The organism is Xanthomonas arboricola pv. populi, assembly GCF_002939945.1.
Lineage (GTDB): Bacteria > Pseudomonadota > Gammaproteobacteria > Xanthomonadales > Xanthomonadaceae > Xanthomonas > Xanthomonas arboricola_A.
Genome location: NZ_MDEB01000007.1, coordinates 223,439 through 279,480, shown reverse-complemented (window position 1 = coordinate 279,480; position 56,042 = coordinate 223,439). Strand labels below are relative to the sequence as shown.

Below are 56,042 nucleotides of genomic sequence, written 5' to 3'. Positions count from 1 at the left end.
GATGGACTTGGCCCTCGGTGATCGTGGTCCGCGTGTGGCGCAGTCCGCTGAGCGTGGCGATGGAGTCCTCCACCTTGCGCGCAACTTCCGTTTCAAGCTGGGCGGGTGCCGCACCGGGCTGGGAGAGCGTCACATTGATCGAGGGCAGGTCCATGTCGGGTAGCGCCTGGATCGGCAACTGGTGGAAGCCGTACAGGCCCGCCAGCGTCAGCAGCATGAACAACAGGACGGCCGGGATGGGGTTGCGCAGGGACCATGTCGCGAAGTTCATCGCTGAGCTCCCGATGCGGCCGAGCCCGCGGTGTTGGCCGCGTCGGATTCGACCCGCACGGTGTCACCGTCGGCCAGCAGCCCGGCGCCCTGGGCAACGATGCGTTCGTCAGCCGCGAGCGGATCCAGGATCTCGACCTCGGCCCCCTGGCGGCGGCCGATGGTGACCGGCCGCGCCTCGACCTTGGATTCGTCGCCCGTTCCGGCCAGGCGGAAGACGATGCTGCGGCCGTCACGCACCACCACGCTCGTTGCCGGCAGCACCTGCGCCGCGCTGGGCGCGAGCGCGATACGACCGTCCACGTACATACCGCCGCGCGCCAGGCTGCCCGGCTCGATGTCCGCATAGACCAGGCCCAGCCGCGAGCGCGTGTCCAGCAGCGGCGCGATCTGACGTACGCGCGCCTTGGCGGACCGGCTCTGTGGCAGTTGCAGCGTGACGTCCTGGCCGAGGGCGATGCTGGCGATCTGCGTGGGGGTGAACTCGCCCCGCCATTCGAGCCTTCTCTGGCGCACCAAGCGGAACAGCTCCTGGCCGTTGTTGGCGACCGCACCCAGCGTGGCGATACGGTCGCTGATCACGCCATCGTCCGGCGCAACCACGTCTGCTTGGCGCAACTGCACGCGCTTGCCCTCCAGCTGGGCCCGCGCGGTGACGACCTGGGCCATGGCAGTATTGGCCTCGGTGACGTAGCGCTGCACCTCCTGATCGCTGATGCCACCGCTGCCTTTGAGTTGCAGCGCACGGGTGCGGTTGGCATCGGCCTGCGTCGCCACTCCTTGTGCCTGGGCCAACGCGGCCTGCAGTTGCGCCTCCTCGGCGCGGAGCGTGGCCGTATCGAATCGTGCCAGGAGTTGGCCGCGACGCACCACGTCACCGACCGCGACCTCAAGCCGGTCAATCCTCAGGCCCGACGTCTGCGCGCCGATGATGGCTTCCTGCCAGGGGGCGATCACGCCGCTGGCCTCGATTGCGCTGGCCCACTGCACCCTGCGAGGGAGTGTGGCCGTCACCGACAGCGAAGCCTGGCTGTGCGCCGGGGCCAGCGGGGCGGCGCGCGACATGACACCCCAGGCGGTGGCACCGAGCAGCAACAGGGCGGCACCGGCAACGGCGGCCCATATGAGCCGGCGGCGGCGCAATGCCGCCGCGGCTATGGTGGGCTTAGGAGATGGCATGGACGCCGTCATGACAGCGCGCCGCTCGGCGTGGCCGCCGTGGCGTGGCCCGAGGCGCGGACCAGCGCGATCCAGGCGCGGTTGCTGTCGTATGCAGCAGCGATGGCGCTGTCCTGGGCGTCGGCGAGCTGGCGGCGCGCATCTTCAACCTCGAACAGGCTCACGGCACCGGCGTTCCAGCGCGCCTGCGTCGCGTCAAGCACGCGCTGTGCGGCGGTGACGGCATCCAGCGTGCTGCGTCGGCGCGCGGCGGCTGATTCGATCGCGGCCATGGCGTTCTCGACGTCCTGTGCGGCGGCGCGCACCACCAGACGCAGATTGGCCTCGGCCGCACGATGGCGGGCTTGGGCAGCAGAGACATTGGCCGCGCCGCGGCCTCCATCGAAGACTGGTGCGGCAAGCGTCGGGCCGAGCGACCAGACAGTCTCGCTCACGGACTGCCCGGCGGCCCGCAACCACTGCCCACTGAGCGCAGCCGCCAGATCGAGCCGGGGAAGGCGCTCGGCACGCGCGACCGCGATCTCCGACCATGCCGCCGCCGCTTCGCGTTCGGCAGCGACAACGGCCGGGTGGGCCGCGAGTATGGTGGCCGGCATGGCCAGTTGGACGACAGGAGACGGCGGGATGGCCGTCACCAGTTGTGCCACGCCGGCCGCCTGAGTGTCCACGGTGACCACCCCTTGCACAGTGGCGCGTGGCTGACCGGTGATGGCGACCAGTGCATTGACGTGACGTGCGCAGGTTTCCTGGCGCGTGGCCACCGTCGTGCGCGCGCTGGCCAGACCGCTTTGCGCCCGAGCCTCTTCAATGGGCGCGACGAAGCCGGTATCCAGCCGCTGGCGGGTCAGTGCCAGGGTCTTTTCGCGCGAGTCGATTTCCTCGTGCAGCACGGCAATGGACAACTCGCAGGCGCGCAAGTCCAGCACCAGGTCGCCGATCTGTGAGGTCAGGGCCAGCCGGGCCGCTTTAGCATCGGCATCGCGTGCCTGGATCCTCAGTCTGCCGGCCTCCACTGAGTTGCGCACCCGGCCGAAAAGGTCGATTTCCCAGGACAGCCCGAGTCCGACCCCGCTCTGCGTGCTGAGGATTGTGCCGCCTGATGCACTGTTGATGTTTAGGCTGCGGCCCCGGGTGGTGTTGCCGTTGACATCCGCCGACGGTATCTGTTGCGCCGAGGTTGTCCCGAGCAGGGCACGGGCCTCGTCGACCCTGGCAATGGCTTGCGCAACGCTAGGACTGTCGTTGAGAGCAGCTTCTGCTAAGAAATCGACCGCCGGATCCTTAAGTTGGCGCCACCATGCTTCATCGCTGGGCGTGGCTATTGCCGCCTCCGGGGCGGGCATTGTCCAAGCCTCGGGCGCCTCCAGACGCGTCGACTGATAGGATCCCTGGGTCGTACACCCCGTCAGCAGAGCCAGCAGCATCACCGTGCCGCGTGACCAGCCGCGGAGCAGAGCGTGGCTGTCGGAGAGCCCCGTCCGGCAACGCAGGTCCTGCGACGCGGTGAGACTTGGTTTCTGGAGATGCGAACGGGGCGAGAAGACAAACCCCCGTCGCGGGAGGCGCGTGGGGCAACTCAGGTGCCTCCGCCTGCCTGGGCTTAGTCTGCAATCCAGCATGAACCTTCCGATTTCTTGGCATGTCAAGGCGATGAGCCGTGACGGCGAATGGTGCCCAAGCGGAGTTAGGGGGTTTTTAGAATTATTAAGAAGTTTTTAAAAACCAGGTCATTTAACGCAGGGCGTGCAAGCTAAAGTCGCATCCCTAAGTTCAGTCAGGGTTTCCAGTGCGTCATGGCGGAACAACGTTCCACCAATCGCGGCCGGGGCTGCTGGATCAGTTCAGGCCGGGAAGCCAGACGCTGCTCGGGAAAACGACACGCACCATGAGCCCCCGGTCTTCCAGGCCGGTGCCGGTGCGGATTGCGGCAGCGTGAGATTCTGCAATACCCGCCACGAGCGATAGGCCGATACCGCTCCCCCGCACAGGCGTGCCGGCGACGCGGTAGAAGCGTTCGAAGATGGCCTCGTGTTGCTCGGGCGGAACGCCCGGGCCGTCATCTGCAACTTCCAGATAGACCATCGAGTGCTCCGGGTCGCGATCATCCGCAGCTTGGTTGCCGCAGCGCACGAGCACGTTGCCGCCTTCGCTGGTGTAGCGCATGGCGTTGTGCATCAGATTACGCAGCAAGATGCCGATTTCATTGATGTCGCAGGAAATTCTGCAGGGTTCAACGGCAAGGAACAGCGAGCGCCGATTCAGGCTCGCATAGATCTCGAACTCTCGAGCGACGTGGTGCACTAACTTGTCCAGATCCGCCGGAAGGTGTTTGGGAGCTTTGGCACCCGCGTTTATGCTTGCAAGATCGAGCAGCTGCTCGCTCAGCCGAGTGCTGCGACTGGCGACTACCAGCAGTTTTCTGAGTGCTGCATCCTTGTGTTGAGGGTCGGTGGCTCGCAGCGCGATCTCGGCCTGGGCCTGCAAGGCTGACAACGGCGTGCGAAGCTCATGCGCCGCATCCCCAATGAAGCGCCGTTCCCCTTCGATAGCCTCGTCGAGTTGCTCGAGTACATGGTTAAAGGAGTCGACCAATGGATGCAGTTCCCGTGGCAGGCCATCTAGCGGCAATGCGGTAAAATCGAAGCGACGGCGGTGACGCATCGCAGCGCCTAGCGCTCGTACTGGTCTCAGTGCGGCCTGGCTCACGAACCACATGACAAGACCCGCTATGACGAGCAGGACCGTTGCGAGGGCTAACGCATGGGCTGCTTCATGACGCATGTCCGCGTCTACGATGCTCTGCAGATTTCCCACTTGTACAGTCACCCGCCCTGTGCGGTCGGATGCGGAATAGACCCGCCATTGTTGACCCTCGACCCGGGTGGAGGCCGCACCATCGGAGAAGTCGGGCTGCAGTGGCAACCTGGGGGAGCCGGGCGTGCCGGCGACCATTCGATTGCGATCGATCCATATCTGGAACACCAACTGCTCGTGTCCGGTGCCGGCGATTTCTTTCAGCTTGAGGCCCGGCCTGCCTCCACCGTTGAAATCGCTGTCGGCTGGAATCGTCACCAGAAGTTGGGTGGCAATCGCGCCGAGCTTTTCATCCCACGTACTGGTGCGGTTGAGTGAGAGCTGCGTGAGCACGACCCCGAGCACTACCGTCCAGCACAAAGCGATAACCGCGACAATCACGAGAATGAGTTGTGCGTTGAAGGACCGCGACTTCAAGTGGCCGTCTGCCCGACAACGTAGCCCAGCCCGTGGACGGTGCGGATCAGATTGTCTCCAAGCTTACGGCGTAGCTGGTGGATGAACACTGCGATGGTGTTGCTTTCGACAGTGCTCGATGTGCCATAGACGACATCGTGAAGATGGTCGCGTGTGACGACATGTCCGGGCCGCTCGACCAAGGCAAGCAGGGTGCGGTACTCATGGGCGCTAAGGACAACCTCGGCGTTGGCCTTGGTGACGACGCGCTTGCTGCGATCAATGCGGATGTCCCCGTAGGTGAACACCGCAACCACACGCCCCTGGCTGCGACGAATGACCGAGCGTACGCGCGCCCAGAGTTCATCAAACTGGAACGGTTTGACCAGATAGTCGTCGGCGCCGGCATCTAGACCGATGATGCGCTCGCTGAGCTGGCCGCGTGCGGTAAGGATCAGCACCGGCGTGGCGTCATAACGCCCGCGCATAGCGCGCAGTACCGATAGACCTGAATCGCCCGGCAGACCGATGTCTAGCAGGACAGCTGCATAGGCGTGATCCACCAACGCACTGCGTGCTGCATGTGCATTGACGACATGATCGATGTTCCATCCACTCTGGCGCGCAGCATCGCAAATAGACTCGCCCAGCATTTCGTCATCTTCAACCAGGAGGAGGTTCATGCAATACAAATCCATTCGTGTGGCGGCCTTCTGTGTAAGCCTGCAGTAGACTGGTTAATAAGTTTTTAAGGTCTTTCTGAATTTCACGCTTGCACCTGTCGACGTATTAACGAACGCATGTAAAACCTGGGTCATTTCTTGGTTCCGGAGCCAGGTCAGGTTCGCTTGCTGCAACTCGATGAGCCGAACGCTTACCGCATAGCCGAGAGGACGTTAGCGTTACCCAAGGATGCGGTCCACCCAGTTAAGGAAATCGCGCTGCATAGGAGCCGGGATGCCATGGTCGCCTGCATATAGGCCGATCTCGTGTCTCACTCCGACCTCGTTGAGCAGCACGTCGGCCTTGTAAGCCCAGTCCACGCTCAGTTTGGTGTCGTCGCGGCCATGCCCGATGAATGCCTGGACGGCCGACAGCGCGCCGCGATCAGCGATTCGGGGCCTGATTTCGGGGAGAATGCGGCCAGACAGGATGCCGAAGCCGCCAAGCAACCTGGGCTCGGTCAGGCCGACGCTGGCACTCATGATACCGCCTTGGCTGAAGCCGGCCACCACGGTCTGCGCCGGTGCCATTGCATATACCGCCTGCACCTGCGCAATAAAGGTCGCCAGCAGTTGGCGGCTCGCTTCGGCTGCCTCCAGATCCGGGCGCGGTCCCTGCGGCCCGAACGACACTTGGAACCAGCCGTGTTGGTTCGTACCCAAGGTCAGGGGGCCACGGACCAGGATGACGAGCGTCTCAGTGGCCAGCTCCGCGCCAAGCGGCGCCAGGTTGGTTTCGTTGCCGCCCACGCCATGGGCCAGGATCAGCAGGCGCTTGGCAGGCGCGTTTTTTACGACGCTGGCTCGGAACGGCAGCGCCAAATCGGTACGCAGATCGGACCAGGTGATGTTGCTCATGCGGCATCCTCCATTGCGTCGGTGTGAAGCCCGAATCCGAAGGAATCCATCGACAGGACGCCGTAGGTCATTCCGCCCCGGATCAGGCTGCGGGATTCATTGGGGACGCTTGCACCCACTGCCACCAGCAGCGGCAGGTAATGCTCCTGGGTGGGATGCGCACGTCCTGCGTGTGGTGCCTGTGTGCGGTAATGCAACAGTGCCGCGTCATCGCCTCGCGCGATGGCCGCCGCGATCCAGTCCGCAAATTCCTGGGCGTATTCCGGATCCCGCACATCGCTGCGGAACTCGTACAGGTTGTGGGTGAGGCTGCCGGAGCCAACGATCAGGACACCCCTGTCCCGTAAAGGTGCCAGGGTCCGGCCCAATCGTAATGCGCCTTCGGCGTCCATAGTGCGGGGCAGCGAGACCTGCAGGACTGGCACGTCTGCATCAGGCTTCAAGTAGCGCAGCGGTACCCAGGCGCCGTGGTCCAGGCCGCGCTGCGAGTCGATCGTTGCCGGCAGGCCTGCCTGGATGAGTAGGTCGACAATGTCGGCGGCAAGATCCGGCGCGCCGGGCGGCTCGTACTTGAGCGCATAGAGGGGCGCCGGGAATCCGCCGAAGTCGTGGATGGTCGCCGGCCTGGCACCTCCTGCGACACGGATGCCGGTGGTCTGCCAATGGGGGGAGACCACCACGATCGCGGACAGATCGCGCAGCGATGTGCCGAGCTGCTGGAGATTGGGGCCGAGCACGCCCGGTTCGATGGCGAACATCGGTGAGCCGTGGGAGATGAAGAGCGAGGGAGCTCGTGTCATGGGGATGCTCCAAGATTGGCGGGCGCCTGGGGCGCCCGCACATTGCATAAGGGTGTGTTCCGGATCGAGCGTCTTACGACGCCTGACCGTTGCGGCGGCTTCTCATGCCGTCGATGCTGAACTCGCCTGCGCCATTGGCGGCCAGCAGCAGGAAGCCGCCGGCCATCGCGATGTTCTTCCAGAAGCTGATGGCCTGCATCGCATCGCCGAAGTCGGCATGGAAGACCGCTGCGGTGGCCACCGAGAAGACCGCCAGGGCGATGGCGATCCAGCGCGTGAATAGGCCTGCGGCGATGGCGAGGCCGCCACCAAGCTCCAGCAGGATGACCAGCGGCAGCAGCGCGCCCGGCACGCCCATTGTTTCCATGTACTGCTGGGTACCGGCGTAGCCGGTGATCTTTCCCCAGCCGGAGATGACGAAGAGCAGCGAGAGGCCAATGCGGCCCAGCAGCGAAAGGGGGGCGTTCATTTCAGTGTCCTTGAGATGTGGCGTGCTGGCGAAGGTCAGAGCAGTTCATGCCTTCGCCAAAACGCGGTGGTGAAGGTCCGCGCCGACCGACGCGGACGCATTGCCTTACTTGATCATGCCGAACGGATCGGGCACCGGACGCTTCGCCGGATCGGCGTTGTTCCAGAACTGCTGGACGATCCAGCCGTACTCGGGCAATCCGTCGATGAACGGCGGCAGCATGTCGTTGCCCGAGGGCAGCTTCCAGTCGGCTTGCAGTTCGGCGCCCAGGGCGTAGACGGTATTGAGCTGCGCGCCGGCAGCCGTCATCCGCTGCATCGCGGCCTCGGCCTCATACTTGCTCCAGGCCCCGGAGGCATCGACCACCGGATGCACCAGGTAGCCGTCGTGGACCATCGACAGGGTCGGCAAAGTCACGCAGGTTCCGAGCGTCACTCCCGAGATGATGATGTGGCGGCGCCCGGTCCGAGCAACCAGGTCCTCCAGCGCAGCACGGAAGGTCGGGTCCTCGTAGGCGTTGATGATCCCTGTGCGGCGGTAGATCGGCTGGTCGTGGAAGAGCTCCTTCAGCTCCGGCAGCAGATCGCCGTTCTGCCACTGGGCATTGGACGAAGACAGCAGCGTTGGGATCTTCAATGCCCTGGCCATCTGCGCCAGCGCCAGCACATTGGCCTTGTAGCCGGACGCTTGCGCAAAGTCGCGGACGCTGGCCATAAGGCCGATCTGGTGATCGATGAACAGCATGATGCTGTTGTCTGGCGCGGGCTTTTCGTAGACGGCGCGTCCGGCCTTGAGGGCATCGGCCGCACTTGTCCTGAGCGGCAGCACCTGGTCGCTGATGGGGCTCACGATGTCGGCGGGACGCTGCTGAACGGTGGTCTGTGTCGGTTCGTTCATGGTCTTCTCCAGAGTGAAGGTCGTTCCGAATCAGTTGCGATGGATCCAGGTGGGCGCGATCTGCGTGCCCTGACCAGCGCCATAGGCGAAGTAGATATTCAGCCCGGCCAGCGGTTCCAGGTACCGCGCGTTCTTCAGTCCGCCAGCGTCGACCGGCTGGAAGCCGATGCTTTCGGCAAGTGCCCGCACGGTCTGCTTTGCGCGCTCATCGTCACCAGCGTAGAAGACCGGCACGGTCTGCCCCGCTGCGAAGACCGGGCCTTCGGCCAGTACCTGGGCAAGAACGGTATTGAACGCCTTGACCACGTGGGCATCCGGCAGCGCCTTGGCAATTTCTTCGGCAGCCGAGCTGTCGTAGCCCAGGGTCAGGCCCATGTAGTCGGCCGTCAACGGGTTGGTAATGTCGATCACGACGCGGCCTTCCAGCGATCCGAGCGCTTGCAGCGCCGGGACGGCATCGGCGTAGCCGGTGGCGACGATGACGACCTGGGAGTCGCCCAGTGCGTCGGCGGGTGCCAACGCGGTTGCGCCGGGATGCGCGGCGGCCACTGCCTGAGCCTTGCTCAGGTCGCGTGCGGCGATACGGACCTGATGGCCTGCGGCGGTGAGCTGCTTGACGAAGCCTGCGCCCATATTGCCGGCACCGATGAGAGTGATGTTCATAGTGATCGTCCTGTCGAGAGAGAAACAGAGTGCTCGGGATTGCTTGGTCCCAAGCAGCCGACAGCGGTATCGGCTTGAGACGAACTATATTGGCGGCATCGAATGAGATAAATTACTATTCGATAGATAAATTGTTCCGAATAAAGAGACTATGGATCTGCTTCAAGCCATGAAGACCTTCACCGCGGTGGTAGAGGCCGGTAGCTTCGTGCGGGCTATGGAGGTGGTAGGGCTGTCCAAGCCGGCGGTGTCCCGTCACGTCAATGAATTGGAAGGGCATCTAGGCACGCGCCTGCTGCAGCGGACGACGCGCCGCCTGTCGCTGACGGGGGAAGGCCAGGCCTACTACCAACGCTGCAAGGACATCCTGCTTGCTGTCCAGGAAGCCGAGGCCGAGGTGGGGGCCAGTGCGCTGCAGGCGCAGGGTCGGTTGCGGATTGGCGCGCCGCAGACCTTCGGGGCGCTACATCTGGCCGCGCTATGGGGCCGATTCGCCGCACGCAATCCGCAGGTCACGCTGGATATCGTGTTGTCCGACCGCGTGATAGATCTTGTCGAGGAAGGCTATGACCTTGCGGTGCGCATTGCGCGATTGTCCGACTCAAGCCTAGTCAGCAGGCGCCTTGCTCGAACGCGTATGGTGCTGTGTGCTTCGCCGGATTATCTCGCCGAGCGAGGCACGCCGCAGCATCCGCACGAGCTCACCCGGCACGATGTGATCTCCTATACGTACTGGTCGTCCGGCGACATCTGGAGCTTTCAGGGGCCCCAGGGCGAGGAGACAGTGCGCACGCATTCGCGTATCCACGCCAACAACGGCGATACCTGCCGGGCGGCGGCCTTGGCGCATCAGGGGATCATCCTGCAGCCGGACTTCCTGGTCTATGCAGACCTAGACAGTGGTGCGTTGGTCGAGTTGATGCCCGAGTTCCGCGCGGCGGAACTGGGCATTTTTGCCGTCTACCCCACGCGCAAGCAATTGCCGTTGAAGGTGCGACGGCTGGTAGATTTTCTGGTCGACGCATTACGCGCGCCGCCTTGGACGCATTGATCATGCAGGACCCATGCGCCTCCATAGCGTATGCAGTGTTGGCGAGATGGAACCGGGGCGGACTGAGGCAGCGTCTTCGGCGCGGGCTGACCGCGGCTGGTCCACTGCCGCGATTGCTTGCGGAAGGTGCATGAGAATTCCTCGATGTCCGCAGGTGCATCGGCCATTTTCGAGCAACGCCGGCACGCCGATACGGTGGTGATCCGGCTGGTCATGAGCCTGTCCGATCTCCAGGACACCGGCGCGTCGTTGACCCGGTCGCACATCGAGCGTCCACTGTCTCAACTTTGAATGAGATTTTAGATCTTGTGCGAAATATCTCGTACTCGATTGTCAATACGCAGCCGTTCAAGCATTACGGTTAGGAACAGGTCGCATGACGCAGCCGGCGGCGAGCGAGCACCGGCGCGGCTTGCGGGGCGCGTGCAGCGTACGCAGACATCAGCCAGGAGTAAGCCTTGAAGCACAGTCGTGTCGTAGTCCCACTGCTATTGGGCTGGTTGGCCTCGCCGGCCTCGGCAGCGGTCAGGCCTGGACTGACGCACGATCTGACGGTCGCCGCGATGTTCCAGCAGGCGGACTGGGTGGTGAAGACAGTCATGGGTGTGCTCGTGTTGGCTTCGGTCGCCACGCTGAGCATCTGGATCTACAAGACCTGGGAGATCGTCGCCTGTCGCCGGACCATCGCCACGGCATTGAAGTCCCTGTCGAGTTACGGCGAGCTGGCCAGCTTCGTGCAACTTCCGGACCCGGTCGCCGCCGCGATGGTGCAGGTCGCCATCGGCGAGCTGGAACGATATCCGGCCGGGCGGCGGCATGTGTTCGCAGAAGGCATCAAGGAGCGCACGGCCGCCCGGATCCAGCGCGTGGAAGCCGGCCAGCAGCGCAGGCTGTCGCGCGGTGCCAGCGTGCTGGGCAGCATCGGCGCTGCGGCGCCGTTCATTGGCCTGTTCGGTACCGTGTGGGGCATCATGAACGCTTTCATCGGCATCGCGCACTCGCAGACCACCAACCTTGCGGTAGTTGCGCCTGGTATCGCCGAGGCGCTGCTGACAACGGCTTTCGGCCTGGTGGCGGCGATCCCGGCAGTCCTGGTTTACAACGCAGTGACGCGCGCCATCGCCGGCTACCGCGTACGGATGAACGATGCTGCGACACACGTCATGTGCTTGCTGAGCCGGGAGCTGGACAGCGAACTGGACGCGCGACGCATGCCGGGGCCAGGCCATGTCATTTAAGCTTGATTCCGGAGACGAGCACGAGACCGGCCTGCACGAAATCAACGTCACGCCCTTCATCGACGTGATGCTGGTGCTGCTGATCATCTTCATGGTGGCTGCGCCGCTGGCAACGGTGAACGTGCCTTTGGAGCTTCCGGTGTCCAGCGCCCAGGCGCAGCAGGAACCGCAGGAGCCTGTGGTGGTAAGCCTGAAATCGGACCTGCGCGTGTATGTAGGCGAGACCGAGGTGGAGCGGTCGGCACTGGGCGGAGCACTACATACCCTGCTTGGAAGCGATCGCGATGCGCGCGTGTTCCTGCGTGCCGACAAGACAGTCCCATACGGCGATTTGATGCGCCTGATGAATGTGTTGCGTGAGCAGGGCTACCAGAAAGTGGCCTTGGTCACTCTGGACCAGACGGAGATCTAGGCACGATGCGCCAGCGTGGGGTTTCCGATTCGACCCGCTGGGCGGGCAGCATCGCCAGTGCGTTGCTGCTGCACGGCGGCGTAGCGGCGCTGATGTTGCTCGATTTCGTCGCGCAGCCCCCTGCACCTGTCGCAGCGCCGTTGGCGGCGATGACGGTGGAGCTTGCGCCATTGCCTGCGGCACGGGAGCACCAGCTCACCGAGAAGCCGCCTGGACCGGAGCAGATCGAGTCGCGGGTGCAGCCAAAGCCGCAGCCGCGTGCGTTCGATCCGCCGCCGGAGGTCAAGACACATCCGCCTCCGGATGCATTGGCGGCCAAGCTCGAAGACAAGCCGGAAGCCGAGCAGGTGACGGGGGCTGACCGCACTACCGCCGTGCCGTCGAGCGTGGCCCCGGCCGTGGCCGATGCTGCGCTCCAGGCGCCGGTTCAGGGCGTGGCCAGCGAGAACGCCACGGCCGTCATCCAGAGCTGGGAGAACCGGCTGCTGACCCACCTTGAGCAGCACAAGCGCTATCCCGGTGCCGCGCAGCGGCGCCGGCAGGAAGATACGGTCTATCTGCGCTTCACGATGGACCGCAGTGGCAACGTGCTGCAGTGGACCATCTGGCGCAGCCGCGGCTATGCGTTGCTGGATGCGGAAGTGGATGCGCTGATCCAGCGCGCCGCGCCGCTGCCGCCGCCGCCGCCGGAGATGACCGGCAACACCGTCGAGATGATCGTGCCCGTGGAGTTCTTCCTGCGCCGCCAGCTCGCCCAGGGACGGCGTCCATGAAATGGCGGCGCGCCGAGCCGGCGGCGGCCGCAGCGAGCGAGGCGGTGTTGGCCGGTGCGTTGACGACCGAGGAGCTGACGCGGATCTTCATCGAGATCCGGCCGAGCCTGGAAAGGGTCATCGAGCGCCGCATCCTCGACCGCCATACCGCACAGGATCTGGCGCAGGACATCTATCTCCGCCTCGGGCGGGTTTCCAGCCTGCTGTCGAGTGAAGAAGCGGCGCGAAGGTATCTGATGCGCATGGCCGTGCACGCGGCGCTGTACCACATGCGCAGCGAAACCAATCGGGTGAAACTGCTCGCGGGCGCGTTGACGTTGTTCGAAGGGCATGTCGAAGAACCTGAAGAACACGCGCATGCGCGCGACCAGATGAACCTGATCGAGGCCACGCTTGCCGAGCTTCCGGCAAAGTGTCGCGACGTGCTGTACCTGACCCGCATCGAAGGCCTGCCGCGCGAAGAGGTTGCCGCCCGGTTGGATGTTTCGCTGAGTTTGGTGAACAAGTACGTGCTGCTTGCGCTGAAGGCCTGCGCACAGAAGCTGGGCGAGAGATGAACGGACACATGCCCCTCTTGTCAGTTTCGGGCTCGCTGGGCGTTAGAGGAACAGGCAGATGAGTAACGACGACACAATGCGGACGAAGATGGAGTTGGATGCCAGCGATCCGATGGACCAGGCGCTTGCGTGGGTTTCACGTATTGCCACGGGCGAGGTCGACGCCGATGCACTGGCCGAGTTCGAGCGATGGCGCGATTCGGACGCCAGTCACGAGAAGGCGCTGAACAAGGCTCGGCACTTGTGGCTGATGATCGGAGAGCCCTTGGAGGCGCAGTACGCGCCGGTGATGGCGAGTCTTCCTGCCTCCGCAGCGCAACGGCGCCAGGTCCGGACGCGACGCCGTTGGCGCCGTCCGGCGCTGGCGACTGCGGCAGCATTGCTGCTGGTCGCGACGCTGGGGGGGCAGTGGCAGCGGGACTGGCGATTCGACCAGACCACCGGCATCGGCGAGCAGCGGACCCTTGCCCTGGCCGATGGCAGCACCATGTGGTTGAACACCGGCAGTGCCGCCGACGTGCGTGTCGATGGGAATCGGCGCCATATCGACCTGGCACGCGGCGAAGCCTACTTCGACGTGGCCCACGATCCGCAGCATCCGTTCACCGTGGATGCCGGCGGCGGCCAGGTCACGGTGCTGGGCACGGCCTTCGGCGTTCGCCGCGAAGGCAGAGAGGTCGTGGTGACTGTGCAGCGAGGCAAGGTGCGAGTCGCCAGGGAGGGCGGCGGCGCCGTGTTCGTCACCGCGGACGAGCGCGTTCGCGTCCATTCCGGCGAACCGGCGCCGCACATCGAAGCGGTCAACGCGGAACAGGCGCTGTCCTGGCGCACTGGACGCCTGCAGTTCGAGAATCGCCGTATCGGCGAGGTGCTGGACGACCTCAAGCGCTACGACCGGCGTCTGGTGCTGGTCAGCTATCCGCACGCCAGGCAGCAGCGCGTGAGTTCGATCGTGGACCTGGCGCGCCTTGACGAGTGGTACGACACGCTGGAGCAGTCCTTGCCCATCAAGGTGACCCGCATCGGGCCGATCGTCTGGATCCACGCATCCTGACGCACGCGCTCGGGTCCGCGCGGCCACGCTGAGCGACCGGTCCGTTCGCCGGAATTTCAGGTCGGCGCGCCCACCAGGCAGCGCCCCGGGTCGAGCGCGATCGCGGTTTGCTCATCGTTGTCCAATTGTCAACTTCGGCCTCCTCAAGCATTACCCCTTTAAGAGATCCGGCCGCGCGTGGGAGGCGCACGGATCGGGCTCGGGTTCGTCCGGATGGCACTACCGGAGCGTGATCGACGATAACCATGGGGAAAAGGGATGAGGCACAGAGCTTTCAGCGCTTCACAGGCTTGGGTTTTCGAATGGATGGTGCAGCGATGTGCGAAGGGCACGCTGGTGGCAGTTGCAGCGGCAGTGGGTGCCTTCACCTGGGGCGTGGCGCCGGTGGCTAGCGCTCAGGAGACACTCGTGCAGCAGGGGCAGACACGCGATTTCGATGTGCCTGCCGGACCGCTCAGCAACGCCTTGCTGCGCTTCGGCACCCAGTCCGGCCTTCAATTCAACGTCGACAGTCGGTTGACCGACGGCAAGCGCACCGAGGGCCTGCGGGGCAGCTACTCCATCGAGGGGGGCCTGACCCGGTTGCTGACGGGAAGCGGCATGACCTTCCGGTTCGCCGGCCCGCGCACGGTGGTCATCGAGGAGATCCCAGACGCCGGCAGCACGCGCATGCTCGGCCCGCTGCGTGTGGAGGGCGATGGCAGCAGCCGGGCCATGGCTGGCATCAATGGAAGCACGGACGTGACCGCCACCGAGGGCAGCGGCAGCTACACCAGCGACGCGCTGGGCATCGCCAGCAAGATCCCGCTGTCGATCAAGGACACGCCGCAATCGGTCAGCGTGGTCACGCACGAGCGCATCGTCGAGCAGAACCTCACCGATTTCTCCGCGCTGATGGCCCAGAGCGCGGGCGTGAGCACCATCACCGGCAGCAACGGCCCGCTGGAGGCGGAGTTCTATTCGCGGGGCTTTCGCATCCAGCGCCTGCAGATCGATGGCGGCGCGCCGCTGGACATCGCCTCCACCACCAGCTTCGGCATGGTGCCGCAGTTGGACATGGCGCTGTACGACCATGCCGAGATCCTGCGCGGCGCCGATGGCCTGTTCAACGGGTACGGTGCGCCGGGCGGGGTGATCAGCCTGCTGCGCAAGCGCCCGCTCGACCATCGCCAGGTGGTCGTGGAAGCCCAGGCGGGAAGCTGGAGCAACTACCGCACGACGCTGGATGCGACCGGTCCGCTGGGGCTGGACGGAAAGCTGCGTGGACGCGGCATCCTCGTCTGGCAGGACCAGAACTACTTCTACGACATCGCACGCAACGAGAAGACGGTGGTCAACGGCGTGCTGGAGTACGACCTGACGCCGTCCACGCTGGTTAGCGTCGGCGCCAGCCGTACCTGGCAGGACGCACTGCCGTTCGCCGGCGGCCTGCCGCGCTACGTGGACGGCAGCGACCTGGGCCTGTCGCCAAAGACCTGCTTCTGCTTTCCCTGGAACAGCTACGAGTTCGACACCACCGAGCTCTATGGTCAGGTGGAACAGGCACTGGGCCAGCACTGGGGCCTGAAGTTGAACGTCACGCGGACCAAGCAGGAGCGGACCTGGACCTACGGCGTGGTCGGCGGCGCGGTCAATCCGGGGGTGCTGACGGGCCCGCAGATGGATCAGATCAAGGAGGACGGCGCCAGCAAGCAGATCGCTGCCGACCTCACGCTCAATGGCACCTTCAAGCTGTTCGGCCACGAGCAGCAACTGGTCGTCGGCGCCAACTACATGAAAGCCGATGGTGCCGGGTTGACCCGATACGTCCCCTTGGATTCCGACAGCGTCCCGGTCAACGTCTTCGGCTTCGATCCTTACGACCCGGCCTACGCGCAGGCCGGCGCGATGGCCGCGTATCAGCGCTATCCCACCTACCTGAGCCGCCAGACCGGCGCCTACGCCAACCTGCGCCTGACGTTCTGGGAGCCGCTGCACCTGAACATCGGCATGCGCTACAGCACCCTCGAGTCCCGGGAGGTGCTGGACAGCATCTGCCAGGATCCGTCGGGGTGCATGGACTGGCTCAGCGACGATATCTGGGCGTTCGGGCAGGTCTACGACACGTATCCTTTCGAGTACTCCACCAACAACATCAGCTGGCCTCCGAACGTTTCGCTGAGCTACGACGTGACCGACGACGTCACGGCCTACGTCGGCTACAGCGACATCTATGTCGAGCAGTCGCTGCTGCTGGGCCACGACGGCAAAACGGTCGATCCGATCACCGGCAGCAATATCGAGGCAGGCGTCAAGTGGGCAGCGCGCGATGGCCGGTTGAACGCGACGCTGGCAGCCTATCGTATCGAGCAGAAGGACTTCGCCTATCTGGACGGTGACCTGAGCACGCCCGACGGCGGTACCCATTTTTGCTGCTACATCACCAACACCGATCTCAAGCGGGTGAGCCGCGGCGTGGATATGGAAGTCAGTGGCGAGATCCTGCCTGGCTGGCAAGTCGCTGCCAGTTACACGCGCAACGAGAACGAGGAAACCGGCGAGCTCTCGACTCAGAACGGATTGCCGCTGCAGAGCCGGCTGCCCAAGCACCTGCTCAAGCTCTGGACCAGCTACCAGTTCCAGGGCGGCGGCTGGCTGGGCCGGCTCAACGTCGGCGGCGGCGTGAACGCGCAGAGCCGCGGCTACTACAGCGGGGTGGCATGCCTGGTGGTGGACCGGGTGACCGGGGCGTGCACGGGTGGAACTGCGGCGTTCGATTTCCAGCAGCCTGGCTACGCCGTGGTCTCCACGCGCGCGGCCTTGCAGCTCGACGAGCGTTGGACGGTCGCGCTCAACATCAACAACCTGTTCGACCGGACCTACTACCAGACGGTCAGCAATTCCTCGGGCGGCAACTGGTACGGCGAGCCCCGCAACTTCACCGTGTCCCTGCGCGGAAGCTTCTGACGCAGTTCCCCCTTAGGCCTGCCTTTCGCGCTTACCGAACGCAGGTCACTTTTCAACGATTGGCCCTGATGCGGCCGCGGAGTCCTATGCCGATGTCTCGTTGTTCCCTGCTGCTTGCCTGCTTTTTGTTTTTGTCCACTGACGCGGGTGCGACCACATCCGACAGCGTGCGTACTGCGCTGCCTCCAGGGGTGACCACGGGAGCCAGCGTTGAGGGCATCAGCGAGTACCACCTGGCCAACGGCCTAACGGTCCTGCTGTTTCCCGATGCCAGCGCTTCATCGACGCTGGTCAATGTCACCTATGCGGTGGGTGCGGCACATGAGAACTATGGCGAAAGCGGCATGGCACATCTGCTCGAGCACCTGCTGTTCAAGGGCACACCCACCGTCGCCAACATCGCTGCGGAATTCAAGCGCCGGGGCATCACCTTCAACGGCACCACCGGGCAGGACCGTACCAACTACTATGGCTGGTTCTCTGCCAACGAGCAGACGCTTGACTGGCTGTTGATGGCGGAAGCCGATCGCATGGTCAACGCCAACGTTGCGCGGGAGCAGCTGGATAGCGAGATGACCGTCGTCCGCAACGAGTTGGAGATCGGCGAGAACAAGCCCACGAGCCTGCTGCTGCAGCGCATGACCTCCCAGGCCTTCCTGTGGCACGCCTACGGCAAGAGCGTGATCGGCAACCGCGCCGACGTGGAGAACGTACCGATCGAGCGGCTGCAGGCCTTCTACCGCACCTGGTACCAGCCCGACACCGCCACCGTGATCGTGGCCGGCCGATTCGACCCGCAGCGCGTCCTTGCCACGGTGCAGCGCACCTTCGGTGCCGTGCCACGCCCGCTCCGGACACTGCCGGTCCGGTACACCGTCGAGCCGGCACAGGACGGCGAGCGCGAGATCACCGTCAGGCGGGTCGGGGAACTGCACCTGATCGCCCTGGGGTACCACATACCGGCAATGGCGCACCCCGACGCCGCAGCGCTCAGGGTGCTGACCAACATCATGGGCGCTGTGCCCGGTGGTCGTCTGCACAAGGCGCTGGTGGTTCCCAAGCTGGCGGTCAACAGCGAGAGCGCCGTGGACAGTTTCCTGGAGCCGGGACTGGCCGGCTTCTATGCCACGCCCATGCTCGGCAGCGACCCGGCACAGGTGGAGCGTGTGCTGCTCGACCAGGTCGAGGGGCTGGCGGCACATCCCTTCGAGGAGGAGGAAGTCGCAGCGGCGAAGCAGAGACTCGGCAACATGTACGATCGTGCCAGGGACAGCAACGTACTGGGCGTGGCGAACGCGCTTTCAGAGTCCATCGCCGCGGGCGACTGGAGGCTTGGATTCGTGTATCGCGATGCCATTGCCAAGGTCACCGTCGTCGATGTCAACCGAGTGGCCCGACAATACCTGGTACCGGCCAACCGCACCCTGGCGCGCTTCATCCCGAGCCCGCAACCCGAGCGCGTCGAGATCCCTGCCGCTCCCGACGTCGCGAGCCTTGTCTCGCGCTACAAGGGACGGCCTGCGGTGGCCGCCGGCGAGGTATTCGACAATTCTCCGGAGCATATCCAGGCCCGGACACGCACCATGACACTGGGCAAGGGGTTGAAGGTCGCGCTCCTGCCCAAGCAGTCCCGCGGCAATCGCGTTTCGGCCGAGCTGATGTTCCACTTCGGCGACGAACGGTCCATCGCCGGGCGCCAGGACGCTGCCAGCTTCGCCGGCAATCTGCTGATGCGCGGCACGCGCACGATGACCCGCGAGCAGATCTCCCAGCGCTTCGACGACCTGAAGGCGCGGGTTTCGGTGGTCGGTGCCGGCCAGATGGCGTACATCGGCATCGATACCGACCGTGACAACCTGCTGCCGGCACTGCGGCTGGCGGCGGAGATCCTGCGTACGCCGTCTTTCCCGGAGGATGAATTCGAGCAGATCCGTTCGCAATCGATCACCGGGATGGAGGATCGCAAGCGCGAGCCGGGTCAGATCGTCGACTATGCCATGCGCAAGTATTTCGATCCCTGGCCGTCCGGGCATCCGCGCGCTGTGCGCTCGCTGGATGACGAGCTGGCGGGCGTCAAATCGGTGAAGCTGGAGGACGTGCGGGCTTTCCATCGCGACTTCTATGGAACCGCCGACGGCGAGGTCGTCGTGGCAGGCGACTTCGACGAGGCGCAACTGCGAAGGGAACTCGATGCGCTATTCACCGGCTGGACCTCGCCCAGGCCGTTCGTTCGTACACGCGAACCGTATTTCCAGCCCGGCAAGGCCGTCCGCGAGATGTTCGAAACCCCGGACAAGGCCAACGCGGTGATCGTCTCGCGCAGCAATTTCCCGATCCAGGTCGACGATCCCGACCACCCGGCGCTGCTGGTCGCCGCCCGCGTCTTCGGCGGCGGCGCCAAGGCCTCGCGCCTGGGCGACCGCATCCGCGAGCAGGACGGCCTGAGCTACTACGTCGGCAGCGGGGTGATCGTCAGTCCGGAGGACGACAACGGCGTGTTCTACATGCAGGCCACTTCGGCCCCGGAAAACATGCGCCGGGTCGAGGGGGCGATGCACGAGGAGCTGCTTCGTTTCATCCGTGAGGGTGTGACCGAGCAGGAACTGGCCGACGCCAAGGCCGCCCTGCTGTCGTCCTACCTGGAGGCTCGCGCCACCGATGGCAGCATCGCCTCCGGGCTGCGCCTGAATCTCTACCTCGGCCGCACCATGCAATGGGACGCGGACTTCGAGCGCACCATCGCCGGGCTGACCGTCGAGCAGGTCAACGCTGCGATCGGGCGGCGCCTTCACCCCGAGACGATGAGTACGTTCGTGGCCGGCGACTTCGCGGGTGCGAAGCGACGCGTGGCCGGCGCAAAATAGCCGCGTGCGGCGTGCCTTCGAGCGGTGTGCGCCACGGTTTCCGGTGGCAGTCTGGCAGCATCGGCCGGGCGGGTCGGCTTGCCGCCGGTCGACCGGTGGACGTTCCGTCGCGATGGAGAGGGGCCCGCCCAGGTGGCCGAACCGCCCTGGGCCTCATTGGGCCCGCTTGAGTCGGGCCGGGGCCAGGGACCAGAGGAGCAGTGCGACCAGCGCCAGGGTGGCCCCCACCAGGCCGGTCGAGGCCCAGCCCAGCCCGGCCGAGACCGCCAGCCCCCCGCACCAGGGGCCCAGTGCGTTGGCGACGTTGAACGCGGCCTGGTTGGCGGCCGATGCCAGCCCCTGCGCGCCGCGCGCGACGTCGAGCAGATGGATCTGCAGGATCGGGACCAGGGTACCCATCGTGCCCACCAGTACGATTCCGGGGATGACCGAAAGCGGGGACCTGACTGCCAGGGCATAGATCAGCATGGCCGCGATCGCGCCTATCAGGCTCATCGTCACCGCGCGGCTGCCGTGTCTGTCGAACATCCAGCCGCCAAGCTGGGCGCCGATCATCGAGCCGGCACCGAAGGCGGCGATGCCGAACGGGATCCAATGGTCGGAAACCCCGGTGACTTGGAGCATCGTCGGCGCCATATAGCCGAAGACGCAGAACATCCCGGCGAATCCCACCGCACCGATGCACAGGGTCAGCCAGACCGCGGGCCTGTTGAAGTCGCGCATTTCCGCCAGCGCATCGGCCTGCGGCCGCTGCTGGCCGTCGCGCGGGAGCGCCCAGGCCAGCAGCGCAATCGTGATGAGCGCGCCGCCAGCGACCATGTAGAACGCATAGCGCCAACTCAGCGCCTGGCCGATGGCCACCGCCAGCGGGTTGCCGACGAGCAGCGCCAGGGTGATGCCCAGCATCACGCGCGCCACGGCGGCACCGCGCTGCTGGGGACGGCTGACGGAGGCTGCCACCAGCGCCGCCAGGCCGAAGAAGGCGCCGTGCGGAAGTCCGGAGACGAAGCGGAAGAACACCATCCAGCGATAGCTGGGCGAAAGGCCGCTGAGCAGGTTGGCCGCCGCATAGGCCGCCATGAGCACGATCAGCATCGTCTTGCGACTGACCCGGCCTGCGATCAGCGCCAGCGTCGGCGCACCGACGACAACGCCGAGGGCATAGATGCTGATCAGGTGGCCGACCGTCTGCTCGGCGATGCCGAACTCGCGCGCGACATTCGGCATCAGCCCCATGATGGCGAACTCGCTGATGCCGATCACGAAGCCGCCGACGGCAAGTGCGGAGATGATTGCCGCATATTTACCGTGGCCAGGGACGGCGGGATCGCCGTTTGTATTGGAAGTGGGAGCTGGAGGGAACTGCGATTGCAAGGGCAACGTCCTCACCGAAAAAGGGGGCGCAGGCGGCTAGACGCGACGCTCGTTGCGACGTGGCAGCACCCGTCCTTGGTGGTGCATTCACGTCCCGATAAAACTGTCGCGTTACCGCAGTTGCTTGATCAGGGGGGAGCTCATATCGCGGCGGAGGGGCGGCTTTCCTGTGCACCGACGCGGGCAGCCGCGAAAATGGGGCCCCGAAGCGAATTCCGGCTAGCAGGCACGTCGCCTGATAGCGGCGGTTGAACGCGGCTAACCTTCCAGGGGTCGGACGAGTTGCATCTGTGCCGTCAATCGAAGCGGTCAAAGCCTGCGAACGGCTTCATGTAGACGGCCCCGAAGGCATCCAGCCGCTTGCGGATCTCGGCGTCGGGCTCACCGTAGACGGTAAGACGGGCGAAGTGCACGTGCTCGACGAACGGCTGCGCGAATGGCGCGAAGGTGATGTCGACGTGCGGCACCACGGCCGCAGCATGATAACGCTCGACGATATGGGCCACCGTTCCATCGTCGCTGAAGCTGTACTCGTACAATAGCGTTCCCGGGTCGGCCTGGGTGGCGGCGACGGCTCTGCTGACGATGTCCTTAAAGCCTTCCAGCTTGCCAGGGAGGATGTTGAGTTCGAATACGCAGGTGATTTGGTTTTTCATGTTGATGGACCCAGCTGAGAGCCGTGCCAGGCACGCATGGTCACTGGCATAGCGAAAGCAAAATAAAGGAATAGAGCGACCAGGCGCGCCTATTTGGAGAATTCGGGCTCCCCGCCTTCGACCGGGATCGACAGCGGGGTGTCTTTCGTTCCCGCATAGGTCACGATGACCTCAGCGGGCGCTTCCTCGGTCAGTCCTCGATGGACGACACCAACGGCTTCGGGGAACGCTTGGCCTGCATTGATCCGGTACTTCTTGCCCGTGGCCTGATCCTCGATCAGCATGTGTCCAGAGACCACGTAGGCGGCATTCGGCACCACGTGCGTATGCCAGGGCAAGGTGGCATGCGCGGGAAACTTGATCCGCAATACGGTCAGTTGCGGGCGCCCTTGTGGATAGCTGGCATAAGGCGTGCCGGTGATGCCCTTATCCGATTGGATGAGCTGCTCCGACTGGGGTTTGGCGTTTTCCGCCATGGCCGACGGTGCGATGACCATGCTGACGGTGCCGAGCATCGCCAGCGATTTAAAAATTTTCACGGCAGCTCCCTGCTCTAATCAAAGTGTGCAGGTACGGTATGACCCGGTGGCCTGAAGATAAACAGCAGAGCCAACCCATGACTTGAAACGAAACGACTGCAATGCACCGCGCTAAAGCGTGCGCGCTCAGCCGAAAGCCTCTACTGCGAAGTCCAGGAAGCTGCGCAGCTTTGGTGTGATGCGCCTATCAGGCGCGTAGAGCACGTGGAGGGGGCGCGTAGGGACCCTGTAATCAGGCAGCAGTTCGATGAGCCGGCCGTCCATCAGCGCCTCGCGCACAAGCTCCAGCGGCTGCAGCAGGACGCCCAGCTCTGCCAGCGCTGCGCACAGTAACGGTTCGCCATGGTCGACCATGAGGCGGCTGGCAATAGGAATACTGACGTGACCATCAGGACCGTCGAAGGCCCAATGGGTACGCAGCTCGGTATGCGAAAAGCCGAGGCAATCGTGCTGTTGCAGATCCCACGGCGTTACCAATGGCGCATGTGACGCCAGGTAACCCGGCGACGCGCATAGCACTAGCCGATAAGGCGCCAGTTGGCGGGCGATCAAGCCGCTGTCGGACAGGGTGCCGACCCGGAACACGGCGTCGTATCCCTCGTCGATCAGGTCGACCGCACGGTTGCTGAGCGTCAGGTCCACCTCGACCTGCGGGTGCATCTTCATGTAATCGGGCAGGCGAGTCGCCAGCGTACGCATGCCGAAACTGACCGGTGCATTGATGCGCAGCTTGCCGATCGGCAGCGCCCGGGTCTCTGCGGCCAGATTTTCGGCGGCATCCACCTCGGCAAGGATGATGCGCGCGCGTTCGTAGAACGTGCGGCCAAAGTCGGTGAGGCTTTGACGACGGGTGGTTCGCGACAGCAGGCGCACGCCCAGGCGCGATTCCAGCCCCTGCACATGCTTGCCTACCAGTTGCGACGACATCTGCAGGGACGCACCGGCCGCGCTGAACGAGCCCAAGTCCACGGCTTTGACGAAGACAGCAAGACTGGTCAGGCGATCCATTGGAAAAAAAAAGTTTCAAATGATGGTGCATCTTAGTCATTTATCGCGTTGTCGGTCAGGGTCACGATAGCGCTCCACATTTGTCGGAGGCCGTATGAAGTACGCCGTCATTGGAACCGGCAGCATCGGAACCGCCTACGCCCATGTCATGGCCGACGCCGGATTGGAGCTGGTCATTGGTGACCGCCAGCCAGAAATGGCTGCAGCGCTCGCCAGGCGGATCGGTCGTGAGAGCGAGGGGGGTGGCATCGCCGCAGCGGTGAAAATTGCCGATCTGGTGCTGCTTGCGCTGCCATATCCGGCGACCATCGCGGCGCTTGCCAATCTCGGCGACTTGGCCGGCAAGGTCCTCGTTGATCTCTGCAACCCGATCAGCGCGGACTGCCAGGATCTGCTGATCGGCTTGACCGACTCGGCGGCTGAGGTGTTGCAGGTGGCCAAGCCACGGGCCTTCGTAGTCAAGGCCTTCAACACGATAGTCGCGCAGTTGGTTCCTGTACCGGCGCGCTGTAGCAGGAAGCTGCAGGTCTTCGTCGCCGCCGACAATCCCGGCGCCAGGGCGGAGGTTCAGCACCTGGCGTCGCTGCTGGGATTTGTCCCTGTCGACGCCGGCGGGCTGAGCAACAGCCGGCTGCTGGAGTCGATAGGGCTGCTGAACGTTCAGCTTGGACATGTTCTGGGTGGCGGGACGGGCTCCGCCCCGGTGTGGACCAGCGCCTGGCCAATTCCTCGATCTTATTCATCAACTCGCATAGAGGTATCACCCCCATGAATCGACCGCTACTCGCAGGTGTCTGCGCAACAGTGCTCGCCTTTGCATGCGGCAGCGCGCCCGCCGCGCCGGCATTGCAGGTCCTTGGCAAGGACTACACGTTCCCGAACCAGCTCGACGGCATACCGCACAAGCTGTCCGATTTCCCCGGCCTGCAGATCAACGACTTCACAACATCCGATGGCGTCAGAATCAATTATTGGGAGGCGGGCAGCGGCAAGCCGCTGATATTCATTCCCGGTTGGTCTGCGAATGGTGCCGAATACATCAACCTGATGTACCTGCTGAGCAAGCATTACCATGTCTACGTGATCGACCCGCGCAACCAGGGGCTTTCGCAACGGGCGGAGTATGGTGGCCGGATCTCCCGCTTCGCGATGGACCTCAAGGAGTTGTCCGACCACCTGCACTTGAAGAAAGCGGATTACGCCGGCTGGTCGATGGGTGCTTCTGTGCTGTGGAGTTACATCGATCTATTTGGTACCGGCAGCATCCGCAAGGCCGTGTTCGTCGACGAGCCGATTTCGATCTATTCGCATGCCGACTGGTCCGAGCAGCAGCGCCTTGATGCCGGTGGCACCACTACCGACCCGGAGCGCATGGTGGCGGGCTTCACCACCGGTGCGCCGCTCAACAGCCTGGTCACCGACCTGCGCCCCTGGGAGCGCGCGATGGCCAAGGATTCGCCGTATTACGTCAATTCCGAGGCGTTTTCCGCCGCCTTCATCAAGAATGATCCGCAGGCGATCAGCAGGGTGCTGTTCGACCACGTCACCAACGACTGGCGTGACGTGATCCAGCACAAGATCGATGTGCCGGTGGCAATCTTCTCAGGCGAATACAGCAACAATCTGCCGAGCCAGCGCTGGATGCATGGCGTCATCCCGGGTTCGGAGCTGTTCGTCTATACCAAGGAAGAGCAGGGCGACCACTTCTTGATGTTCAAGAATCCCATCAAGTTCACTCAGGATCTGAGTGATTTCCTGGATCGCTGACATCCCCGGCCGGGCACGCCGCGGTGGCGCGACCGGCCAGTAGAGTGCAGACGGGCGCCGACTGGGTGCGCCATCTGCAGATCCTTCCACCCAGTCAAAAGGAGTCATGTCATGCCCGTTGCACGTATCACCTGGTTTGAAGGCAAGGACCACAAGGCCAAGGCCGCTGTCGCTGCCGATGTCACAGAAAGCATCGTCAAGCACACCGGTACCGATCCGAAGTACATCTACGTGATCTTCGAAGACGTCAAGCCGTCCGACTGGGCGGGCGAGGGCAAGCTGTTCGGCGGCGAGCCCGGCTGATCGGTTCCGGCCCCGCCATGGTGCGGGGATCGGCGTTGGGGCGCCCGGTGCATCAAGCGCCGGGCATTCCCCTGTCAAGCTCCACGGGCACCGGGTGGCCACAGCTGGAAAGGAACTGCGTCAGCACGGTTTTCAGCGCGTCCATTTCCGCCGACTGATCGTCGTCGCGGTGGCACAGCACGCGCTGCAGTGGCGCTCCAGAGTACGTCCGGCTGGTTGCCATCGCCGGGGCGGCGTTGCTGGTGCTGCTGATCCACCGGCAAACCATCCATGGAAAGCCGAACGCCGAGGCATGAGGCGCGGCGGCGACCTCGATCACGGCGGCTACGCGTCCGTGTACATTCTTTGCGACATCCGGATCGTAGACCTTTGACCATGGCCACCCGCCACCACATCGCCGATGTCGACCCCGCCCTGGTGAAGGCACTGGAAGATGCCGGCCCGGACGAGGGCGCGGTGCTGTTACGGATCGGAGCGGCAACCAGCGAATTGCTGGTCGGCTGCCAGGGGCGTATCGAGGCCAGGCTGCTGCAGGTTGGTGTCCAGATGCTGGTTGACGGCTGCTTCAACGGAACGTTTCCGAACGCGGCGGCACTGGAAGTGGCGATCGCCACCGTCGAGGACGAGATCATGAAGGACTGGGGGCTGCCGGCCCTGGCCGACCACCTGTTGTATGCCGATGAAGCGCTTTTTGAGGTGGTGCTGGCGTCCGGGTTCCGGGCGGAGGCGGGCCGGATCGAACTGGATCTGCAGGCCGTGGAAGGGTTGTTCGGACGCCTGGCCGCCGTCAGCTACGGCAGTACCGCCCGCCAGCAGGGCCTGCCACACGACGCCGATTTTGCGGCAAGGCTATTGATCCTGCGCGAGATCCTTCACCACATGCGGTTCATCGGCGTTGCGCTGCTCCGCTAACCGGCGTTACACGCCACCTCGTCCCGCCGCTATGCCGACCGCTGTGGGCGCGGAGGGTCCGTTGACGCCGCCGGACATCTTAGGTGCCGGTGTCCGCCGTAGGGGGAGCTTCACGTTTTTCCAGCGACGGCAATGTGGCAACCGCGGCGTGCAGCTCGTCGAACACTGCGCGGATCCGCGCCGGCACCGGCCCACGCTGGGGGCGGTAGACATACAACCCCCAGGCCGCCGGCTCCACGTCCCGCAAGACCCGTACCAGCCGGCCCTCGGCGATGTAGGGGACGGCCATGTAATCGGCGAGCTGGCCAAAGGCGATGCCGGCCAGCACGGCGCCCATTTCCATATCCGCGTCATCGGCAGTGAAGGCCGGGGAGGTCGGGCTCCACTGTCGCCCAGCCTTGAAGTACCAAGGCCACGGACGCCCGGTGTTGATGTCCAGCGAGGCGGTGATGGGCAACGCGCCCAGCGCATCGATATCGGCCGGTTCGCCGAGGTGCGCGAGCAGCTCCGGTGCTGCCACCGTGTACAGCGACATGTTAGCGGCCTGGCGCGCGACGAAGCGGCTGTCGTGCATGAAGCCGACCCGCACGCCCACATCGATGCCCTCGTCGACCGCATCGCTGATTCGGTCCGAAAGCCGCACATCCAGGGTGATCGCGGGGTGGCGCCGGGCGACGCGCTGCAGCGCCGGCAGCACTGCCCGCGTGCCGAGGCTGTGCGGTGCGCTGACCCGGACGATGCCGGTGACCGCTTCGTCACGGTCGGGGCGGCTTGGCTGCCAGAGCTGCTCGAACTGATCGAGGGTCGGCCGGATCCGCTTCAGCAGCGCTTCGCCGAACGCGGTGATCCGCACCTGGCGCGTACTGCGGTGGAACAGTACTTCGTCATAGTGCTTCTCCAGGACCTTGATGGCCCGAGTCACGCCCTGCGGCGAGGAGCCCAGCCGGACCGCCGCATCGCGGAAGCTGGTCGACTCAGCGGCGCTGCGGAAGATGCGCAGCAGTTCGAGCTCATTTTGCATGGGCGGACCGGGGAGTGGTTCTAAGGAGTTCCATTTTGTGGAATTTTGAAATCTAGTTAATTCCATATGCGAGCACTTTCCGATTACGGATACTGGCACCCGTTCCGATCGCCCCCATGTCGTCAGCCCACGCGCCCGCGACGGACGCTTCAACGACGTCGATCCAGACACTCTGGATCCTACAGGCCCAGCACCCCCCACAGGAGATGGCTAATGAAATCACGTGCCGCAGTTGCGTTTGGACCGGGCGAGCCGCTCAAGATCGTCGAGATCGACGTCGCCCCGCCGAGGAAGGGCGAAGTGCTGGTGAAGATCACCAGCACCGGCGTTTGCCATACCGATGCGTTCACCCTGTCAGGTGACGACCCGGAAGGTCTCTTTCCGGTCGTGCTCGGCCATGAAGGTGCCGGCGTGGTGGTCGAGGTCGGCGAGGGTGTCACCTCGGTCAAGCCTGGCGACCATGTCATCCCGCTGTACACCGCCGAGTGCGGCGAGTGCGAGTTCTGCAAGTCCGGCAAGACCAACCTGTGCGTGGCGGTGCGCGCCACCCAGGGCAAGGGCCTGATGCCGGACGGCACCACGCGCTTCTCCTACAACGGCGAGCCGATCTACCACTACATGGGCTGCTCGACGTTCAGTGAGTACACCGTGGTGGCCGAGGTTTCGCTGGCCAAGATCAACCCGGAAGCGAATCCGGAGCATGTCTGCCTACTCGGCTGCGGCGTGACGACCGGCATTGGCGCGGTGCACAACACCGCCAAGGTGCAGGAAGGCGACTCGGTCGCAGTGTTCGGCCTTGGCGGCATCGGCCTGGCGGTGATCCAGGGCGCGCGCCAGGCCAAGGCAGGCCGCATCATCGCCGTCGACACCAACCCGGCCAAGTTCGAACTCGCCAAGCAGTTCGGCGCAACCGACTTCGTTAACCCAAAGGACTTCGACAAGCCGATCCAGCAAGTGATCATCGAGATGACGGGCTGGGGCGTGGACCATTCGTTCGAGTGCATCGGCAACGTCAACGTGATGCGCGCGGCGCTGGAATGCGCGCACCGCGGCTGGGGCCAGAGCGTGGTGATCGGCGTCGCCGGCGCCGGCCAGGAGATCTCCACCCGTCCGTTCCAGCTGGTCACCGGCCGTCGCTGGATCGGTAGCGCATTCGGTGGAGTCAAGGGCCGCACCCAGCTGCCGGGCATGGTGGAAGACGCCATGCGCGGCGAGATCGATCTGGCGCCGTTCGTCACCCACACCATGGGGCTGGAAGCCATCAACGAAGCGTTCGAACTGATGCACGAAGGCAAGTCGATCCGCTCCGTCATCAATTACTGAATCCCGTACAGCTTTCGCCTGCCCCCCGGGGGCTGAAGCAACCCACAGCGAGGAAATAAACATGGCTACATCCATCCATCCGTCCGTCGACACCGGCGTTGTTGCAGGTCGCTCCGGTTTCAACGGTGGAACGCTCCGCTGCCTGTGCGCGCAGGACGCCGTCGAGGTCAAGGTCGACACCAACGTCGCCCACAACCATGTCTGTGGCTGCACCAAGTGCTGGAAGCCTGAAGGCGCGGTGTTCTCGCTGGTCGGCGTGGTAGCACGCGACAAGGTGAGCGTCACCGCGAACGCCGACAAGCTGGAAATCGTCGACGAGACCGCGACCATCCAGCGTCATCGCTGCAACGCCTGCGGCGTGCACATGTACGGCCGCATCGAAAATACCGAGCACGCGTTTCATGGCCTGGACTTCATCCACGTCGAGCGCTCGACCGAGGATGGCTGGGAGGAACCGCGCTTTGCCGCATTCGTTTCGTCGATCATTGAGGGCGGCGGCGCCCGCCCGGAGCAGATGGATGGCATACGTGCCCGCCTCGACGAGCTCGGCCTGCCACCGTACGACGTGCTCAACCCGCCACTGATGGATGCGTTGTCCGCGCATACCGCGCGTCGTACCGGCGTCCTTGTCTAAGCGCGCGTGTCCCCCGCGGCAGCGTGATGCCGTCGCGGGATATTCTGCGGCAATCGCCAGTACCAGGTAGCCGTGCAATCCATGCGTGCATTCAAAGCAGAGGATGAAAAGGACCGTAATCGGCAACTCGATCGGGTGTACGCAAGCAGCCGTCAACACCCACGCGGGCTCGTCCAGCAGCGCGGTTAAGAACGCGGTCGTATCGAGTGGCATCGTGATGGCTGCGGAGATTGTTGGCGCCGTCGAGCTGGACTCGATGGCGCTGCTCGCCGGCAGCGGGCCATGAGCTCTCACATCTTCGTACTCGGTTTAGCACTATGCGCACAGACCTTTTGCGCAACGCCACGCCGAGGACCCGCAGTTCAGTTTCGGCACCTGGAAGGGCGCCTGTGGTGGGACCGCCACCATAGGCCGCCGTCGTGGTGCCAGAGCTCAGTCTTCCGGGCAACTCATGCCTGTCGGCGAGCCGGCCTGGATGATGCGCGCATATGTCTTTGCGCTTTCCTTGGAGATCCGCGCCTGGGAATCGAAATCGACGTAAATCATGCCGAAGCGGCTGCCGTAGCCGGACAGCCATTCGAGGTTGTCGTGGCTCGACCAGACGTGATAGCCGCGTACGTCCGCGCCCTTGGCCATTGCCTTTTGCATCGCGGCGACGTGGTCGACGATGTAAAGACAGCGGCGGGCATCGTTGATCACGCCGTTCTTCAGAACATCGTCGCCGGGAAATCCCGCGCCATTCTCGGTGATGTAGACCGCCGGATTCGCGTACTCGATGCGTATGCGGTCGAGCACGGCGGTGAATTGGTCCGGGCGTACCGGGCCATTGAAGGCGGCGTCGGTTAACGGCGGGATGAAGCTCTCCGCGCCGTATCCCTGCGTGCCGGCGCGCTGCCGTACGAACAGCGGCGCATAATAGTTGATGCCCAGGAAGTCGAGCCCAGCTGCGGTCACCTGCGCGGCATCGCCGGGATGCACGTCGATGTCGAGCTTCATGTCCGAGGCCAGCTTGAGGACGTCGGCGGGATAGGCTCCCTTGTACATGCCGTCGAGAAACCAGCGGTTGACGATACCATCGGCCAAGGTGGCGGCTTGCGCATCGGCTCGGGTCGCGCCCTTGTCGGTGAGGATCGGAAACAGCGGTAGCGCAACGCCTAGCCTGCCATGGTAGCCGGCCTGGTTGAACTCGCGCTTGGCCGCGGCTGCGGCCAGCAGGATGTGGTTGAAGCGACGGAGCGACACCTGCAGGTGGTCAGCGTCCGGCACGATCAGAAACGGCCCCGGCCTGCCGGCCAAGCGCTCGGCGACCGTATTAGTGTAGGCGCTCTCGACCAGTGGCTCGTTGACGAGTACGTAGAGGTTGACCTTGTCGTGGAAGTTGTCGAAGACCACCTTGGCATAGTGCGCATACCAGTCGATTGACTCCCGATTGTCCCAGCCGCCGGCCTTGGCCAGCGACTCGGGCATGTCCCAGTGGTAAAGGGTCAGCATGGGTTCGATGCCCGCTGCGCGCAGGTCATCGATGAAACGTCGATAGTGCGCGACAGCCCGCATGTTCACCTTGCCGGTGCCATCGGGAATGATGCGCGGCCAAGCGACGGAAAACCGGTAGCTGGTCAGGCCCATCCTCCTGAATAGCTCGATGTCCTTCAGGTATTGGCTGCGATCGTAGAAGTTGATCGCGGTCCTGCCTGAGGCGTTGTTCTGGCCGAGATGTTCATCATCCAGGTAGACGTCCCATATCGACTTGCCGCGGCCTTCGGCCGACGTGGCGCCTTCGACCTGGAACGCGGCCGATGAGGCGCCCCAGAGGAAGGGGGCGCTGCCTGGGTGCTCGGCGTCGCCGGTGTGTTCGGCCGCTGCCGCCGGACCGGCGGTACTCGCTGCCAGCCCTGAGGTGGCAATGATGCCGGCGGCTAGGAGAATCATGTTTCGCATGAGGTGGTCTGTCCTTGTCCGCTTCTAGTCGGTCTTCTCAACACGGGGAGCGATGACTGCTGCATGCGTGCCGCTCAGACGACAAGTCGCATCTGGGAACATCGCTTGGCGCAACATCCCGGCATGCGTGGTGGCCTGGTGCTGGGTGCTGGCTCAGAACAGCGTCAACTGCACGTCGCCTTCGATCACGCCCTGGTAGAACGCGCGCTTTTCCGGCGTGAGCATCGGCGCCATGTGCGAGTCCGTCCCGATCACCATCATCGAAGGCGCCGAGTCCCGATAGGCCTGCCACTTTGGAAGGCCGCCGCCATTGGGGTCGCCGTGCTTGACGAAATTGATCCAGTAGCTGGACATCTGCGCAGACAATGCCGTGTCGTTGGCGGCGAAGGCGCGGCCAGGCGAGCGATCGAGCGTTGCCAACGCATAGGGGACTTCCGAGGTGTGGAAGCTTCGCCATGGTCCGGAACCCGGCTCGACGTGGTTGAACAGATACATGAAGATCGGGTGCTGGCTGGTCGCGACGCGTTGCCGGGCCCAGGCCCAACTGGAGGCCAAGCCGCGCTCGCGCCGGATCAGGCGATTCAGGTCCTTGATGTCGCCAGGCTGGTCGACGCGATAGACCCCCCTGGCCATCGCTGCCATCGGGCCGAACAACTGATCGATATCCGATTGCAATTTTTCTTGGGTGTCGACGGGCAAGCTGAAGGCCTCGTCGGCATTCATGCCGGCCAGGATCGGCGTATCGAGGTAAGTGCCGGCGGCGCTGCCGTAGGGATCGATCGGGATGAAGCCGCCATCGATCACCGGGGCGAACCGCAGCATGCCCGCGGCTGGGCCGAGCCTCTTCTCAGCGTCCACCAGCTTCTGCGCCGGAAGGGCGCGCAGCTGCTCGATGCTGGTGACACCGGCGGCCTCGGCCAGCCGCACGCCCACGTCTTCGGCCTGCTTCAACGGCTCGGGCGGACGCCCCATGCCCGGACCGCTTTCGGAGATCACCCGCGCAAACAGGCCTTTGGCGGCCGGACTCACCATCAGGTCGTGGATGGCCATGGAGCCGGCGGACTGGCCGGCGAGAGTGATCTGCTCGGGATCGCCACCCAGCGCCGCAGCATTGTCGCGCACCCACTTCAGTGCGGCCACGATGTCGCCAAGGCCATAGTTGCCCGAGCCGATGCCCTCCTGCGACAGTGCGGGATGGGCGAGAAAGCCGAACATGCCGACGCGATAGTTGATGTTGACAAAGATGACGCCCTTGGCCGCCACCGCTGCGCCATCATAGATCGGCACCGCGCCGGATCCGGAGCTGAAGCCGCCACCATGGATCCAGACCATGATCGGCAGCTTGCCGGTCTGGGGCCGGGAGGGACGCCATACATTGAGGTAGAGGCAATCCTCGCTGACCTTGCCGCTCACCTGGTACTCGGAACTCCACGGCCCGAAGCCACCGGAAATTTCCTGCTGGCAGCTGGCGCCGAAGCGCGTGGCCGCGCGGACGCCTTTCCATGCGGGTGCCGGCGCAGGCATGCGCCAGCGACTGGCGCCCACCGGCGGAGCGGCGTAAGGGACGCCCAGATAGGCGTCGACTCCCTTGGAGCGTGTCCCGTGCAACGCGCCCTGCGCCACGTGCAGTGTCGCCGCATGGGACGCGTGCGCGCCAAGCAGCGCGCCCAGGAAAAGCAGCATCGACGCTGCGAGCCGTGTTGCCGTCATGGGTCATCTCTGTTCGGCTGGCGGTGAATCACAGGAATCCGGCCTCGCAGCCGGGGCCTTGCAACGGATTACCAGGGCAGCGTCTTGCCCAGGTGGGTAAAGGTACCGGTCGGGCCGTCCGCGTCCAACAGGGCCATGTCCACGCTGCTCTTGGCGCCGGTGGGGATGTCGATCTCGCCCTGGCCGCCGTTCATGTCCGTCTGCACGTAGCCCGGGTGCACCGCATTGACCTTGATCGGGGTGTCGCGCAGCTCGTAGGCCAAGTGCACGGTCCAGGCGTTGACCACGCTCTTGGACGCGTTGTAGGCCGGGATCTTGAAGTCGTAGATGCCCGAGGCCGGATCGGTATGCAGTCCGAACGAGCCGAGCTGGCTGGACAGATTGACGATGCGCGCAGCCGGGGCGGCCCTGAGCAGCGGCAGGAATGCCTGGGTCACTTCGACCACGGCGAACACGTTCGTGTCGAAGGTTTCCCGCCAGCAGGCCAAGGTCTGCTGAGACGGCGCCTTGTCCGCGGCATCGAGCAGCACGCCGGCATTGTTGACCAGGATGTCGAGCTTGCCGAAGCGCGCAGTGACGGCGGCGACGGCGGACTGGATGCTTGCGGTCTGGGTGACGTCGAGTGCGATCGGCTCGACCGACAGGCCTTCGGCCTTCAGCACGTCGGCGGCGGTGGCGGCGCGCTGAAGGCTGCGTCCGGCAAGCAGCACCAGGACCCCGGCCTTGGCGAACTGGCGGCTGGTTTCCAGGCCGATGCCGCGGGTGGCGCCGGTGACCAGCGCGATCTTGTGATGGGTTGTCATCGCAATTCCTTTCTGAAGGGTGTGCACGCCCCGGCAACTGCGCTGGATCGAACGACGCAAGGCTTGCAGGGGCCAGCGGCAGGCGTGAGCCAAGCGCCTCACTGTAGGGCAGCGATCCTGCCGAATAAATGGCCGTGACCCTCAGCAGCTGAAACCGCCCGTTTGCAATCGCAGCGTTCAGCGAGGTTCCTGCTTCCCGCAGCGGCTGCTCGGCTAGCCGTCCCATCGCCTGCAGCGCCAGCCCGCCGGCTGCAGCGGTGGGCCCGCCCAGATGCTCTCCGAGGCCGGGCCAAGCCGCCGCTTCTACTGCTGTCGCAGGATCGGCTTTCCGACGCGACACTAGAAGTCCGGGATGACGTTGTAGGCGGGCTCGAGCCAGTCGGGACGTTCCTGGTAGAGCGAGCGGGTCACGTCCTTGATGACAGCGATGATCGGATCCTCGTCGCGGCTGCGGTAGTTCATGACAATGGGGCTCATCGCGTCGGCGTCCGCCACCGGCCGGTAGACCAGCGACGGCCTCAGGTGGCGGGCCGTGGCCGGGATCAGGCAGGCGCCGCTGCCCGCGGTGACGAGAGCCAGGGCCGTTTGCAGCTCCTTGACCTCATGCACTTCCTGCGGACGCGCGCCATGTTCGCGCAGCAGCGACAGCACCTGGTCGGCGTAACTCGGTCGTGGCTGGCTTGGATAGACGATGATGTCCGATCCATCCAGCTCCAGCAGTCGAACCGCCCCGGATTTGCGCGCGAGCCGGTGCTCCGGGGACAGGGCCAGGAACAGCCGCTCCTGGCGCAGGACGACGCGAGTCACCGACGCATCGCCGGTGATGATCCTGCCGAAGCCCACGTCGATGATCCCGTGCCGCAGCGCATCCTGCTGCTCCATCGAGGTCATCTCCAGCCAGCGCACTTCCACGTCCTCGCGTTGCTCCATGAGCCGTCTCATGACGGTCGGCAGGCCGCCGTAGAGGGCGGAGGCGACGAAGCCGACGTTGAAGATGCGCTTGCCGCCCAGTCCCAGGCGCCGGGCCGTCTGTTCCATCTGTTCGACCCGGTCCAGCACGGCCAGCGCATCCTCGTAGAAACGCCGGCCCGCCTCGGTCAGCCGGATGGGGCGGCTGTCGCGCTGGAACAGGCGGGCTCCCAGCCGTTCCTCCAGTTGCTGAATCTGCTTGCTCAGCGACGGCTGGGTCATGTGCAGCAGCCCGGCTGCCCGGGTGAAGTTGCGCGTCTTCGCCACGGCCACGAACTTCTTGATCTGCCTGATGTCGATGCTCATCGGTTCAGTGTGTCACTAGTCAATAGAATGAATGTTGCGCCGCAACAAAATCATAAAATCAATGGGATACGGGCATTCCATAGCTTGGAGACTATGGCATTAGGGCGCATTTTATCTTGGACACCGGGGTGCTGCCGGCGCAACCATTCGGTTCAATCTGCAAGCGCGCCTGCACGGGACAGGCGCGGACTGCGGCTCCGACCCGAATTCAAGACCCTGGGAGTGCATTGGAAATGTCACAGCTGAGCGAAAACAATCTCTCCTCGACCGTGGCGGTCGTCCGCGAGGCCGGCGCGGCGCTGAGCATCGAGCAGGCAGAAGTGCTGGTCCCCGGTCCGAGGGAGGTGCTGGTGCGTGTCGTGGCATCGGGCGTGTGCCATACCGACATGGTCTTCCGCGACCAGTTCTTCCCGTCTCCGCTGCCGATCGTGCTCGGCCACGAGGGCGCCGGCGTGGTCGAAGCGGTCGGGACGGACGTCACCGCCGTCGCTCCCGGCGACCATGTCGTGATGACCTACATGTCCTGCGGCCTGTGCGCGCCGTGCGAGACGGGGCATCCGGCGCACTGCTCCAACATGGCCGCGCTCAACTTCGGCGGAGGCCGGAGCGATGGCAGCACCGGCCTGCGCGATGCCCACGGCCATGTCCTGCACGACCACTTCTTCGGACAGTCGTCCTTCTCGAACTATTCGATCGCCAACGAGCGCAACGTCGTCAAGGTGCCCAAGGACGCCCCGCTGGAGCTGCTAGGCCCGCTTGGCTGCGGCATCCAGACCGGCGCCGGGGCGGTGCTGAAGGCGCTGGCCGTGCGGGCGGGCAACAGTTTCGCCGCCTTCGGCACTGGCGCGGTGGGGCTGGCGGCGATCATGGCCGCACGCGTGGCGGGCGCCACCACGATCATTGCCGTGGACGTGGTTCCGCAACGGCTGGAATTGGCACTGGAGCTGGGCGCCACGCACGCGATCAACAGCCGCGAGCAGGATCCGGTCGAGGCGATCCGCCAGATTACCGGTGGCGGCTGCGACTTCAGCCTGGAATGCTCGGGCCGCGCCGAGGTACTGCGGCAGGCGATCGACGCCGTCGGGATCCTCGGTACCTGCGGCATCGTCGGCGCGACCAAGATGGGCACCGAGGCCGCGTTCAACGTGAACGACGTGATGATCCCGGGCAAGCGCGTCATGGGCATCGTGCAGGGCGACGTGGTCGCCACCACCTTCATCCCGGTCCTGGTCGACCTCTACATGCAGGGGCGCTTCCCGTTCGACAGGCTCTGCCGCTTCTACGCGTTCGACCAGGTCAACCAGGCGATGGAGGACAGCGAGAGCGGACGGACTATCAAGCCGATCCTGCGCATCTCCGCGGCCTGATCCGCATTTCCGCCTCGTTGCCGCACTGGAAGGTGAGCTAGGACTTATGAACGTTGAACTCGTCATCGACAACCGCAAGCAGGCCGGTGCCTCCGGGCAGTCGTACCAGCGCCTCAATCCGCTGTCCCAGCAGGTGGTCTCCACCGCCAGCGCAGCCACGGCCGAGGACGCGGTCCGGGCGGCCGACTCCAGCGCCCGGGCCTTCGCCGCGTGGTCGAAGGTCGGACCGGGCGAGCGCCGCCGGCTGCTGCTCGCCGCCGCCAATGCGCTCGAGGCGAAGACCGACGAACTGTGCCGGGTCATGGCACAGGAAATCGGCGCCTCGGCGCTGTGGGCCGGTTTCAACGTCGCCGCCTCGGTCGCGCTGATCCGCGAGGCCGCCGGCCTCACCACCCAGGCCAGAGGCGAGACGATCCCGACCGACCGGCCCGGCACGCTGTCCATGACCCTGCGCCAGCCGGTCGGTGTCGTGCTCAGCATCGTGCCCTGGAACGGCCCGGTGATCCTCGGCGCGCGCGCCATCGCCTATCCGCTGGCCTTCGGCAACACGGTGATCCTGAAGGGTTCCGAACAGAGCCCGGCCACGCACGCGCTGCTGGCAGAGGCGTTCTACGAAGCCGGGCTGCCGGCAGGGGTGCTCAACTTCCTCACCACCACGCCCGAGCATGCGGCCGAGGTCACCAATACGCTGATCGCGCACAAGGCGGTGCGCCGCGTGAACTTCACCGGCTCGACCAAGGTGGGCCGGGCGATCGCCGAGGAATGCGCCAGGCACCTCAAGCGCTGCCTGCTGGAGCTCGGCGGCAAGGCGCCATTCGTGGTGCTCGACGATGCGGATATCGACGGTGCGGTCAATGCCGCAGTGTTCGGCGCCTTCCTCTACCAGGGCCAGATCTGCATGTCCACCGAGCGTTTCGTGGTGGACGAGGCGGTCGCCGACGGCTTCGTCGAGAAGTTTGCCGCGCGCGCGCGCGCGCTGCCGGCACGCGATCCCGCCCAGGATCCGGGCTGCGTGGTGGGGCCGATGATCCATCCATCGTCTGCCGAGCGGATCAACCGGATGCTCGACGATGCCGTGGGCAAGGGCGCCCGGATCGTGGCGGGAGGACGTGCCGAGGGCGCGGTCATGCCCGCCACCATCGTCGACGGCGTACGCCCGGGCATGGACATCTACGACGAGGAGACCTTCGCCCCGGTCACCACCATCGTGCGCGTGCGCGGCGCCGAGGAGGCGGTGCGCATCGCCAACGACACCGCCTACGGCCTGTCGGCAGCGGTCTTCGGCCGGGACGTGTCGCGGGCCTTGCAGGTCGCTGCGAGCATCGATTCGGGCAGTGTCCACGTCAACGGCGCCACCGTGCAGAACGAGCCCCAGGCCCCGTACGGCGGCATGAAGAACAGCGGCTATGGCCGCTTCGACGGTTCGGCGGTGATCGAGGAATTCACCGAGATCAAGTGGGTCACGATCGAGCCGTCGGACCAGCCCTATCCCTTCTGAGCCGTACGCGCCGGCGTCGCGGTGCGCGTCCCTGCCTAGGGATATGCGTTCGCGGCGCTGGTCAAATCTCCCGCGCTGGCGTCAGCGCCCACCCTTTGATCGAGGTCGTCCGATGAAGCATGCATCTTGTCTGATGGCGGGCGCGCTCCTGGCCGCGGGATTCGCGGCGCAGGCCAAGGAGGGCGGCGACCAGTATCCGAACGGCGTCGAAAACTGGGCCGCCGGCGCCTTGCCGCCGCCCGGCGACTATTTCCTGAACTACTTCGGCTACTGGAGCGGCGAGCTTCGCGACGGCAGCGGCGGCAAGGTCGATTTCGGCGGCGGTTCGCGCGCCACCTTGAACGCGACCTACGACGCCATGCGCTGGGTGCACGTCACCGGGCGAAAGATCCTCGGTGCCGACTACGCCTTCCACGTCATCGCGCCGGTGGTGAACCTTTCCATCGACCACCCGGGACTGGGCGGGCGCGACAGCCGCCTGGGCGTCGGCGACATCACCGTCGATCCGTTCGTGCTCGGGTGGCACCGCGGCGACTGGCACACCACGGTCGGCATCGATGTGATGTTGCCCACGGGGCACTACGAGCAGGACGACCCGCGCGTGAGCATCGGCGCCAACTACGTCTCCTTCGAACCGGTGCTCGCTGTGTCCTGGCTGCCCGCCAGCGGTTGGGAGGCCTCCGCCAAGGGCATGTACAACTTCAAGACCGAGAACCACGACACCCGCTACCGGTCCGGCGACGAGCTCCATGTGGACTGGCTGGTGGGCCGGACCGCGGGCCGGTGGGGCCTGGGCCTGGCGGGGTACTACCTGAAGCAGACCAGCAGCGACGAAATCGACGGTGCCAGGGTCCCGGCCCTGCCCGGCGTCTGGAGCGCGGGCCGTCGCGGCGAGGTGTTCGCCTATGGCCCCAGCCTCAAGTACGCCACCGTCGGCGGGATCGCACTGATAGGCCAGTGGGCCCGCGAGTCGGGCGTCCGCAACCGCTTCGGCGGAGACAAGTTCCTTTTCAAGGCCATCGTTCCATTCTGAGCATGACATCCCCCATGAAGACATTCCCGGGCGCGGACAGCGCCCCCTCCATACGCATCGAGCGCGTCGAGACCGTCCTGGTCGACCTGCCCACCCTCCGGCCGCACAAGCTCTCCGTGGCGACCATGGACGGCCAGACCCTGATGCTGGTGCGCATCCATTGCAGCGACGGCATCGTCGGCATCGGCGAAGGCGCCACCATCGGCGGAATGGCCTACGGCCCGGAGAGTCCGGAGGCGATGAAGCTGGCCATCGACCGCTATTTCGCGCCGGCCATGGTCGGCCGGGACCCGACCCGGGTGCAGGCGCTGATGGCCCATCTGGGCAAGCTCGTCAAGGTCACCCACTTCAGCAAGAGTGCGCTGGAAACCGCCCTGCTGGATGCGCACGGCAAGCGCCTGGGCGTATCGGTCGGCGAACTGCTGGGCGGCCGCCGCCGCGACCGCCTGCCGGTGGCGTGGACCTTGGCGTCGGGCGATACCGGCAAGGACATCGCCGAGGCCGAGGCGATGCTCGACGCGCGCCGGCACCGGATCTTCAAGCTGAAGATCGGTGCGCGCGCGGTCGAGGACGACATCCGGCACGTGGCACTGATCAAGAAGGCCCTGGGCGACCGCGCCGCGGTGCGGGTGGACGTCAACATGGCCTGGAGCGAAACCCAGGCGGCCCGGGCGATCCCCGCGCTGGCGGAGGCCGGCTGCGAACTGGTCGAGCAGCCGGTGGCCTCAGTGGCCGCGCTGGCGCGGTTGACGCGGCGCTTCCCGGTCGCGCTGATGGCCGACGAGGTGCTGCAGGGGCCGGAGAGCGCGTTCGAGATCGCCAGGCAGCAGGGCGCGGACGTGTTCGCGATCAAGATCGAGCAGGCCGGGGGACTGTTCGCCGCGCAGCGGATGGCCGCGATCGCCGATGCGGCCGGCATCGAGCTGTACGGGGGCACCATGCTCGAAGGTGCGTTCTCCACCATTGCCAGCGCCCACCTGTTCTCGACCTTCCAGAATCTGCAGTGGGGCACCGAGCTGTTCGGGCCGCTGCTGCTCACCGAGGAGATCCTCGTCGCGCCGCTGGAATACCGCGACTTCGAGCTGGCCGTGCCCGAAGGCGCCGGTCTGGGCATCGCGCTGGACGAGGACAAGGTCAGGCGCTTTTCCCGCGATGGCCTGGACCGATCCCGATAGCGCGCACAGAGGAGCACGACATGCTGTTTCAAGTACGGATGGACGTCAGCATCCCGCAGGATCTGGACCCGCAGGTCCGGGCCGAGACGCTGGCCAAGGAGAGGACGTATTCGCAGGAACTCCAACGCAAGGGCAAGTGGCGGCACATCTGGCGCATTGCCGGCGAATACGCCAACTACAGCGTCTTCGACGTCGACAGCAACGAAGAACTGCACGAGATCCTGTTCGGCCTGCCGCTTTTCCCTTACATGCGGATCACGGTGACGCCGCTGCTGCGGCATCCCTCCTCGATCCGCGACGACGATACCTGAAGCAGGCCGGCGGCCGTCGGCTCCATCGCGGAGCGCCGCGGCCGCCATTCAACGCGAGCAACCAGCAGGAGCAAGCCATGAGCGTCAAGCTATTCGAAAGCAAACAGGTGCAGGATTTCCTGCGCACCGTCGCCAACCTCGACCAGGCCGAGGGCAACCCGCGCCTCAAGCAGGTGCTGCACCGCATTCTCTCCGACCTGTTCAGGACCATCGAGGACCTGGACCTGACCCCGGACGAGATCTGGGCCGGCGTGAACTACCTCAACAAGCTCGGCCAGGACGGCGAGGCCGCGTTGCTGGCCGCCGGGATCGGCCTGGAGCACTACATCGACCTGCGCCTGGACGAAGAGGACCGGCTGGCCGGGGTGACCGGCGGCACGCCACGCACCATCGAAGGACCGCTCTACGTGGCCGGCGCCCCGGTGAGCGAGGGCAGGGCGCGCATCGACAAGGACCCCGATCCGGATACCGAGCCGTTGCACATTCTGGGCACCGTGAGCGGGCCGGACGGAAAGCCGGTGGCCGGGGCGCTGGTCGAGATCTGGCACGCCAACTCGAAGGGCTTCTACTCGCACTTCGATCCCACCGGCGCGCAGACCGCGTTCAACCTGCGCGGGGCGATCAGGACCGGTGTCGATGGCCGCTACGACGTGCTGACGAAGATGCCGGTCGGCTACGGGTGCCCACCGCAGGGCGCGACCCAGCAGTTGCTGAACCAGCTCGCGCGCCATGGCAATCGCCCCGCGCACGTCCACTACTTCGTCGCCGCGGCCACGTGCCGCAAGCTCACCACCCAGTTCAACGTCGAGGGCGATCCGCTGACCTGGGACGACTTCGCCTACGCCACCCGCGACGGCCTGGTGCCGCCTGTGGTGGACAAGACCGGCGGCGAAACGCTGGGCCTGGACCAGGACGCCTACAAGGAGATCCGGTTCGACCTCGTGCTGACCGGCCTGGTCGATGGCAAGGACGACCAGAAGGTCGAACGGCCCCGGGCACAGGCCTGATCGGCCCGGTCGCGACGTCCCAAGGTGCAGGACCCACGTGTCCTGCCGACCGCGGGTGGACGAGGCGCGCGCCGGTCCTCGTTCCCGACCGCTGCCCATGCGAACGCGTGCGGCACGGCCTTGCCCGACCGCAGGCCTTGTCGCGAGGCGCATTCCGCTTTCCCTGCTCTCATCAGCTGCGAGGTATCCCATCATGAAATCTGACTCCGACCCGCGCCTGCGCATCGGGATCGTCGGCGGCGGCATCGCCGGCGTCGGCCTGGCGCTGGGACTTTGCCGCCATCCCCAGCTGGAGGTGCAGCTATTCGAGTCGGCCGCGGCCTTCGGCGAGATCGGTGCCGGGGTCTCCTTCGGCGCCAACGCGGTGCGTGCGATCACCGGGCTCGGCATGGGCGAGGCCTATGCGGCCCTGGCCGACCGCACGTCCCCCCCGTGGCAGGACATCTGGTTCGAATGGCGACGGGGCAGCGACGCCGGCTACATCGGCGCGAGCATCGCGCCGGGCGTGGGTCAGTCCTCGGTGCATCGTGCCGATTTCCTCGCTGCGCTGGCGATCCGGCTGCCCCCCGGGCTGGCCCGCTTCGGCAAACGGGCCCGGGCGGTCGAGCAGGATGACAGTGGCGTGCGCGTGCGTTTCGACGATGGCAGCGGATACGAGGGTGACGCGCTCATCGCCGCCGACGGCATCAAGTCCGCGTTGCGCGCCCCCGTCCTGCAGGCCCTGGGCCACGATCCTGTCGCACCTCGCTTCACCGGTACGTGCGCATATCGGGGCATGATCGACAGCGGCCGCCTGCGCGACGCGTTCGCTGCCGAAGGCGTGGATACGCACCTGGTGGACGTGCCGCAGATGTACCTGGGACCCGATGCCCACATCCTGACCTTTCCGGTCAAGCAGGGGCGCATCATCAACGTGGTGGCCTTCGTCACCGAGCGTGCCGCCGTGCCGCCGCAATGGCCGCAGGACCAGCCGTGGGTGCGCGAGGTCAGCCAGCACGAGATGCTCGCCGCCTTCGTCCACTGGGGGGTGGCCGCGCGGACCTTGCTCGCATGCATCGACAGGCCGACCTATTGGGCGTTACACGACCTGGCGCAGCTTCCCGGCTATGTGCACGGGCGGGTCGCCCTGATCGGCGATGCAGCGCACGCGATGCTGCCGCACCAGGGCGCGGGTGCCGGGCAGGGGTTGGAGGACGCTTACTTTCTCGCCAGGCTGCTGGGCGAGCCGAGGCTCACGCGCGCGGCGCTGCCGCAGGTGCTGGCCGCCTACGATCGGATTCGCCGGCCACGTGCCTGCCGTGTGCAGCAGACCTCGTGGGACGCGGGCGAGCTGTACGAGTTCCGGGACCCCGCCATCGGCGACGACGATGCCCGTCTGGGCGCGCGCCTGGCCGAGCGCTTCGACTGGATATGGAACCACGATATCGAGGTCGAGATCGGCCAGGCCCATGCGCAGCTGGGCTGGGCCTGAGTGGCGGCCTGTGCGCGGCGGTGCAGGCGTCGGCCTGGCCGCGCCGAACGCGTGGAGGCCGAAGTGGTCCCTCCCGCATGCGGGTGGAGGTTGAACTGAATGAACACAGCTGTCGCCGATGCCGAGCAGGACGTGCTGGCCGTGCTTCCCCACCGCGTCGAGGATCTCGCGCGGTGGCGGATGCTGGTGAAGGGCTCGCCAGTGCCTACCGTGACTGTGATCGGGAAATACAACCACGGCAAGAGCCGCCTGCTCAACGAGCTGATCGGCGACGATGCCTTCCTGGTGGCTGATCGGCGCCAGACGGTCGCGCTCTCGGAGCGGGTCCATGCGGGGATCCGCTGGCTGGACGCGCCGGGACTGGACGCGGACATCGACCGCGAAGACGATCGCGCTGCCAGGCTGGCCGCCTGGGTGCAGTCGGATGTCCGCCTGTTCGTGCACGCGGCCAGGGAGGGCGAGCTGGATGCGGCGGAGTGCGTCGTGCTGGACCGGTTGCTTCGCGACGACGCCGCTAGCGGACGCCAGACCCTGTTCGTGCTCTCCCAGGTGGACCAGCTGGGCGGTGACGACGCCCAGGAGACGGTGAAGGCGGCCATCGCGCGCCAGGTCCCCGGCCTGATCCCCTGTGAGGTCTCCGCCACGCGCCATCGCCAGGGTCTGGAAAGGGGCAAGCAGCTTCTGGTGCAGAAAAGCGGGATCCCGGACCTGCGGGCGCGGCTGCAAGCGGCCTGTGCCCAGGTGCCGGCCGCACGCGTCCATGAGACCCGGCGGTTGTTCGAGCGGATCCTGGGGGAGCTGGAGCAGGTACTGGCCGATCGCCGGGGCGCGCGCGACAGGATGCAGCAGGCCCGGCACCAGCAGCGGCATGCCTTCGAGCAGGGCCTGGCTTCGGTGCTGGACAAGGTCCGCGACGACCTGCAGAGGGAGGCACCGCCATGTGGCTGAGCCATGAACACAGCCCTGCCGCCACGGCAGGCAGCGCCGAGGAGCGAGCGGCCGAAAAGGTCCGCTACGCACGCCGCCACCTCGCGCTGACGCGTGCCTGCGTGGAGATCGACGGTTTCCTGAAGGGAGCGGGCGTCATCGGCCTGCTGCGGGGCGAACGCGAGCACAGCACCCTGAATTCGGCTCTGGTCGCGGTGCTTGGCCTGGCGGTGAAGAAGCAGGACGTCGGCTTCGGGCTGTTCACCACGCCAGCCGGACACGCGCACCTGAAGCGCGAGTTCATGCGCTACTTCGAGCTGTCGCCGGACCGCACCGAGTCGGCGGCGGCCGTCGCAGCGGCCGACGCCGCAATCGTTTCGGCGGAGCGGGCGCTGGCCCGCTGGACGCGTCTCGAGCCGGCCCCATGAGCGCGCCGCGGTCCAGCGAGACCCGGTGGGTCGAGGCGGTCGCGGAAGGGGAGCAGGTCGTCCACGACCTCGGCAGAGGCATGGCGCGACTGGAGGACTGGCTCGACCACCTCGCGCAGATGCTAAAGGCCCAGCCTCCGACGCTGCATGGCCTCGCGCCGGACCATGCCCTGGCGGTGCAGGTGCAGGCCCTGCGGGCGTTGCTGGATGCGCAGGCCCGTCGCTGGCCGCAGCAGCGTGCGCAGCGTGCGCCCGCGCGGGCGCTGGCCGACCGGCTCGGCGACATGGCCGTGCTGCTGGTGTTCGGCAAGATCAATGCGGGCAAGAGCGCGTTCTGCAACCTGCTGGCCGAACGCTTCATCGCCCATGGCGCCACGGCGCGCTACTTCCGCCTTGAGGCCGGCTGCGTCGTCGACATGCCGGAGCCCTTCGAGGAAGGCGCCACCGAGACCACCTCGCGCATCCAGGGGGTGCTGCTCGGCGAAAGGCTGGCGTTGCTGGATACGCCCGGACTGCACTCGGTGAGCGAGGAGAACGCCGAGCTGACCCTGAGCTACACCGAAAGCGCCGAGGGCGTGCTGTGGCTGAGCAGCTCAACCGCGCCGGGGCAGGTACAGGAGCTCGACCAGCTGCGCCGCGAGTTGCAGCGGCGCAAGCCGCTGCTTCCGGTGATCACACGCAGCGACGTGTACGAGGAGGATGAGGTCGACGGCCAGATCCGCAAGGTGCTGCGCAACAAGAGCGATTCAAACCGTGCACAGCAGGAAGGCGACGTCGAAGCGCGCGCGCGGCAGAAGTTGCAGTCGTCCGGGCTCGATCCGACCCTCGTCCTTTCCCCGGTATCGGTGTCCACCTATGCCGCGCGCGAACATGGCGCGTGCGCCGAAGCGATGGCCGCGGCCGGATTCGAGCGCCTGTATCTGGCATTGCTGGGCATCCTCGAACCGGCGCTGGCCTACAAGCGACGCAAGCCGGCCGAACTGCTGCTGCACTACCTGCAGGAGGACGTGCTGGACGCGCTGCAGTCCCACGGCCTGCGGGCACTGGACCAACTGGACAGCTCGCTGCAGGAAGCGCTGTCCCGGCTCGAGCAGAGCGCGTCCCGGATCGTCCGCGCGGCCGGGCGCAGGCTGATGTCGGGCCTGCCGGCCTTGTTGGAGGAACATGCAGCCTCGCGCGACGTGAGCGGGATGTGGCGTACGCTGACAGGCCGGATCCTTGACGCCTTCCGCGGCGAGGCGCAGGTCGCGCTGGCCGGCTACGAACAGGTGTTCGACCGGTTGCCCGCGCCGGTCGAAGCGTATGACGGACCGGCCTACGCGCAGCACGTGGTCCATGCCGAGGGCGGTGACGTGGTGGTCGGGGTGAGCTACGAGCGGCTGCATGCCGCGCTGGAAGCGGCCATCTACCGGGATTTGTCGCGCCTGGCGGAGCATGCGGTCGAACGGTGCAGGGCGACCGTCCGCCGGCTGATGCAGGAGAGTGCATGCCTGCGGGCCGGCTTGGCCGCCGCCGCGGACGAGCTGGCGGCGCTGGCACGGGAGATCCGCCAGGCGTAGGCCTTCGCGCCGATGGCGGCTGCGCGACGGCGGCCCACGGCCCGGGCCGTCGCGGAGGGAACTGCACGGTGCGGGCGTCGGCCCAACCGGCCCGGCTGCGTCGCTGTCCTCGCACCGACCCGATCCGCAGCAATCGCTTGACCATGCTGCGCCGCCTTTGTGAGAATCGGTGGCATACGATCCCGGTGCAAGGCCGGGACTCGCGTAAGCGTTAACGTCAACCAACGCGCTTGATGTCCATTGCCCTGCAATGGACTGCAAACGCGCGAGGTTTTCGTGGCACATTCGGATCGTTCCCCCGGCACGCACCCTTCCATCGAAGCGGGCGCCGGACTGGCATTTGCGCTCATCCTGATCGGAGCCAACCTGCGTGCGCCGATCACCGCCCTGGGCCCGGTCCTGTCCGACATCCAGCGCGACCTTGGCCTCGACGGCCTCGGCGCCGGGCTCCTGAATGCGCTGCCGCTGCTGGTATTCGGCGCATTGTCCCTGGTGGCGCCGGCCGTTGGCAGGCGCTACGGCCTCGAGCGCACCCTGGGTGTCGCCCTGCTTTGCATTTTCGTCGGTACGGTGCTGCGCTCCTTGCCGGGGCCTGGATGGGTCTGGGCCGGTACCCTCGTGCTCAGTGTCGGCATCGCATTCGGCAACGTATTGCTTCCCGGTCTGGTAAAGCGCGATTTCCCGCATCAGGCGGCCAGGATCATCGGCTTCTATGCGGCCGCCATGGCCGGCATGGCGGGGGTGGCCGTCGGGATGGCGGTGCCGATCGCGCGCGTCGTCGGATCCAGCTGGCGCTGGTCCATCGGCGGCTGGGCGCTGCTGGCGCTGGCGACCATGCTGGTATGGATGCCTCATTGGAAGCGCTCGCGGCAGCCGCTGCCGCTGCCGGGGCCGGCCGATGCCGTCCGAACGCAGCGGCGCTCGCCCTGGCGGCATCCCATCGGGTGGCAGGTCTCGCTGTTCTTCGCTGCGCACTCGCTGGTCTTCTATGCGTTGATCGACTGGTACGCCTCGTATGCCGCCTCCCGGGGCGTCGCTGCCGGGACGTCCGGCGTCTATCTGCTGGTCTACCAGGTCGTCGCCGTCGCGACGAACCTCGTCAGCGCATCGCTGATCGGGCGGTTCCGAGACCAGACAAGGCTCGGACTGGCCTGTGGCCTCGCCCTGGTGGTCGGTACGCTCGGACTGCTGCTCGCGCCTGCCTATTCCCTGCTCTGGCTGGTCGGTGCAGGTCTTGGCGCGGGCATCGCCATGGTCACCAGCCTGTCGCTGTTCGCGCTCCGGACCCGCGATCACCACCAGGCTGCCGCACTGTCGGGCATGGCGCAATGCATCGGCTACCTGGGCGCCGCGACAGGGCCGCTGATCGTCGGCGTGCTCCACGATCTCACCCGCGGATGGGCCTTGCCCCTGCTGTTCCTGGTGCTGGCCAGCGTGCTGGTGACGCTGTTCGCGACGCTGGCCGGGCGCGACCGGGTCATTGATTGAAGGCCGCATCGCCATCTGCTTCGTCGCGCTGTCGCATGCCACCGCCGACAGCGTTCGTACCGGGCGCGTTGGGACGGCGACGGAGAGGCGCCGGCTCGAGAGCCGGCGGCCGGGTGCGGCCCGCCCGGCAGCGCTGAGGCCCTGGCGCTGCAGCTGGATCGTGGCGGCGCGGCCTTCGCTACCGGTCGCCAGCGCTGCCGTCCCCACGGAAACGGATCAACGGTACGCGCGGCTGCCCCCTGTGCGGTGTCTACGCAGTGGGTGGGACGCTGGGCCGCGGCAATGCCTGTCGATATCGGTCGTTGCACCGGGGCTGCCGGGGTTCAGTCCTTCGGCAGCCGCAGCGGCGTCGGCGCCGGGCGCGACGGTTCCAGGATTGCCGTGTCGGTCAGCAGCAGCCGCGCCTGCGAGCGCCAGCCGCCGATGAACACGTCTGGCTTGCGGTCGCCGTCCAGGTCGCCCTGCGCCATGCTCCAGCTGCGCCCCACGGTGGCGCTGGGCACGATGTCCAGGGTGGCGTCCTCGAAGTTGCCCCGGCCGTCGTTGCGCCAGGCGCGCACCTGCAACGGAACGAAGCCCGGCACCTGGATCGCGCTGACCAGGATGTCCGGATCGCCATCCCGGTCGACATCGACGATGGTGCCGCCCCAACTGGAGAAGCGGTGCCGCGGAAGGCGCCGTTCGCTTTCGTCGCGAAAGCGGCCCTTGCCGTCGTTGACCAGCAGACGGGTCTGCGGGTCCTTGTCCCAGCCGTGGTTGTTGCTGGTCAGGTTGAAGAACACGATGTCCGGATGGCCGTCGCCGGTGGCGTCGAACACGTGGACCTCGCGGGTTTCCAGCGGTACTTTCAGTTCCAGCCGGTCGCTGGCATCGGTAAAGCGTCCGCGGCCGTCGTTGAGCAGCAGGCGGTTGGGCGGGGACTGGTTGGCGAGCACCAGGTCCGGGTGGCCGTCGCCGTTCATGTCGGCCAACGCGATGTCCTGGGTGTGGGCATCGTTCGCCGGCAGGTGGGTGCTGCTGACATCGACGAAGTGGCCGGGCCGCGCCGGGTCGTTGAGCCACAGGAAGTCGCGCGCGGGCTTGCTCTTGTCCTCGGCGGTGTTGCCCACCACGATGTCCGGCAGGCCGTCGCCGTTGACGTCGCCGGCCGCGACCGCATTGCCCTGGCTGCCGCGCGGCAGGCGCGCGCTCATGTCGGCGAAACTGCCGCGGCCGTCGCCGAAGTACAGCGCGTGCACTTCGTCTTCCTCGGCGACGAACACCAGGTCCGGGTGGCCGTCGCCGTTGAAGTCCGCCGATGCCACGTGCTCGTTGTCATGCGGCGTGGCGTCGAACGCGCCGGGCTTCCAGCTCAGGCGGCCCTTGCCATCGTTGAGGTACAGCGCGTTGGGGCCGCGCTCGACGGCGACCGCCACGTCGAGGTCGCCATCGCCGTCGGCGTCGATCATGGTCGCATCGACGGCGTGCATGTCCGGCCCCGGCGGGACATGTGTCGTGGTGACATCCGCATAGGCCTGCGATGGACGTTCCTGGGCCGGGGCCTGGCTCACTGCCGCCGCGAGGGCGATGGCGAGGCAGAGCGGGAATCGATCGTTCATGGGGCGGCTCCTGTGATGTGAAGCGAGAGGGGGCTTTGCGACCGGGCACGGCGCCGGGAATGTCAGGCGACCCGGTCGAAGGGGGGATCCCCGTCGGCGCGCGCCACGGCTGCGGTGTATCGCCGGGCCTGTGGGGTCAGATCGGGTTCTCCTAAGGCGTTACGCGCAGATTGCGGAAGTGGGCGACGGTCCCGGACTCGATCCAGATGCCGACGCCACCGTGCTGGTCTGGGCCCAGCTTCAGGTCGTTGACGACGAGTGCCGGTTCGGACTTCCCGTCCAGGTACAGCCGGGCCTGGGCGCCGGCCACGACCAGCTTCATCGGGATCCACCTGCCCAGGGAAAGGTCGGCATAGGCCTCGTACCTTGACGGCGCTTCTCTGCGCAGCCGATCAAAGCGGAACTCCGGGTAGGCCGCGTATTGGACGCTGTGGTTGCGTCGTTCCTGGTCGTCGGCAGTGCTGTTGGTGGGACGCAGGTAGACGCTCTCGAAGCGTCCCTCCGCGTCGATGCGGAAGCTGATGCCCACGAAGCCACGCGCATAGGCGGGTGCGTCCTCGGCCAGATCGCTGGCGACCTCCGCCTCGATCGTCCCGTCGTGGAAATCTACTGGCAGCCAGGCCATGAAGTTGCGGTCGCTGAGTTGTTCCCTGGCCGGATCCTGATAGGCCGATGCGGGCATCCGCAGCTCTATGGCCGGTGCTCCGAGGTACGTGGAGTCACGCAACTCGACTCCTGAGCGCCGATACGACTTGGCGTCGTCGTTGCGCGCGGTGGCAACCGCGCGCGGCTGTTGCGGCCGGCTCGCGACAGCGCTCATGTCCTGGGTGAACTTGATGGGATTTTTGAACATCAAGAAGTGGTTGCCCTCATCTTCCTTGTTGTCCACGAACAACTCCGAACCCGGGATGACACCATGCAGCGCCGGTACGGCAATGGCCGTCGAGGCCGCCAGAGCTGAGCCCAGGCCGAGGAGCAATCGTCGCAACATGTCTAGGTCTCCTGGGAGAAAGCGGGGCACCGGCTGGCGCGCCCTTTATTGATGTTGGTAGTGGGCGATCAGGACGGCGCAGCGACAGGTTAGCGCCGGCCGAGTTATTCCGCTGTTGCGGTACCTCCACAGCCGAATCGCATGTGCTAATCACGACCTTGAAGTCTACTACCACCAGAACAAATGCACGTATGTACTCTATGGGCCGGACACCAGCCGATGCAATGTCGCCCACGTGACGGGTTATTTGCCTGCAATCGGGGCGATGCTCAGCATCCTGTTCCTGAAATAAGCGTCACATGGGATCCAGGCGATGCAACCATGCTTAGGGAAGGTCTGAACACCGAGGCCTGAGAATGCGGAATGTCGCGTCGTTGCGGAGAGTGGCGTTTGGATCTACGGATTTTCGCCATCTATGGCGCTTTCCGTGGGAATTCCCCGGGTTACAGGCGCACGCTCCCCATGGCAGGCAGTAACTGCTTTCGCTTCATCCACAGATTTGACAGCGCAAACAAGGTCAGCACTTGTGCGCCGTTCTTGGCCAAGCCGCGATAGCGGATCTTGGTGTAGCCGAACTGGTGCTTGATCACCCGGAACGGATGCTCCACTTTCGCGCGCACGCTGGCATTGAAGTGTTTCCAACGCTGTTCCCGAGCACGCTCGCGTTTGCTGCCGATGGCTTGCATCGTCGAGGGCCTGGTGGCGATGAACAATGTAGCCTTGCACGCCTGCAGTTCTTCGCGTTTGTCCGTGCCGGTGTAGCCGCTGTCGCCAAAGTGGCCTTTGTCAGGTGTGGCGTCACGCCTGACAACGGCCATATTTGTTGGTCGTTCACCCGGGTTGCAAGATTTACCAGAAGCCAAGGATTTTCCACCAGATGCTTCCGACGAGCCCGAAGATGAGGAGCTCAAGCAAGCACATGATGAGTCCGATCTTCCACCAGGCGCCTAAGCTGACGTAGCCGCTGCCGAAGATGATAGGCGAGGTGCCTGTGGCGTAGTGCGTCAGCGTCATCATGATCGCCGAAGACGCGGTCATCATGAGCATGAAGGGGACAACGTAGTCCGGGGGGATGAGCAGCGCCCCTACACCTAGGAACGCAAGCAGCATCGCGCTGATGTGGGCGGTGGTGCTCGCGAACAGGTAGTGGGAAAAGACAAAGGCTAAGACGAGCACGCTGGCGATCGCTTTCCATCCCATTCCACTGGCGATGATGGCGCCCTTCATTGCCTCGGTGAACCAGCCAACCACGCCCAGCTTGTTGAGCTGCTCGGCCATCATCACCAGCGCGCCAAACCATACCAGCGTGTCCCACGCACTCTTCTCGGAAAGCACATCGTCCCAGTCCAGGGTGCCGGTGATGATCAGCGCAAACAGGCCAACGAATGCGACAACCGTGGGATCCAAGGTCCACGAGGGCCCGAAAATCATGGCGGGCACGTTCGCCCAAAGGACCAGCAGCAAACCAAAGGTCCCGATCATCACTGTTTCTTTCGCCGTCAGAGACCCCATCGTCTTCAATTCGCCCTTGGCGAAATCAACTGCGTTGGGAGTGACTTTCAGTTCCGGAGGAGACAGCAGGTAAATGGCCAGAGGCATGATGATCAAACAGGTCAGCCCCGGTAGAAGCATACATAGTGCCCAAGTCGTCCAGGACAGGTGCAGCTGTTGGTTCGTCGCTTTGGCGACATAGTCGACCACCAGCGGATTGGGTGCTGTGGCGGTGAGGAACATGGCCGATGTGATGGGATTGGCGTGATAGTTCACCAACGCCAGGTAGGTTCCGACCTTGCCTTGCGTGCCTTTCGCCGGGTCAGAATCGAACGAGTTGGCAATTGACTTCATGATCGGGTGAACAATGCCCCCACCACGCGCGGTATTGCTGGGTGTAAAGGGGGCGAGCAAGAGCTCGCAGATCGTCAGGCCGTATCCGATGCCCAGTGTCCGTTTGCCCAGTAGCGCAATGAACAACATTCCGATGCGGTTCCCCAAGCCTGTCTTCTTTAGACCACGGGAAATCAAGATCGCAACCACGATCAGCCAGATGAGCGGGCTCGAGAAGCTGGAGAGCGCGTCAGCGATCGCACCCTTGGAGCTGCTAGACGTGACTTGGGAAAGCGCGACGATGACAATGGCCATCATCGCCATCACCCCGATCGGCATGACCTTGAGGATGATGGCGATGATGGTGGTCAGGAATATGGCGACCAGTCCCCAGGCCTTGGGCGTCAGGCCTTCAGGGCACGGCAACAATAGCAATGCGATAAGCACTGCCGTTGTCGCCAGGGCCTGAGGCAGTTTGAACGGCACTGCGTGATTGAAATACTTGAATGCTGCTTTGACGCGACTTGGCATGGGGGGGGCTCCTTATGACTGTCCAACAAGCGGGGAGCGCTTGAAGCGATGCGCAGCGGTTCCAGTCATCAAGGCTTGGCGCGTGGGCTTGCCCCAAAGTGATGCATAAGCTCGGCGTGCGTTTGAGCATAAGCATCGTCCGTGAGAGACGTTGCCATGGGAGAGTTCGCGGCGTTTCTCGCAACTTCGGCCTTCGCCCTGTCCTGGTCCTCGCTTCTCAGCGCCAAGTCAGCCAAAACGGTTACGTGAGTCGGTTGGACCTCGACGAACCCCCCCGATACATATAGCTGGAAAGGTGGCTCGCCCGTCTCCGGATACACGAGGATCATGCCCTCGCGCAGCGTGCTCAGCATTGGTGTATGTCTTGCCATCACGCCAAATCGGCCCTGTTCCCCAGGAAGACTCACCTCCCTGACTTCTCCCTCCCATTGGGCTCCCGTGAGACTGACCACGGTCAGCGCGAACGTCTGCTGTGCGTTAGCGATGAAGTCGGGTCTGGGGTGGGCTGAGGGGGGAGAGCGCATGTCGTATTCGTCTGAGGCCTTGGTCGAAGAGGCCTCACTGCTCTGCGCAGCGCCGGCAACGAGTGATAATTTTCCACCAAGCTTCATTTCAACACTCCTTGAACAGTCTGGCACTGTTGCCCTACAACAGCCCTTCTTTCTTACCTCGGCACGACTTGGTCACCGAGAGGAACGCCAAACGGTGTCCGGTTCATACCTCTATGGTGCAGCGCACCATACACGTCCGCCTTGATCTCGATCAACTCAAAAACGGGAGATGGAATGTAAGGGCAAACCGAGTGATGTGTTAGCGAGAGGAAGCGAGAGCAATCTGGCTTTGCAATGCAAATAATGTAATACGTGATATGTAAAGAGCTGATGCTCAGCTACAGGTCGTTCTGGACATTAGGTACCGGGCGACCCATCCCTAAGAGTGGCCAACACACCTACCGCGCGGCCGCCAGGCGGGCGCGGTCGGTGCTCGGAATCGGCATGGACCACGCGTACGCTCCGGTTCTGAGCACGCCGCCCGCACTCCCCTCATGACCTCTCGCTACGTTTTTGTTAGCCGCTCTACGAACAGGCGCACCGTAACGTAGAGGCTTCGTCGGCATGGGCCTCCGTCATCATGAGGAGTGAAGCGATGAAGACGTCACGTTTACCCGACGTCGCCCAGAGTAGATGCACGCCCAAGCGTGATAAATACCGCTCTCACGGTCGATCCTTGTCATTGTAGGTGCGCGATGCGCATCCGCCGAACAAATCAAGCTCCCTGGAGTAGGCTCTCGTCGAAACATCCATGAGTCCCAGCGCCGAGTGGAAAAGATTGTCATGGCTTGCAGGCTGTAACGCGCGTTGCCGCACGCAGTGCATGTTCAAACCGCGCCACTGCACCATTCCCGGCGACAGCCATGCTGCCATGGGAACCTTCATCTGCATGTCCGGGGCAATGGCGTAAGGCAATCCATGCAGATACAGGTTGCTTTCGCCAAGTGACTCTCCGTGATCGGAGACATACAGCAATGCGCTGTCGACCGTATCGATTGAAGCAAGCATCTTTATCGCGCGGGAAACTAGTTCATCCGTCGCCAAAATTGCGTTGTCGTAAGCGTTGATAACCTCTGGACGTGTGCAGTCTCCGAGATCGGCACTTCTGCAGTCGGGCCTGAACCGGCGTAGTCGCTCCGGATAGCGCAGGTAGTAGCTTGGGCCGTGGTTACCTAGTTGATGCAATACGATCACCATGTCTTCCTGGCTTGAACGCACGCGCTTTTCAAGACCGTCAAGAAGTGCCAGATCACCGCAGTCATCATTCGGGCAAGCAGCTATTTGGTTTCTTGGTGTTACCTTTTCAAACGGCAAACCATCGCAGACCCCTTTGCATCCGCCTTGATTGTCTCTCCAGAGCGTTTGGACACCAGCTCTCGATAAGACATGCAGTAGGGAGTCCGAACGCTTTATCTCATCTTCGTTATAGCTTGCCCTCCCTTTAGCCGAGAACATGCATGGCAATGAGACCTCGGTGCTTGAGCCACATGCGCGCACATCTGGATAGTTGACGACATCGAGTTTGGCAAGTTCCGGAGTCGTTTGACGCGCATATCCATTCAGCCCCCAATTGGATGCACGCACGGTCTCCCCGACCACCAGCACGAGCACGTGTGGCTTCGGCTCAGGGTCATGGCCAACCAGACGAGCATCCGGTGCCACGACCCGCCTCGGGCCAGTGTCAACAGAGAGTTCCTTTGCTGCAATGCGTATGCTGGAGACAGCAACGTTCGCAGGAGCCACCAGATGGCGGAGCTCCCGATTGTTTCGCATCAGCGCGCTGACGTCTTTGAAGCTAATCAATGCGGCAATGATGACCAGCATGAGCGCCACTGCAATCGACCCAAACATGGCAACGGTCGATCGCAGAATCGATAGCCCTCTTAGACGTGTCGACCAGATAAATACGAGTGGAGCTATTGCATAGGTGATGACATGCAGAAGCAGGGAAGATGTGATCAGGTCACCAGCTTCAGCTGCGTTTGTCTTGAGGATGTTGCGTACCATGCTGACGTCAAAATAGATCGAATAGCGATCAGAGAAGAAAGACGTAAAGACAGCAGCCAATAAAAAAACAGTCAACACAGGCTTGGTTGCGCCCTTCCAGCAAAGTGGACGAAGTAGAAGCACATTGATGCCCACCAGGATCAAGGCCAGGCTAAGCGCACTTTCCCATCCTCCATGATCAGAAAACGCGCCTGTGGCTGCGGTGGCTCGCCAGAATGCTTGATTGAGTGCCGCTGCCGTGTACATAGCAACGGCCCAGACAAGCCAGTCCGCCGAGAGCAATGGACGCCAGCTAGACGTTGCTTCTGTGTTGATCCTGTTTCTGGTGCGTAGTCGTTGAAGGACGGAACTAAAAATTGCTGTCATGACGTGCTCCTGAGCCATCACACGCCACGCATTCGACTTGCAGGGTCAGCTCAGAGACGTCGAGAACAGAGCGAACGATGCCTGCCACTTCGCAACGAACCCGGTCCAAGGTATTGACATCTTCTTTGACGACAACATGCGCGGTCACCACAGTCTGGCGAGAGGCCAACGACCAGATATGCAGGTTGTGAATAGAGTCGACATCGGCATGTGCCCGCACCGCTCTTTCCAAGGCCGTGATGTCGACATCGATAGGCACGCTCTGCATCAGAACGCGTCCGGCCGCGCTTATGAGCGTCCAGGTTCTCGGCAACACCCACAATCCGATGAGCACCGCAATGATGGGATCGATAAGTGTCCAGTTGGTCCAACGAATGACGAGCGCACCGATGATGACGCCCACCGATCCAAGCATGTCGCTCCAGACCTCAAGATACGCACCCTTTAGATTTAGCGAGCTGCCACTTCCTGACTTGAGCAGACGCATCGCGATGAGGTTAACGATAAGCCCGCTGATGGCGACGAAAAGCATGCCGGTGGATGCAACATGTGGTGGTTGTCTGAAACGAGTGATTGCTTCCCAAAGAATGTAGCCCGCAACCAGGAGGAGTAGGGAGCCGTTGACCAGCGCGCCCAGCGACTCTACGCGACCGTAGCCATAGCTTCGCTTCTTGTCAGCTGGCC

53 protein-coding genes, 1 other RNA gene and 1 pseudogene (2 of these 55 running past the window's edge) are annotated in these 56,042 nt (G+C 64.8%); 28 read left to right on the top strand and 27 right to left on the bottom strand.

From position 1 onward, the window contains the following. The 10 genes from XaplCFBP3123_RS18025 to XaplCFBP3123_RS17980 form a co-directional block, all read right to left on the bottom strand. Positions 1-271, bottom strand: partial view of an efflux RND transporter permease subunit gene (locus XaplCFBP3123_RS18025; RefSeq protein WP_104535257.1) — the 5' end (the start) only. It extends 2,819 nt beyond the left edge of the window; the window shows 271 of its 3,090 coding nt (coding positions 1-271); it begins with the start codon at positions 269-271; the stop codon falls past the left edge of the window. Beyond that, positions 268-1,365 carry an efflux RND transporter periplasmic adaptor subunit gene (locus tag XaplCFBP3123_RS18020; RefSeq protein ID WP_253254244.1) on the bottom strand — a complete coding sequence of 366 codons (1,098 nt, stop codon included), beginning with the start codon at positions 1,363-1,365 and terminating at the stop codon, positions 268-270. Before XaplCFBP3123_RS18020 ends, XaplCFBP3123_RS18025 begins: the two co-directional genes overlap by 4 nt. Positions 1,366-1,457: 92 nt before the next feature. Continuing rightward, the gene (locus XaplCFBP3123_RS18015) at positions 1,458-2,873 is read right to left on the bottom strand and encodes an efflux transporter outer membrane subunit (RefSeq protein ID WP_104535255.1); all 1,416 of its coding nucleotides are present in this window, start codon (positions 2,871-2,873) and stop codon (positions 1,458-1,460) included. A 412-nt stretch (positions 2,874-3,285) separates the two neighbouring features. Beyond that, positions 3,286-4,680, bottom strand: coding sequence for a sensor histidine kinase (locus tag XaplCFBP3123_RS18010; protein WP_104535254.1), 1,395 nt, complete (start codon positions 4,678-4,680; stop codon positions 3,286-3,288). Further along, a complete protein-coding gene (locus XaplCFBP3123_RS18005) occupies positions 4,677-5,342 on the bottom strand; it encodes a response regulator transcription factor (protein ID WP_104535253.1) in 666 nt (221 codons plus the stop codon). Before XaplCFBP3123_RS18005 ends, XaplCFBP3123_RS18010 begins: the two co-directional genes overlap by 4 nt. 219 nt (positions 5,343-5,561) lie before the next feature. Beyond that, positions 5,562-6,239, bottom strand: coding sequence for an alpha/beta hydrolase (locus XaplCFBP3123_RS18000; protein WP_104535252.1), 678 nt, complete (start codon positions 6,237-6,239; stop codon positions 5,562-5,564). Then, the gene (locus XaplCFBP3123_RS17995) at positions 6,236-7,039 is read right to left on the bottom strand and encodes a dioxygenase family protein (RefSeq protein WP_104535251.1); all 804 of its coding nucleotides are present in this window, start codon (positions 7,037-7,039) and stop codon (positions 6,236-6,238) included. The genes XaplCFBP3123_RS18000 and XaplCFBP3123_RS17995 overlap by 4 nt, the downstream gene beginning before the upstream one ends. Positions 7,040-7,112: 73 nt before the next feature. Further along, a complete protein-coding gene (locus XaplCFBP3123_RS17990) occupies positions 7,113-7,508 on the bottom strand; it encodes a DoxX family protein (RefSeq protein ID WP_104535250.1) in 396 nt (131 codons plus the stop codon). 105 nt (positions 7,509-7,613) lie between these two features. Then, positions 7,614-8,405 (bottom strand): isochorismatase family protein, encoded by a 792-nt coding sequence (locus XaplCFBP3123_RS17985; RefSeq protein ID WP_104535249.1) that lies wholly within the window; start codon positions 8,403-8,405, stop codon positions 7,614-7,616. Between the two features lie 30 nt (positions 8,406-8,435). Then, positions 8,436-9,068, bottom strand: a complete 633-nt coding sequence (locus tag XaplCFBP3123_RS17980) for an NADPH-dependent F420 reductase (RefSeq protein ID WP_104535248.1) — start codon at positions 9,066-9,068, stop codon at positions 8,436-8,438. Positions 9,069-9,219: 151 nt separating this feature from the next. Here XaplCFBP3123_RS17980 and XaplCFBP3123_RS17975 point away from each other — a divergent pair, with 151 nt between their 5' ends. The 9 genes from XaplCFBP3123_RS17975 to XaplCFBP3123_RS17940 all read left to right on the top strand — a co-directional run bounded on the left by XaplCFBP3123_RS17975 (position 9,220) and on the right by XaplCFBP3123_RS17940 (position 19,963). After that, positions 9,220-10,119, top strand: coding sequence for a LysR family transcriptional regulator (locus tag XaplCFBP3123_RS17975; protein ID WP_104535247.1), 900 nt, complete (start codon positions 9,220-9,222; stop codon positions 10,117-10,119). Between the two features lie 144 nt (positions 10,120-10,263). Next, the gene (locus tag XaplCFBP3123_RS21555; RefSeq protein ID WP_172453351.1) at positions 10,264-10,410 is read left to right on the top strand and encodes a hypothetical protein; all 147 of its coding nucleotides are present in this window, start codon (positions 10,264-10,266) and stop codon (positions 10,408-10,410) included. A 167-nt stretch (positions 10,411-10,577) separates the two neighbouring features. Beyond that, positions 10,578-11,357, top strand: a complete 780-nt coding sequence (gene exbB, locus XaplCFBP3123_RS17970; RefSeq protein WP_146091381.1) for a tonB-system energizer ExbB — start codon at positions 10,578-10,580, stop codon at positions 11,355-11,357. Then, the gene (gene exbD / locus XaplCFBP3123_RS17965; RefSeq protein ID WP_104535245.1) at positions 11,347-11,769 is read left to right on the top strand and encodes a TonB system transport protein ExbD; all 423 of its coding nucleotides are present in this window, start codon (positions 11,347-11,349) and stop codon (positions 11,767-11,769) included. Before exbB ends, exbD begins: the two co-directional genes overlap by 11 nt. Before the next feature lie 62 nt (positions 11,770-11,831). Then, on the top strand, positions 11,832-12,542 hold the full coding sequence (locus tag XaplCFBP3123_RS17960; protein ID WP_172453350.1) for a TonB family protein: 711 nt from the start codon (positions 11,832-11,834) through the stop codon (positions 12,540-12,542). Beyond that, a complete protein-coding gene (locus tag XaplCFBP3123_RS17955) occupies positions 12,539-13,099 on the top strand; it encodes an RNA polymerase sigma factor (RefSeq protein WP_104535243.1) in 561 nt (186 codons plus the stop codon). Before XaplCFBP3123_RS17960 ends, XaplCFBP3123_RS17955 begins: the two co-directional genes overlap by 4 nt. A gap of 58 nt (positions 13,100-13,157) precedes the next feature. Continuing rightward, positions 13,158-14,153 carry a FecR family protein gene (locus XaplCFBP3123_RS17950; RefSeq protein ID WP_104535242.1) on the top strand — a complete coding sequence of 332 codons (996 nt, stop codon included), beginning with the start codon at positions 13,158-13,160 and terminating at the stop codon, positions 14,151-14,153. Positions 14,154-14,462: 309 nt separating this feature from the next. Further along, on the top strand, positions 14,463-17,099 hold the full coding sequence (locus XaplCFBP3123_RS17945) for a TonB-dependent siderophore receptor (protein ID WP_172453349.1): 2,637 nt from the start codon (positions 14,463-14,465) through the stop codon (positions 17,097-17,099). Between the two features lie 92 nt (positions 17,100-17,191). Continuing rightward, on the top strand, positions 17,192-19,963 hold the full coding sequence (locus XaplCFBP3123_RS17940; RefSeq protein WP_172453348.1) for a M16 family metallopeptidase: 2,772 nt from the start codon (positions 17,192-17,194) through the stop codon (positions 19,961-19,963). A 153-nt stretch (positions 19,964-20,116) separates the two neighbouring features. On the opposite strand, the gene XaplCFBP3123_RS17935 is transcribed toward XaplCFBP3123_RS17940, so the two are convergent. The 4 genes from XaplCFBP3123_RS17935 to XaplCFBP3123_RS17920 all read right to left on the bottom strand — a co-directional run bounded on the left by XaplCFBP3123_RS17935 (position 20,117) and on the right by XaplCFBP3123_RS17920 (position 23,540). Next, positions 20,117-21,337 (bottom strand): MFS transporter, encoded by a 1,221-nt coding sequence (locus tag XaplCFBP3123_RS17935; RefSeq protein ID WP_253254243.1) that lies wholly within the window; start codon positions 21,335-21,337, stop codon positions 20,117-20,119. 296 nt (positions 21,338-21,633) lie between these two features. Continuing rightward, entirely contained in the window at positions 21,634-21,993 is a 360-nt protein-coding gene (locus XaplCFBP3123_RS17930; RefSeq protein ID WP_104535239.1) for a putative quinol monooxygenase, read from the bottom strand. An 89-nt stretch (positions 21,994-22,082) separates the two neighbouring features. Continuing rightward, entirely contained in the window at positions 22,083-22,532 is a 450-nt protein-coding gene (locus tag XaplCFBP3123_RS17925) for a cupin domain-containing protein (protein ID WP_253254242.1), read from the bottom strand. 126 nt (positions 22,533-22,658) lie between these two features. Then, positions 22,659-23,540 (bottom strand): LysR family transcriptional regulator, encoded by an 882-nt coding sequence (locus tag XaplCFBP3123_RS17920; protein ID WP_104535237.1) that lies wholly within the window; start codon positions 23,538-23,540, stop codon positions 22,659-22,661. 94 nt (positions 23,541-23,634) lie between these two features. Here XaplCFBP3123_RS17920 and XaplCFBP3123_RS17915 point away from each other — a divergent pair, with 94 nt between their 5' ends. The 3 genes from XaplCFBP3123_RS17915 (at position 23,635) to XaplCFBP3123_RS17905 (ending at position 25,610) form a co-directional block, all read left to right on the top strand. Further along, the gene (locus XaplCFBP3123_RS17915; RefSeq protein WP_104535236.1) at positions 23,635-24,312 is read left to right on the top strand and encodes an NADPH-dependent F420 reductase; all 678 of its coding nucleotides are present in this window, start codon (positions 23,635-23,637) and stop codon (positions 24,310-24,312) included. Beyond that, positions 24,246-25,307, top strand: a complete 1,062-nt coding sequence (locus tag XaplCFBP3123_RS17910; protein WP_253254241.1) for an alpha/beta fold hydrolase — start codon at positions 24,246-24,248, stop codon at positions 25,305-25,307. Before XaplCFBP3123_RS17915 ends, XaplCFBP3123_RS17910 begins: the two co-directional genes overlap by 67 nt. A gap of 111 nt (positions 25,308-25,418) precedes the next feature. After that, positions 25,419-25,610 carry a tautomerase family protein gene (locus tag XaplCFBP3123_RS17905; protein ID WP_016901156.1) on the top strand — a complete coding sequence of 64 codons (192 nt, stop codon included), beginning with the start codon at positions 25,419-25,421 and terminating at the stop codon, positions 25,608-25,610. 52 nt (positions 25,611-25,662) lie between these two features. Here XaplCFBP3123_RS17905 and XaplCFBP3123_RS17900 read toward each other — a convergent pair whose 3' ends face one another. Continuing rightward, positions 25,663-25,929 (bottom strand): hypothetical protein, encoded by a 267-nt coding sequence (locus XaplCFBP3123_RS17900; RefSeq protein WP_146091379.1) that lies wholly within the window; start codon positions 25,927-25,929, stop codon positions 25,663-25,665. Between the two features lie 50 nt (positions 25,930-25,979). On the opposite strand from XaplCFBP3123_RS17900, the gene XaplCFBP3123_RS17895 reads away from it, so the two are divergent. Continuing rightward, the gene (locus tag XaplCFBP3123_RS17895; protein ID WP_146091378.1) at positions 25,980-26,522 is read left to right on the top strand and encodes a hypothetical protein; all 543 of its coding nucleotides are present in this window, start codon (positions 25,980-25,982) and stop codon (positions 26,520-26,522) included. A gap of 79 nt (positions 26,523-26,601) precedes the next feature. On the opposite strand, the gene XaplCFBP3123_RS17890 is transcribed toward XaplCFBP3123_RS17895, so the two are convergent. Then, entirely contained in the window at positions 26,602-27,543 is a 942-nt protein-coding gene (locus tag XaplCFBP3123_RS17890) for a LysR family transcriptional regulator (RefSeq protein WP_104535232.1), read from the bottom strand. A 213-nt stretch (positions 27,544-27,756) separates the two neighbouring features. Between XaplCFBP3123_RS17890 and XaplCFBP3123_RS17885 the strand changes: the two genes are divergently transcribed. From XaplCFBP3123_RS17885 to XaplCFBP3123_RS17875, 3 genes are all read left to right on the top strand, one after another. Beyond that, positions 27,757-28,866, top strand: a complete 1,110-nt coding sequence (locus XaplCFBP3123_RS17885; RefSeq protein WP_104535231.1) for an S-(hydroxymethyl)glutathione dehydrogenase/class III alcohol dehydrogenase — start codon at positions 27,757-27,759, stop codon at positions 28,864-28,866. A 61-nt stretch (positions 28,867-28,927) separates the two neighbouring features. After that, positions 28,928-29,500 (top strand): S-(hydroxymethyl)glutathione synthase, encoded by a 573-nt coding sequence (gene gfa / locus XaplCFBP3123_RS17880; RefSeq protein ID WP_104535230.1) that lies wholly within the window; start codon positions 28,928-28,930, stop codon positions 29,498-29,500. Between the two features lie 103 nt (positions 29,501-29,603). After that, a complete protein-coding gene (locus tag XaplCFBP3123_RS17875) occupies positions 29,604-29,786 on the top strand; it encodes a hypothetical protein (RefSeq protein ID WP_104535229.1) in 183 nt (60 codons plus the stop codon). Positions 29,787-29,932: 146 nt separating this feature from the next. Here XaplCFBP3123_RS17875 and XaplCFBP3123_RS17870 read toward each other — a convergent pair whose 3' ends face one another. The 4 genes from XaplCFBP3123_RS17870 to XaplCFBP3123_RS17855 form a co-directional block, all read right to left on the bottom strand. Continuing rightward, positions 29,933-31,438, bottom strand: coding sequence for a glycoside hydrolase family 1 protein (locus tag XaplCFBP3123_RS17870; protein WP_216361741.1), 1,506 nt, complete (start codon positions 31,436-31,438; stop codon positions 29,933-29,935). Between the two features lie 153 nt (positions 31,439-31,591). Further along, positions 31,592-33,121: a carboxylesterase/lipase family protein gene (locus XaplCFBP3123_RS17865; RefSeq protein ID WP_172453347.1), complete on the bottom strand. Its 1,530-nt coding sequence runs from the start codon at positions 33,119-33,121 to the stop codon at positions 31,592-31,594. Positions 33,122-33,216: 95 nt separating this feature from the next. Then, positions 33,217-33,951: an SDR family oxidoreductase gene (locus XaplCFBP3123_RS17860; protein ID WP_104535226.1), complete on the bottom strand. Its 735-nt coding sequence runs from the start codon at positions 33,949-33,951 to the stop codon at positions 33,217-33,219. 339 nt (positions 33,952-34,290) lie between these two features. Beyond that, positions 34,291-35,226, bottom strand: coding sequence for a LysR family transcriptional regulator (locus XaplCFBP3123_RS17855; protein ID WP_253254240.1), 936 nt, complete (start codon positions 35,224-35,226; stop codon positions 34,291-34,293). 233 nt (positions 35,227-35,459) lie between these two features. Between XaplCFBP3123_RS17855 and XaplCFBP3123_RS17850 the strand changes: the two genes are divergently transcribed. The 11 genes from XaplCFBP3123_RS17850 to XaplCFBP3123_RS17800 all read left to right on the top strand — a co-directional run bounded on the left by XaplCFBP3123_RS17850 (position 35,460) and on the right by XaplCFBP3123_RS17800 (position 47,490). Further along, on the top strand, positions 35,460-36,593 hold the full coding sequence (locus XaplCFBP3123_RS17850) for an NAD(P)-dependent alcohol dehydrogenase (protein WP_104535225.1): 1,134 nt from the start codon (positions 35,460-35,462) through the stop codon (positions 36,591-36,593). A gap of 46 nt (positions 36,594-36,639) precedes the next feature. Continuing rightward, positions 36,640-38,091 carry an aldehyde dehydrogenase gene (locus XaplCFBP3123_RS17845; protein WP_104535224.1) on the top strand — a complete coding sequence of 484 codons (1,452 nt, stop codon included), beginning with the start codon at positions 36,640-36,642 and terminating at the stop codon, positions 38,089-38,091. A 133-nt stretch (positions 38,092-38,224) separates the two neighbouring features. Next, positions 38,225-39,124: a SphA family protein gene (locus XaplCFBP3123_RS17840; protein ID WP_216361740.1), complete on the top strand. Its 900-nt coding sequence runs from the start codon at positions 38,225-38,227 to the stop codon at positions 39,122-39,124. A 14-nt stretch (positions 39,125-39,138) separates the two neighbouring features. Next, complete coding sequence (locus XaplCFBP3123_RS17835) at positions 39,139-40,299, top strand: muconate/chloromuconate family cycloisomerase (protein ID WP_104535222.1); 1,161 nt, start codon at positions 39,139-39,141, stop codon at positions 40,297-40,299. 20 nt (positions 40,300-40,319) lie between these two features. Beyond that, positions 40,320-40,610 (top strand): muconolactone Delta-isomerase, encoded by a 291-nt coding sequence (catC, locus tag XaplCFBP3123_RS17830; protein ID WP_104535221.1) that lies wholly within the window; start codon positions 40,320-40,322, stop codon positions 40,608-40,610. A gap of 77 nt (positions 40,611-40,687) precedes the next feature. Beyond that, entirely contained in the window at positions 40,688-41,617 is a 930-nt protein-coding gene (gene catA / locus XaplCFBP3123_RS17825; protein ID WP_104535220.1) for a catechol 1,2-dioxygenase, read from the top strand. 193 nt (positions 41,618-41,810) lie between these two features. Then, a complete protein-coding gene (gene salA / locus XaplCFBP3123_RS17820; RefSeq protein WP_104535219.1) occupies positions 41,811-43,088 on the top strand; it encodes a salicylate 1-monooxygenase in 1,278 nt (425 codons plus the stop codon). Positions 43,089-43,187: 99 nt separating this feature from the next. Beyond that, the gene (locus XaplCFBP3123_RS17815) at positions 43,188-44,036 is read left to right on the top strand and encodes a GTPase domain-containing protein (protein ID WP_104535218.1); all 849 of its coding nucleotides are present in this window, start codon (positions 43,188-43,190) and stop codon (positions 44,034-44,036) included. Continuing rightward, positions 44,027-44,443 (top strand): hypothetical protein, encoded by a 417-nt coding sequence (locus XaplCFBP3123_RS17810; protein WP_104535217.1) that lies wholly within the window; start codon positions 44,027-44,029, stop codon positions 44,441-44,443. The genes XaplCFBP3123_RS17815 and XaplCFBP3123_RS17810 overlap by 10 nt, the downstream gene beginning before the upstream one ends. After that, on the top strand, positions 44,440-46,002 hold the full coding sequence (locus tag XaplCFBP3123_RS17805) for a dynamin family protein (RefSeq protein WP_104535216.1): 1,563 nt from the start codon (positions 44,440-44,442) through the stop codon (positions 46,000-46,002). The genes XaplCFBP3123_RS17810 and XaplCFBP3123_RS17805 overlap by 4 nt, the downstream gene beginning before the upstream one ends. Before the next feature lie 276 nt (positions 46,003-46,278). Next, complete coding sequence (locus XaplCFBP3123_RS17800; RefSeq protein ID WP_216361739.1) at positions 46,279-47,490, top strand: MFS transporter; 1,212 nt, start codon at positions 46,279-46,281, stop codon at positions 47,488-47,490. A 323-nt stretch (positions 47,491-47,813) separates the two neighbouring features. On the opposite strand, the gene XaplCFBP3123_RS17795 is transcribed toward XaplCFBP3123_RS17800, so the two are convergent. The 5 genes and pseudogenes from XaplCFBP3123_RS17795 to atpC all read right to left on the bottom strand — a co-directional run bounded on the left by XaplCFBP3123_RS17795 (position 47,814) and on the right by atpC (position 53,045). Beyond that, the gene (locus XaplCFBP3123_RS17795) at positions 47,814-49,088 is read right to left on the bottom strand and encodes an FG-GAP repeat domain-containing protein (protein ID WP_104535215.1); all 1,275 of its coding nucleotides are present in this window, start codon (positions 49,086-49,088) and stop codon (positions 47,814-47,816) included. A 151-nt stretch (positions 49,089-49,239) separates the two neighbouring features. Further along, positions 49,240-50,079, bottom strand: coding sequence for a hypothetical protein (locus XaplCFBP3123_RS21605; RefSeq protein ID WP_216361738.1), 840 nt, complete (start codon positions 50,077-50,079; stop codon positions 49,240-49,242). Between the two features lie 443 nt (positions 50,080-50,522). Beyond that, positions 50,523-50,855 (bottom strand): annotated as a pseudogene (locus XaplCFBP3123_RS17780) (transposase); the annotation flags it as partial. Between the two features lie 73 nt (positions 50,856-50,928). Next, positions 50,929-52,434 (bottom strand): DASS family sodium-coupled anion symporter, encoded by a 1,506-nt coding sequence (locus XaplCFBP3123_RS17775; protein ID WP_104535214.1) that lies wholly within the window; start codon positions 52,432-52,434, stop codon positions 50,929-50,931. Between the two features lie 68 nt (positions 52,435-52,502). Continuing rightward, the gene (atpC, locus tag XaplCFBP3123_RS17770) at positions 52,503-53,045 is read right to left on the bottom strand and encodes an ATP synthase F1 subunit epsilon (protein ID WP_253254239.1); all 543 of its coding nucleotides are present in this window, start codon (positions 53,043-53,045) and stop codon (positions 52,503-52,505) included. Between the two features lie 384 nt (positions 53,046-53,429). On the opposite strand from atpC, the gene XaplCFBP3123_RS17765 reads away from it, so the two are divergent. Further along, positions 53,430-53,507: non-coding RNA, sX9 sRNA (locus XaplCFBP3123_RS17765), on the top strand. Positions 53,508-53,648: 141 nt separating this feature from the next. Here XaplCFBP3123_RS17765 and XaplCFBP3123_RS17760 read toward each other — a convergent pair. Beyond that, the gene (locus XaplCFBP3123_RS17760; protein ID WP_104535287.1) at positions 53,649-55,358 is read right to left on the bottom strand and encodes a phosphoethanolamine transferase; all 1,710 of its coding nucleotides are present in this window, start codon (positions 55,356-55,358) and stop codon (positions 53,649-53,651) included. Further along, positions 55,342-56,042, bottom strand: partial view of a cation diffusion facilitator family transporter gene (locus XaplCFBP3123_RS17755; protein WP_104535213.1) — the 3' portion only. It continues 208 nt past the right edge of the window; only the last 701 of its 909 coding nucleotides appear in the window; the start codon falls outside the window, past its right edge; it ends in the stop codon at positions 55,342-55,344. Before XaplCFBP3123_RS17755 ends, XaplCFBP3123_RS17760 begins: the two co-directional genes overlap by 17 nt.

What these genes read in the sequence shown, in the direction of transcription:
- XaplCFBP3123_RS18000 (WP_104535252.1), bottom strand. Translation starts at nt 6,239, where the DNA reads ATGAGCAACATCACCTGGTCCGATCTGCGTACCGATTTGGCGCTGCCG.
- exbD (WP_104535245.1), top strand. Translation starts at nt 11,347, where the DNA reads ATGTCATTTAAGCTTGATTCCGGAGACGAGCACGAGACCGGCCTGCAC.
- XaplCFBP3123_RS17930 (WP_104535239.1), bottom strand. Translation starts at nt 21,993, where the DNA reads ATGAAAAACCAAATCACCTGCGTATTCGAACTCAACATCCTCCCTGGC.
- XaplCFBP3123_RS17890 (WP_104535232.1), bottom strand. Translation starts at nt 27,543, where the DNA reads ATGCAAAATGAGCTCGAACTGCTGCGCATCTTCCGCAGCGCCGCTGAG.
- XaplCFBP3123_RS17885 (WP_104535231.1), top strand. Translation starts at nt 27,757, where the DNA reads ATGAAATCACGTGCCGCAGTTGCGTTTGGACCGGGCGAGCCGCTCAAG.
- XaplCFBP3123_RS17795 (WP_104535215.1), bottom strand. Translation starts at nt 49,088, where the DNA reads ATGAACGATCGATTCCCGCTCTGCCTCGCCATCGCCCTCGCGGCGGCA.
- XaplCFBP3123_RS17875 (WP_104535229.1), top strand. Translation starts at nt 29,604, where the DNA reads ATGAAAAGGACCGTAATCGGCAACTCGATCGGGTGTACGCAAGCAGCC.
- XaplCFBP3123_RS17915 (WP_104535236.1), top strand. Translation starts at nt 23,635, where the DNA reads ATGAAGTACGCCGTCATTGGAACCGGCAGCATCGGAACCGCCTACGCC.
- XaplCFBP3123_RS17955 (WP_104535243.1), top strand. Translation starts at nt 12,539, where the DNA reads ATGAAATGGCGGCGCGCCGAGCCGGCGGCGGCCGCAGCGAGCGAGGCG.
- XaplCFBP3123_RS17975 (WP_104535247.1), top strand. Translation starts at nt 9,220, where the DNA reads ATGGATCTGCTTCAAGCCATGAAGACCTTCACCGCGGTGGTAGAGGCC.
- XaplCFBP3123_RS17850 (WP_104535225.1), top strand. Translation starts at nt 35,460, where the DNA reads ATGTCACAGCTGAGCGAAAACAATCTCTCCTCGACCGTGGCGGTCGTC.
- XaplCFBP3123_RS17835 (WP_104535222.1), top strand. Translation starts at nt 39,139, where the DNA reads ATGAAGACATTCCCGGGCGCGGACAGCGCCCCCTCCATACGCATCGAG.
- XaplCFBP3123_RS17920 (WP_104535237.1), bottom strand. Translation starts at nt 23,540, where the DNA reads ATGGATCGCCTGACCAGTCTTGCTGTCTTCGTCAAAGCCGTGGACTTG.
- XaplCFBP3123_RS17980 (WP_104535248.1), bottom strand. Translation starts at nt 9,068, where the DNA reads ATGAACATCACTCTCATCGGTGCCGGCAATATGGGCGCAGGCTTCGTC.
- XaplCFBP3123_RS17855 (WP_253254240.1), bottom strand. Translation starts at nt 35,226, where the DNA reads ATGAGCATCGACATCAGGCAGATCAAGAAGTTCGTGGCCGTGGCGAAG.
- gfa (WP_104535230.1), top strand. Translation starts at nt 28,928, where the DNA reads ATGGCTACATCCATCCATCCGTCCGTCGACACCGGCGTTGTTGCAGGT.
- XaplCFBP3123_RS17905 (WP_016901156.1), top strand. Translation starts at nt 25,419, where the DNA reads ATGCCCGTTGCACGTATCACCTGGTTTGAAGGCAAGGACCACAAGGCC.
- XaplCFBP3123_RS17940 (WP_172453348.1), top strand. Translation starts at nt 17,192, where the DNA reads ATGTCTCGTTGTTCCCTGCTGCTTGCCTGCTTTTTGTTTTTGTCCACT.
- XaplCFBP3123_RS17870 (WP_216361741.1), bottom strand. Translation starts at nt 31,438, where the DNA reads ATGCGAAACATGATTCTCCTAGCCGCCGGCATCATTGCCACCTCAGGG.
- XaplCFBP3123_RS17990 (WP_104535250.1), bottom strand. Translation starts at nt 7,508, where the DNA reads ATGAACGCCCCCCTTTCGCTGCTGGGCCGCATTGGCCTCTCGCTGCTC.
- XaplCFBP3123_RS17775 (WP_104535214.1), bottom strand. Translation starts at nt 52,434, where the DNA reads ATGCCAAGTCGCGTCAAAGCAGCATTCAAGTATTTCAATCACGCAGTG.
- atpC (WP_253254239.1), bottom strand. Translation starts at nt 53,045, where the DNA reads ATGAAGCTTGGTGGAAAATTATCACTCGTTGCCGGCGCTGCGCAGAGC.
- XaplCFBP3123_RS21555 (WP_172453351.1), top strand. Translation starts at nt 10,264, where the DNA reads ATGTCCGCAGGTGCATCGGCCATTTTCGAGCAACGCCGGCACGCCGAT.
- XaplCFBP3123_RS17815 (WP_104535218.1), top strand. Translation starts at nt 43,188, where the DNA reads ATGAACACAGCTGTCGCCGATGCCGAGCAGGACGTGCTGGCCGTGCTT.
- XaplCFBP3123_RS18005 (WP_104535253.1), bottom strand. Translation starts at nt 5,342, where the DNA reads ATGAACCTCCTCCTGGTTGAAGATGACGAAATGCTGGGCGAGTCTATT.
- XaplCFBP3123_RS17860 (WP_104535226.1), bottom strand. Translation starts at nt 33,951, where the DNA reads ATGACAACCCATCACAAGATCGCGCTGGTCACCGGCGCCACCCGCGGC.
- catC (WP_104535221.1), top strand. Translation starts at nt 40,320, where the DNA reads ATGCTGTTTCAAGTACGGATGGACGTCAGCATCCCGCAGGATCTGGAC.
- XaplCFBP3123_RS17950 (WP_104535242.1), top strand. Translation starts at nt 13,158, where the DNA reads ATGAGTAACGACGACACAATGCGGACGAAGATGGAGTTGGATGCCAGC.
- XaplCFBP3123_RS18015 (WP_104535255.1), bottom strand. Translation starts at nt 2,873, where the DNA reads ATGCTGCTGGCTCTGCTGACGGGGTGTACGACCCAGGGATCCTATCAG.
- XaplCFBP3123_RS17805 (WP_104535216.1), top strand. Translation starts at nt 44,440, where the DNA reads ATGAGCGCGCCGCGGTCCAGCGAGACCCGGTGGGTCGAGGCGGTCGCG.
- XaplCFBP3123_RS17865 (WP_172453347.1), bottom strand. Translation starts at nt 33,121, where the DNA reads ATGCTGCTTTTCCTGGGCGCGCTGCTTGGCGCGCACGCGTCCCATGCG.
- XaplCFBP3123_RS17985 (WP_104535249.1), bottom strand. Translation starts at nt 8,405, where the DNA reads ATGAACGAACCGACACAGACCACCGTTCAGCAGCGTCCCGCCGACATC.
- XaplCFBP3123_RS17995 (WP_104535251.1), bottom strand. Translation starts at nt 7,039, where the DNA reads ATGACACGAGCTCCCTCGCTCTTCATCTCCCACGGCTCACCGATGTTC.
- XaplCFBP3123_RS17810 (WP_104535217.1), top strand. Translation starts at nt 44,027, where the DNA reads ATGTGGCTGAGCCATGAACACAGCCCTGCCGCCACGGCAGGCAGCGCC.
- salA (WP_104535219.1), top strand. Translation starts at nt 41,811, where the DNA reads ATGAAATCTGACTCCGACCCGCGCCTGCGCATCGGGATCGTCGGCGGC.
- XaplCFBP3123_RS17845 (WP_104535224.1), top strand. Translation starts at nt 36,640, where the DNA reads ATGAACGTTGAACTCGTCATCGACAACCGCAAGCAGGCCGGTGCCTCC.
- catA (WP_104535220.1), top strand. Translation starts at nt 40,688, where the DNA reads ATGAGCGTCAAGCTATTCGAAAGCAAACAGGTGCAGGATTTCCTGCGC.
- XaplCFBP3123_RS17760 (WP_104535287.1), bottom strand. Translation starts at nt 55,358, where the DNA reads ATGACAGCAATTTTTAGTTCCGTCCTTCAACGACTACGCACCAGAAAC.
- XaplCFBP3123_RS21605 (WP_216361738.1), bottom strand. Translation starts at nt 50,079, where the DNA reads ATGTTGCGACGATTGCTCCTCGGCCTGGGCTCAGCTCTGGCGGCCTCG.
- XaplCFBP3123_RS17840 (WP_216361740.1), top strand. Translation starts at nt 38,225, where the DNA reads ATGGCGGGCGCGCTCCTGGCCGCGGGATTCGCGGCGCAGGCCAAGGAG.